Genomic DNA, 57671 nt, shown 5'->3' on the forward strand with positions numbered 1-57671 from the left:
AGGCGTGGGTCGCCGAGAAGGTCAAGCAGGGCATCGACGTGCTGGTCTGCCACCCCCGGCTGGTGCAGACGGGCCTGGACCTCATCGACTTCCCGACCATCGTCTGGGATGAGATCGAGGTCTTGGTCTCGTAGTCCAGCGTAGTCCCCTGCTTCACGCTGATCTGGCCCGTGGCGGCGACGATGTCGAAGTACGTTGCAGCCTCACCATGCAGCGTGTGGGTGTACGTCTCTTCTCCATAGGGCGTGGCGGCCACCGGGGCGCCAACCAGCGTGCCCGCAGCGGAGTTCTCCATGACAGCGCGCTCCGCGTTATAGACGATCGTGTACGTAACCGTTTTCGATGCGACACCGCCGTACCCGTCACTGACGCCGTACGTCAGCGTCGAGGTGCCAGGGTTGAGTCCTACTACACGGATGGAATAATCGGTTCCCGTGGATGCCGAGACTCTCAACAGACCCGGATACTGGGCTTCCGCTGAAGGCGTTAGCGTGTCGCCGTCGGAGTCAGTGAAGTACGTCGGCCACTCCCCCGCGGGTCTGCTGTATGACGCATACGGCTCACGAATAATCTCGAAATCGGTCAAAACCAGTCCGACTTTGGGCGGGCTGTTGGCCTTGCCGGAACCAGTGCCAGACCACGAGGAGGAGCCGCCACCGTCATAGAGGCCCTGCACACGCACTTCATAGGTGGCGCCCGCTTCCAGGTTCAGGTTCTCATCCTTGCCCAGCACCGCGTTAAGTGTTGACCCATTCACCTGGCCGTATGGCAGCCACGTGTTCGAGCCCTGCTTACGGAACTCCACAGCGTAGCGCTCCAAGTTTATTGTGATCGCCGGAGCCGTCCAGCTCACGCTCAACGCCGGCTTTGTCGGCTTGCTGAACTTGACGCGGGTGACCGTTGGTGTACCGGGGCTAGTCAAAGATTGCTTCGCCGTCTTTGGCGCCGCGTCCACGGTGATGGTGAACGTGAAGGCCGCCTCGTCGCCGTCCGCGTCGGCGGCGGTGTAGGTCATCGCGTATTCGCCGGCCTCGGACGGCGTGCCGCTGAGTGTGCGGGTGCCCGCGGCAAACGCCAGCCCCTCCGGCAAATCGGGCGACAGGCTGTAGGTCAGATCGCCGTCGCCGCCGTCGGCCTCGGGCAGCGCCGTCTCGCCGGCGTCCTCGCCCTCCTGGAAGGACAGCGCATTGATTGCAACGGAGAAGGACGGCGTCAGGTCCGCCTGCGATGACGGATCCGTCTTCGGCTGCGGCGTGGCCGTCGGCACGGGGGGCGGCGACGCCTGCGCGGCCTGCTCGACCGTAAACCGCGTTGTGCCGGGCGACCCGCAGCCCGCGCTGTTGCACGCCTCCACCCGCACCACCCACTCGCCGTAGCCGCCGACGGTGATTGTGGCGTCGGAGGAGTACACCTCCACACCCGTGTTCAGCGAGTTCCCAGGCCCCGCCACGCGCCAGCGGGCCAGGTACCGGCTCGCTCCGGTGATGTCGTCCCAGTCCACCTGCACGCTCAGCGAGCCGGATTGGGCGTCGGCCCGCAGCCCCGTGGGTTGTGCCGGTACGGTGACTCTCGGCGCAGCCGTGGGTTCAGGAGTTGGTTCGGGAGTAGGCTGCGGCTCAGGCGTCGGTTCGGGAGTAGGCTGCGGCTCAGGCGTCGGTTCGGGAGTGGGCTGCGGCTCCGGGGTGGGTTCGGGAGTAGGCTGCGGCTCCGGCGTGGGTTCCGGCGCCTGCTGAGGCGCCGGAGTAGGCTGAGGGACCGGAACGGTCTCCTCAGCGGCGGCGGGCAGCGGGGAGAGGGGGCCAATGAAAGCAATGAGGGCCAGGGCCAGCAATGCCGCGCCCAGGACTTCAACCCGCAATCTCTCTGCCCTGTGGACCATCTACTGTATTGCCCCTGCCGTCGAGTTTTCGGCCCGAATGTCCATTCGCCGTTCTCTCCGGGCCCCTGTGCGCTGTTGGCGCTCCCAAGTGTTTGCACACACAATCTGTGTGTTGCTCTACTGTTGCACCAACAGTGATTTCCAAGACTATAATTGTCTACAAAAAACATTGTCAACCCCCAATTTTGCGATGTATACTACAACAAGGTGATAAGATACGAGATGGTAGCCGATGCCCCCTGGAGCGGGCCGCAGCGCAACGCTCACCGGCGGGACGGGCTACCGGGCGCGCCAAGGCTTCTGCGCCCTAATGCAAAGGAAGGAACGGGAAACGTGGCAGACCTTACCCCCCCGAATGACCCAGGCCACTGGACCGAAATCCTGGCTAACGACTGGCGAGTGCGCATTTCCGAGTTGAACAACTTGGCGATAAAGAGTTTGACGACCCAGGTGGCGGTCCACGGCTTGACCCCTATGGAGTTCGACCTCCTCAGAGTCTGTGATGCACTGGACAGGGAATGCACCGCCACGGAGCTGGTGAGATTCCTGCCGGTGGACCCCGCCCGCATAAGCCGCCTCGTCAACACGCTGGTGGACGCAGGTCTGCTGATCAGGCGCCGCACTCTTGAGGACCGGCGGATTGTCATGCTCCGGCTTTCTGAAAAGGGCAGAGACCTGACCTCCCGCATCATGGAGGACATCACGCAGTATAACGCCGGGCTCATAGAGGGGATTGGGCCGGATGAGCTGCAGGTCTTCCTTCAGGTCACGTCCCGCATCATCGCCAACCTTGAGGCATTGGCGGAGCCCGAGTAGCCCCGGACGGACGGCTCAGGCGAGCGCCGCGAGACCTCAGTCACGGGGAGGGCGTTGCGTCCGCCCGCACAGACGCGCCGGCGAGGGCCGGGCCGGCGCTAAGGGATCAGGCAAACGCCTTGTTGGCCAGCGTCTCCCCATACGCCACGCCAAGGAAGGCGCCGGGATGCTCCCTCCACCTGGCATAGGCATTGCCGATTGCGTCGCACAGCTCTCTCGTCGCCGCTCCGTACTTTATGGCTGCCTCCGCGATCTCCGGCGACAGAAACCACTGGGTCGCTATCCCGTAGATGAACTCGACGTCCGCGGGCGCGCTGAAGATGTCAAACGTCGCTGTGGCGTAGACGTTCTCAAACCCCGCGTTCTTCAAGTGGACCTTCAGCTCCTTGCCCATCTGTGGATGCCCGTCGTCGGCGGCCAGGAGGTCTTCAAACATATCCCATGCCTGCCGGATGACGCCGAAATCGGGCTCCGTGAAGCTGGACGCGCAGATCATCTCCCGGCACCCCAGGATGCCGCCGGGCTTGAGCACCCGCTTCACTTCCGCCAGCGCCGCGGCGGTGTCGGGAATGTGCATCAGCACGTTGTGGCAGTGGGCCACGTCAAAGTAGTCGTCCTCAAAGGGGAGGGCCGTCACATCGCCCACGTGGAACGTCGCGTTGCTGACGTCGTGCGCCTCCGCCACCGACCGCGCCAGCTCGACCTGTGACGGCTCCATGTCCACGCCGTGCAGCTCGCCCGGCGCTATGGCCCGCGCCAGCCCCGCGGATATGGTGCCCGGCCCGCAGCCGAAGTCCAGGACCCGGAGGCCCGGCCTCAGATACGGGATCAGGTAGGCGGCGTTTGCCTGCGCCGTGAATCGCCGGAGGTTCTCCAGGAACTCCTCGCTGAAGCCCATCGTATAATCTGGCGTTCCCGCCTGCTCTTCAGTCATACCTCATGCCTCCCCTGTTTTGCACATGCAGCTTGAACTGTGAAGCTCCCCGCGGCAGCCCGCCATTGCCCGGCCCGATGGGCAAGCGGCGCAGCCGGGGATCAGGCAAACGGCTTATACCCCACAGCCTCCCCGTAAGCTATGCCGACCAGCGCGCCCGGATGGGCCCTCCACTGTTCGTGGGCTTCCCGTATGTTGTAGTAGAGTCCCTGGGTGGCGGCCCCGTACTTTATAGCCGCTTCCTTTACATCGGGAGACAGGAACCAGTTTTTGACCATGGCGTAAAAGTAGTCCAGGTCCCTCTGGGAGCTGTAGCTGTTGAAGGACGTGCTCGCCTGGACGTCGGCAAACCCGGCCGCAAGAAGATGAGTTTTCAGGGATTTGCCTATTTGAGGATGGCCGTCGTCGGCAGCCACCAGGTCCCTGAATACTTCCCAGCCCCTTTGCAGGTACCCAAAGTCCGGGTGGGTAAAGCATGAATCGCAGATCATCTCCCGGCATCCAATGATGCCGCCCGGCTTGAGGACCCGCTTCACTTCCGCCAGCAGGGCGGCGGTGTCGGGAACGTGCATCAGGACGTTGTAAGAGTGGGCGATATCGAAGTAATCATCCTCGAAGGGCATATCCGTGGCATCGGCAACGTGGAAAACAGCGTTGTCCCGCCTATCGGCCCGGACTACGGCCCGGGCCCGCTCCACCTGGGACTCCTCCATGTCCACCCCATGCAGCTCGCCGGGAGCTACGGCCCTGGCGATCCCCACCGATATGGTGCCGGGCCCGCAGCCGAAGTCCAGGACCCGCATTCCGGGCTTCAGATACGGAATCAAATAGGCTGCATTGGTCTCCAGGGTATGCCTTTGGAGGTATTCGAGCATAGCCGGACTGAAGCCCATCGTATAGTCGGGCGTTCCTGATTCCTCACGCGTCATGAATGCCTCTCCACTACACTACCGGCATCGAACTGCCTGAAACCCCAGTCGTTGGACGGCCGTCCGAAGGCGGCCTGCGCGGGGTCGGCAACGTCCGCAGCTTGGACGGAGGCCGATGAATTTCCCGCCTGTGCTTGTGTTTGGGGGTAAGACAGCGAATCATCGTACCACATCCATATAATCTTGCTGTAACTTTTTGAGCAATTTCCCATGACTACTTGTAACTTTTCGCCGGATTTGGCATAATGTGCCTCTATTCGCCCAGACTTCTCCGTCCATCGGCATCGGATTGCCGGGATCTGGATATTTCCGCCGAGGTGACCAGTTGGACCAACAGGATGGACCCCACCGGGAGATCGCCAGGCTGCGGGAGCGCCTCACGCGACTGAGCGAGGCCAGCCTCCGCATCAACGAGAGCCTCGACTTCGACACGGTGCTGCAGGAGGTGGTCGACAGCGCCCGGGCGCTGACGGCCTCACGCTACGGGGCGATAACCGTCTGGGGGGAAGCCGGGCAGACGCCCGATTTCATCGTCTCCGGCCTGACCGGGGAGGAGCACCAGGGGCTGTGGGACATGCCGGAGGGACTGGGATTTTTCAAGTATCTCAGCGGGCTTGAGGAGCCCCTGCGGGTTTCGGACGTTGACAGCCACCTGGGAGGACTGGACATGCCCCGGTTCCTGCCCTCGGTGCCGGTGAAGTCCCTGCTGGTCGCTCCTATCCGTCACCAGGGGGTCGGGGTCGGTACGATCTATCTGGGCCATGACACGGGCGACCGGGAGTTCACGCGGGAGGACGAGGAGACCCTCGTGCTCTTCGCCTCCCAGGCGGCTATGGCCATCGCCAACGCCCGCCGGCACCGGGAGGAGCGGCAGGCCAGGGCTGACCTTGAGGCCCTCATCAACACCTCCCCGGTGGGCGTCGTGGTCTTCGATGCCGCCTCAGGGGTTCCCAAGTCCTTCAACCGGGAGGCTGTGCGGATCGTCGACAGCCTGCGCAGCCCCGGCCAATCTCTGGAGGCCATGCTGGACGTGATGACCTTCCGTCGGGCCGACGGCCGGGAGGTCTCCCTGCGGAATTTCCCCGTAGCCGAGCTGCTGAGGGCTGGCGAGACGGTGCGGGCCGAGGAGATTGTCCTGGAGGTGCCCGGCCGCCGGACGGTCACGGTGTTGCTGAACGCCACGCCCATCCTCTCCGACGGGGGCGCCGTGGAGTCGATGGTGGTCACCATGCAGGACATGGCCGACGTCCAGGAGATGGAGCGGCTGCGGGCCGACTTTCTCGCCATGGTGAGCCATGAACTCCGTGCGCCGCTGACCTCTATCAAGGGCTCCGCCGCTACGGTGTTGGGTTCGTCCACGGAGCTGGACCCGGCGGTGGTGCGCCAGTTCCTCCGCATCATTGAGGACCAGGCCGACCACATGCACGGCCTGGTGGCCGACCTGCTGGATGTGGCCCGCATCGAGACGGGCGAATTGCCGGTCAGCCCCGAACCCGCGGATGCCGCCGTGCTGGTGGACCGGGCCAGGAGCGCCTTCATCAGCTCCGGAGGCAGGAATAACCTCACCATAGATGTGGAGCCGGGCCTTCCCCTGGTCATGGCGGACAGGCGGCGCATCGTCCAGGTGCTCCGCAACCTCCTGTCCAACTCGGCGCGCCACTCGCCCCAGTTGTCGGTGATCCGGGTCAGTGCCGCGCGGGAGGGCGTTGACGTGGCGTTCTCGGTGGCCGACGACGGACGGGGGATACCCGCCGAGAGCCTGCCCTTCCTGTTCCGCAAGTTCTCCCGGGTCCAGTCTGAGGAGCAGGGAGGGGACACGGGACTGGGGCTCGCCATCTGCAAGGGGATAGTGGAGGCGCACGGCGGCCGCATCTGGGCCGACAGCGACGGGCCGGGACGTGGCTCACGTTTCACCTTCACCCTTCCGACGGTGGAGGAAGCCGGAACTGCTGCCGCTGGCCGATTTCCAACGATTGCGGAGAGTTCCCTGCGTCATATGCAAACCGGCTTTGAGGAACAGGTGCGGGTCCTCGCGGTGGACGACGACCCCCAGACACTCAGGTACGTCCGGGATACGTTGGCCGGAGCCGGATACTACCCGATAGTGGCCGGAGACCCGGAGGAGGTGCTCCGGCTCGTGGAGGAAGAGAAGCCTGAGCTTGTGCTGCTGGACATGATGCTGCCCGGATACGACGGCATTGATCTGATGAAGGACATCATGGAGGCGGCGGACGTGCCGGTCATCTTCCTGTCCGCCTACGGACGGGAGGAGCTGATCGCCAGGGCCTTCGACATGGGCGCCGCCGATTACGTCGTCAAGCCATTCTCTCCAACTGAGCTGGCGGCGAGGATCAGGTCGGCCCTGCGCCGCCGTTCGGTGGGCGAGCCGTCGGAACCGTACGTGCTGCGCGCCCTGACCATCAACTACTCAGAGCGCAGAGTGACCCTTGCCGGTCGTCCGGTTCGGCTGACCCCGATTGAGTACCGGATGCTCGCCGAGCTCGCGGCCAACTCCGGGCGACTGTTGACCTACCAGCGTCTGTTGGACCGGGTGTGGGGAGAGAAGGGCGATAGCGACCTTCGGCCCATGCGGACCATCGTGGGCAAGCTCCGCCGCAAGCTGGGTGAAGACACGAACAACCCCGAATACATTTTCACCGAGCCCCGCGTCGGCTACTGGATGGCAAAGGGCGGGCCGCCGGAGCCGGAGAGTGGGCCGCAACCATCAGACTGACCTGCATCGGCATGACCCGGATAGACGCCGTCGCGGGCCGGTCTGTCATAGTCAAAGGATGGCGGCCTTTTGGGAACCGCACACGCTGCCCGGCCGCATCTGAAAGACGGCGCGGCGTCCGGCGACGTCCCGCTTCCGGTAGCCGGGCCGCTCAAGAGACTCATGGACGAACAGCCCGGCGGGTTTGACAGCCCGGATTGGGGACACGTACGATGCCCCGGACTCGCCTGCAATGGTTTTTCGGTAAGCGTGATGTTTCGGCGCGGAAGCCGGGCTGACTTGCCGCAAACCCTGCCGGAGCTAGGGAACACATGCTCAAACTGATCGCGCCCCGGGACCTCGCCCCAATCCCGGCTGCGGCCGCTGCGGCCTTCGTGGCCTTGGCCGTCTTTGCCTGGACGGAGCGGACCATCCTGGTGGACCCGGATGGGATGTCTGTTCCCTATTGGCCGTGGAAGCTCTGGCAGACCGGCCCGCTGCTCATCGGGGCCGTCGGCGTCTGGTGGGTCTGGCTGAGCACGCGCCGCGTCCCGTGGGTGCGGAGCCTTGCGCTGGGCATCCTGGCCTTCGCCGTGCTCGCCAACGGGTACAGCGGACTGTTTGGCGACCACTGGGGCAACGTCTGGCGCACAATCAACCCCCTGTTCATCGGCTCCTCCAGCGTGGCGGCGGTTGCCCTGTGGCGGACCGGGTGCGCAGCGGGACGCGGGGCCGCAGTGGTCTCGGCGGGATTGGGCGCGATCGTTTTCGCCAACGCCTACTTCATCGACAACGGAGTCCTGTGGCAGATACTGAACCCGGTGCGGATGCTTGCGGCGCTGGCCTGGGCCGGATGCGCCGGCGAGGCAAACATCGCCGCATCGGAAGGCGGCGCGCCGGGAAGCCGCAGCTAGCGGCCGAGTCGCCGGGCTGATGCGCAACGGACGCTTTGCCCGCCAGTCCATCGGGCGGCCGGGCCTTTTCGAGGATACGATCAACCTGAACGGCCAACACTTCGACATGGATGACTGCCCGATGCCATCCCCCGGCTAACCTCGTGACGCGGCGGTGTGCCGGCGAAAGCCGGTTTGCCGCAATCCGATGCTGCTGCGGCGGTTGCCCTTGACGCACCCTTGGCATAAGGTTGCTGTGCCTGGCGGCGTAAGGGGGTGATGTGGACGCTGCAGCGCCAGAGCAGGGGTCACGCCGGCCGCGTTTCTACTACGGCTGGGTGATCGTTGCCATTGCCATCGTGGGCGGTGCGTTCACCAGCGGCACGGGCGTGTGGGGCGCGAGCGTCTTCGTGACCCACATGGGCGACGACCTCGGCTGGTCGCGGTCGGCGTTCTACGGGGCATTCACCGTGCGGGCGCTGGCGGCGGGCATGCTGGCGCCCATCATCGGCCCGCTGCAGGACAAGAAGATGGGGCCGCAGTTCCTCATGCTCATGAGCGCCGTCGCCCTTGGCACGGCGCTTGTCAGCATGAAGTGGGTCAACGATCTGTGGGTGTTCTACCTCATCTTCGGCGGCCTGGGCGCGCTGTCAATGTCGTCGCTCAGCGAGATGCTGACCGTGGCCGTCGTGCCGAAGTGGTTCGTGCGGCGTCGCGGGCGCGCCCTCGGCATCGCGTCGACAGGCACGGCCATGGGCCCGCTCTTCTTCCCCATCACCGTGACGGCCATCGTCGAGGCCGTGGGCTGGCGCGACGGATGGCTGATCATGGGCCTCGCCGTGTTCTGCGTCCTGGTCCCGCTGTCCTTCCTCATCCGCACGCGGCCGGAGGACGTCGGCCTGCTGCCCGACGGCGACGACCCCTCGACGCGGCCGGTCACCCCGACCGCCGCGACTCCCACGGCCGCCTCGGTCGCCACGCAGCCCTCCGCCGCCGCCGAGGTCAGCTACAGCCGCGGCGAGGCGACGCGCACCATGACGTTCTGGCTGCTGGCGCTGGCCTTCGCAATGGCGACGCTCTGCATGGGCGGGTTCTTTGCCAACTGGCTGCCCTACTTCCAGGACATCGGCTTCACGGCGGCGGTTGGGTCCCTCGCGGCGGTGGCCTACGGCATCTGCTCCATCAGCGTGCGTCTCTTCTGGGGCCTGCTCAGCGAGCGGTTCTCGGTCCGCTACCTGCTGATGGCACAGGCGCTGGTGACCGCGGCCAGCGTGATCTTCTTCATGCAGATATCCGGCCCAATCTCGCTGGTGATGGCCGGCGGGTTCCACGGGCTGGCCGTGGGCGGGTTCTTCATCATGCGGCCCATGATCGTCGCCAACTACTTCGGGCGGCAGCACATTGGCGCCGTCAACAGCATCATTAGGCCGATAACCACCGTCAGCGGGTCGATGAGCCCGGTGCTCATTGCCGGGCTGTACGACATCCGGGGCTCGTACATGCTGGCGTTCTCGGCGATTGTCGCCGCGTGGCTCGGCGTGGCCAGCATCGTCAGCTTCGCACGCCCCCCGTCCCGGCAGCGAGCGGCTGCTGCAACACCAACGCAGCCGTAGCGTCTAACCCGGCCCGCCGAAGCGCGGCGCCCGCGGCCCGAGTTCACCTGAGAGCAGTTTCTTCGTCATTTCCGGGTTGCCGATGGGATCCGGCGCCAGCCATGCGTTGGGCCCCCCGAAGCCATGCTCCAGGTTCCACGTCACGGCGGTGAACATCTTGCCCGTCAGTCCCTCGCTGGCGTCCTGCGTGGCGAGGAACCGGGTCACGGGCACCACCGTGTCGGCGCGGCTGGACAGCGACGTCGGCTGCATCCCCTTCGCCACGCGCTCTGCCGAGCGGTCGTCGAAGCCCGTGGTGCGCGCGCCCGGCGGGAAGACGACGTTGACGGCGATGTTGTGCCCGCGCACCTCGTCGGCCAGGTAGTGCGACATGTTGGTCATCGCGGCCTTTGTCGCCATGTAGGGCTGCTCGCGGCTCCAGGGCCGCCACAGCTCGTGCGACGGGATGCTGCCGGTAGTCGAAACGTTGACGATGCTGCCCCACTGCTTCTCGATCATGGGGCGGATGAAGCGGCGGATCATCTTGACGGCGCCGATGACGTTGGTGGCGAAGGCCCGCTCCCAGTCGGCGTCCACGGTCTCCAGGATGGTGATGCCCAGGGCGCCCTCGTGCTGCTGGTCGCGGGTGCGGAACGCCGCGTTGTTGATGAGCACGTCCACGGTGCCGAAGCGGTCGATGACGGCGGCGTAGGCGTCGTCCACGTCCTTGTCCTGGGAGACGTCGCAGTTGAGGGTGAGGGCCAGCTCGTTGGCGTCCAGCTCCTCGCGGAATGCCTCCTCGCCCTCCCAGGAGCGCTCCAGCGCCGCGACGCGCGCTCCCTGCTCCAGGAAGGCCCGCGTGTATTCCGCGCCCATGCCCCGCCCCGCGCCGGTGATGACCACAACCAGGTCCCGCAGTTCCCGCGCCGCCATGCGCACCCTCCTAAACCTCGGCAGAAGATGACGAGATGGTACTCGATACAGGGCAATGAGTGTAGTGTGCAGGACAGGGGTGAAGGGATAGCAGTTGTTGGGCCAGGGGCTATCGAGTTACGACCTTTCGCCGGGAAATTTCGATTTGGGTAAGGCGCCGGAAGATCCTGGCCCGGCCAAGCCAATTCTGGCTCTGGCCGTCGCCCTTGTCTCTACCTGCTGATGGAAGTAGATATCTTGGCTCCCATGCTCAAGAGTGACGAAAACCGAGGGAGTTGTTCCTGCCTGCGCGGGAATTGTAGAGCCAACGCTTCGACAGGCTTGGGGCAGACGGGTTTGGTGGAGTCAGTGGGAACGGCGCCAGAGGAGGAGCGTGAGGGCCAGGAGCAACGCAGCGCCCACGCCGGTGGCGCCCACTGCCCAGGTCGAACCTTCGAGGAGCTCGTCGTAGCGGCCAAGGACCGTGGCGACGAAGACCGAGGCGAGCGCCAGCGCCAGCCCGGCGGCCAGCAGGCCCGCGAACAGGAGGCCCTCAAACAGGAGCACGCGGCTTCTGTCGGCCGTCGCGATGCCCTGCAGCGCCATGCGGCGATCGAGGGTACGCAAGCCGATTATCCGGTGCAACGTGACGATGCCAGCCAGACTCGCCAGGAGCAGCGCGGCGTCGCGCAGCAGTAACCGCTCACCTATGAGCTCGGTCTGGACGCCCAAGAGCTCGTACCACTCGAGTTGGTTGTGGCCCCACACAGGGACGGCGTGGGGGAGGATGACAAGTCCCGCCATGATCCAGAAGGGGAGCTGAGTGTGCCCCAGGGCCTGCAGCGCCCAATACGCCACCGTGAGTGCCGCCACGGCGACGATGACCTGCACTGAAAAGAGCCCGGGAAAGAGATCGGTGAGCCACGTCAACCACCGGGGCTCCGACAGGCCTAATGCGGGGCCCGCGTCCCACACGACGAAGCCTGCCAGGAACAGCAGGCTGGCAAGCAGCAGTGTTTCCGCGGCGGCGACTCTCACACTCATCCGATCTCCAGGCTACCTGTACACATCGACGTGCCGCACCAGCACGGACGTGAATTCCTCCCGCGCGGGCTCCCACTCGATAACGTAGGCGCCCCTGTTGCGCAGCTCCGTCGCCACATGGCGCGTTTCCCAGCGGGCGAGCCCCAGCCCCCGGGATGCCGCCGGGGCCTCCTGCGGTTCCACGTGCACGACCCGCACGCGGCCGGAGCGGAGCGAGCGCGGCTTCAATGCGATCAGCCGGCTGATCGCGGTCTTGAATCGCTCGAATTCCGCCGAGTCCTCGCCGGGGCGCGTGTAGTGGACATCGAGGCGGGTGATGACGAAGACCTCCGGCCTGATTCGGTACAGGAAGCCCTTGCAGCGTTCCACCGACTGCAGGAGGTCCTGCTCCGGAGGACCCGGTTTCACGCCGGCCAGCATCTCCATCAGCCGGTTGAACTGCCGCATGCCGGTCTCAGGCGCGAGGATCTCGCCCGCGCCACCGGAGCCGTTGTAGGCGTAGGCGCCAAGGGTGGATCCCCTCGAAAGGTAGTACTGAGCGAGCGTGCCCGCGGCCTCCACGGTGCTTTCTAGGGGGTTCGATAACGGCAAGCCCACGTCCATGTAGTCGGCGATGTCCAGAAATATCCACACCGCCCGCTTGGTTTCCGGCTCCAGTTCGTTCACCAGCGGGAGATTGTTGACGCCCGCGTTCCGGGCGCTGGCCTTCCAGTTGATGCGCTTGAACGAGTCGCCGGGGTGGTACGGGCGGATCTCCTTGAACTCGTCCGTGGAAGCGCCGGTCTTGGCGAGGTCGTCCTGATAACGGCCGGTGCGGTGGACGGCGCGCACCTCATTGAGGCGCGTCACGTTGCGGATCCTTGGCACGACGGAGACCTCGAAGGCCGGTCCCCCCACGCCCAGGAGGCTTCGGCCGATGCCGAAGGGCGCCTGCGATTCCCAACCGGACTCGGGCAGCGTGTAGGCGCCTCGCCTGGGGAACCGCAGCCGATACGAGACGTCAGCGTCCAGTCTGCCGGGCCATTTCCAGACCACGCGCAGGTTGCTGCCCTCCACCAGCTCGGCCTCCGGGGGCAGCACGTCGTGAATGAAGACAGGGCCGATGCCGTGCAGGGTTGTGAGCACACGCCGCACCGTCAGCGCATCACCGGCCCAGCAGGCGGCGCGGGACATTTCCCGCTTGACCCCGACGCTGGAGGGCGGCGCGAGGGCAGTCGTCAGCAGGACGGTGAGGAGGAGAAAGACGGCCCCGGTCAGCAGGAGCACGTTGCCCCATGAGAGGCCCAGCAACAGCAAAACCAGTGACAGCGCAATCCAGATGAGCTGCGACGACCTGGACATCGCTAGCGGGCCATCCTTCCCATGTCGCTGGGCACGGGCACCTGCGCCAACACGTCGTCGACGACGGCCTCGCCGCGGGTGCCCTCCAGCGTGTCCTCGATGTTGAGGATGACGCGGTGAGCGAGGACATCGGGGACGACCATCTTCACATCGTCCGGCACGACGAAGTCGCGGCCGTGGATGAGGGCGATGGACCTGGCGGCCCGGAGGAGGGCGAGTCCCCCGCGAGGGCTGGCGCCGACGGCCACGCGTGGGTGCTCACGGGAGAGCCGGACGATCTGCGTGATGTACTCGACGATGACCTGGTCGGTGTAGACGCCGGTCTCCACGAAGCGCTGGAGATCTACGAAGCGGCCAACGTCCACCGCAGGTTCCATGTCCTCAGTTGGGTCGTCCTTCTGCCACTGGATGCGCCGCAGCAGGATGTCGCTTTCAAGCTGGTCGTTGGCCGGGTAGCCGGTGGAGAGCTTGAGGAGGAAGCGGTCCAGTTGCGCCTCAGGCAGCGGGTAGGTGCCCTCCTGTTCGATGGGATTCTGCGTCGCAATGACAACGAAGGGCGAGCCGAGGGACATGGTGTCCCCGTCAATGGTGACCTGACGCTCCTCCATCGACTCGAGCAGAGCGGACTGGGTCTTGGGGGGCGCGCGGTTGATCTCGTCGGCTAGGAGGACATTGGTGAACACCGGCCCCTGCATGAGCTGGAACGTGCCGTCGTTTTGCCGCCAGACGTTCATGCCGAGGATGTCGGAGGGCAGCAGGTCCGGGGTGAACTGGACGCGCTTGGTATCGCCGCCAATGGCACGGGCGAAGAGCTTGGCCAGGAGGGTCTTGCCGAGGCCGGGATAGTCCTCGAACAGGACGTGGCCGTTGGCGAGCCCGGCGGCCAGCAGCTTTCGCAGCATAAGACGATTGCCGACGAAGACCTCCGCGATACGGTCGATGATTCGCTCGCACGAGAGACGGGCCTCTTCCAGTTGTTGCTCGTTCATCTGTAGATTGCCGCCCTTTCGATGGTGAATGTTGACTCAGTCGCCGGCGCCGGACGCTGCGACGACCTCGGCCAACCTTCTTGGGTCCAGGTTGGCGGAGGCGCGGGCCGCAGGGCTGAAGAGTGTTGCCGCGGTGTTGTCCACGAGCCGGACGCGCTCGTCCCGTTCGCGAGTCCGGGCGTTCGCGCGGGTCCAGGGCAGCAGGAACCACCCCGACTCCCGCTCCGGCATATCCAGGAGGTGAAGCCAGCGGTCTATAGCGCTTTGCACGTCGAGGCCCTGCCCGCAATGCCCAACGATGAGGGCGATGACCAATCGCTCGGCATCGGCGCCGGTCTCGACGAAGAGGGCGGCGGCGGCGCGAAGGTCGGCCTCGTTGATGGACGGCAGTGGCGGTTGGCCGGAGGCCAGGGCACTGTCGGCGCGCCGCAGCGTCTCCTCCAGCGCGGCCACCCTGCCCATCCGCCGCAGGTTGCTGCGATCGAGGAACCGCATGGCAGCTGAGGAAACGGCGCTCGCTCGAATCGGGCGGAGGGTTGCGCGCATCTCCTCCAGGGAGACGCCATTCCGGTAAAGCAGGGCCATGAGGTATGACCAGAGAGGCTTCCACTCGCCGTAGTCCACAAACCGCCGGCGCATGGCGGAGGAGAGCGCGGAGCGGGGGTCGTCCTTGCTCTCCAGGACCTGGTGATGGCGCGTCCACTGGCCTGAGTCTGGCTCCTGCGCCTCGGGGACTGCGGTATCCCTTCGCAGGAGGTCCACCACGAAAAGCAGGGCCAGGAACAGGACCGCCAGCAGCGCAATGTACTCGTAGAGGGCGGCGAACCACAACGCCTCGTAGAGCACCGGGCGCAACAGGAGACCGTAGACCGCAAGGGCCGCCCCGAGAACCACGCCGCGCAGCCGCGAGACCGCGAGCCAACTTGCCATGGGGGCCAGGGCATTTTGCGACGCCGCGGCATAGCTGAACACCTGCGCGAGCCCCAGTGCAAACATGCCCGCGGCGCCGGCCGCGCCACCGAGAACAAATCCATGTCCCAGCGGTGAAAGCGACGACCCGACCACCCATACAAGGTACCCTGCGGCGCTGCAAGCGACGGCGTTCAACAGCGGCTGCCAGCGCGTGAAGACCCGGTCTTCCCGAGACCAGGGAAGGGTCAGCGCGAAGGCCATGGCGGCGCCAAGGGCCGCAGCGCTCACACGCACGTCGAATAGGGTCGCGAAGTAGGGTATCGCTTCGCGGCCGATGCTCCGCGTCGACTCGTTGTCGATGAGCGCGGCGTTGATGGCGGGCAAATGGTCCAGCACAACCCCCATCGACAACCCCGCAGCAAGGGCGGCGATCGAGGCCGCCGCCAACGCGAGGACAACCGAGGCCGCGGGCCAGTATCGAAACTGCGAATCGGTCCGCGCAACATTACCCACGATCGAAGCGGCGTAGGAAAGCATGATCCCCAGGGCCAGCACAGCCATGACCTGCGGAACGCTCAACTGGACAGCGACCGCAAGGATGCCGCTGCCCGAGAACACCACGTACACGACACTCAGGAGCGCTAGGCGGACTACGGGGAACCCCAGGATGCGGTCCACCGGGGGCCAGAAAACACCACAGGCGCGCACCAGCGCGAAGGGCAGCAGCACGGCGAGGAGTTTCGGCGACGTCAGCTCCCCCAAGCTCACCACGTACTCCGCTGCCCTGGCGGCGTCAAACCCAAAGTGGCCGGCAAGCACAGATTCGATCGCGGAGGGGAGCCCCGCCAACGCCTGCAGGGAGACGCTGACCCATGCGGCCTCGGCCAGCAGCAGCAAAGCTCGGAGCACGTTCGCCGTCTGCTGCCGGACCCGCTCCCTGAGAACGTTCCGCAGGGCCAACGCGCCATAGGACAGCGCCAACGCGGCGGCCAGGGCCGTCAGCAGCGGAGAGCCCTCGAAGCCGACAGCGACGTTCAGCACGCCGCCGTTGGACAGCAGGACGTAGCCGGATCCGAGGGTAACGAGCCGCCACCAGGGCATGGAAAGCGCCGCGCCAACGCCGGGGCGGACCTGGGCAATTGCGCGCAGGACGGCCACCAGTGTCATAAGGGGGAGTCCCCACATGGACATCGGGCCGAAAGCCGCAACGTAGGGCAGCGCGGCATCGGGCACCGGTCCGCTTTCGCGTTCGGCCAGGGCTTCCGTCATTGCGGGGACCGCAGCGATGAGCGCGAGGCCCAGTATGAACCACGCGAGGTCCGCTAGGAATCTCCTCGCAAAGGCCAGGGCGGCGGCGGCCCGCAGTTCATGGCCCGACCGGGTGGGCCTCCACAGCAGTGCTGCCAGCCTCGTACCGTCGGCCCGCGCGGCGAGACGGCTCAGCAGCGTCAGGACCGTCCACAGCGCGATAGGGGGGAAGAGGAAGTCCAGATCTATGCCGGACCAGGCGGAGAGCGGACTGGCCGTTCGCCAGAACAGGAAGAATCCAGCCACCAGGACTCCCACCAGGAAGAGGGCGGTCAGCGGCAATCGGTACGAGGGTACGGCGGTTACCACAGCTACTCCTCCACCACGGCGTGCCATGCGCGGTACATGGACTCGTAATGCCGGCGGACGATGGGGTGTTCGCTGTAGTCGGCCTCCTCAAAGCGGGATATCAGCTCATCCAGGGGCTTCTGGGGCACGGGCAACTCCCGGGACACGAGCAACAGCTCGACTTCCCGAGGCGTCATCTGGTCAACGGACGTGTTGGTCCTGTTCGCCGCCCATTGCAGGAAGGCGTTGTACAGCCGGACGATCTCCTCCCGGAAGTCCACGACGCGGAAAGTCCTGGAATCACTGGCCGGTAGGCAAGCCTGGTTCCCCGCAAGCTCCGCCGCAACCTGGTATTCGCCTGTATCGCTCGCTGTCCATTGGAGCGTGCTGGTCCCGTCGTCGCCCGCGACAAGCGACTGCGGCGGCTCGCCGGCCACGGACGCTTGGACCTCCGCCCCGGCGATGGGAACCCCATCACGGTCCGCGGCCGTTACGGAGACATCCACGTCCTCGCCGACTCCCCACACGTCCGGGATGTCCGCGGCAGGCTTGGCAAACGTTATGGTGAGCGCAACTCGGGTACGGGTCTCCGCCGAATCCTCATCCTTGACGTCTTCAACGCCGTCCCTCAGGGCTTCCTCGGAGACCGTCGCATCCTCGCGGCGCCGGGTGAGGACTCTCGGCAGCGGCACCAGGCGCATTCTGCTGCCCGCATAGCCGGCAACGGCAAGGGCGGCGGCGGCGCCGGGTGCGCCGGCCCACAGAAGCCAGTTGAATCCCCAAGGAGTCACCGGCACGCCGATGAAGTAGGTGAGGGGCATGTGCCGTTCGTCACCGTCATAGGTGAACGTGAGGGGGAGGGTAAGGGCCTCCTCGTCGTCCGGCACAGCGACTTCCAGCAGCGCGGCGCCGAGCCCGTCCGTGGTCAGTTGCGTTCCATCGTCCAAACGCAGACCGGCATTGCGAATGCTTCTCCGCCTGTCGTCCAGCAGTCGGACTTCCAGTTCCGCCAACTCACCGGGCCGCAGCTTGTCCATGGGGGTAACGGTAACGCGGACGGCGGACTTTACCATGAAGGACGCGCTCGCGCTGACATCGAGGCCGGGAGCGGCGACCGTCAACTCGCCGGCCCCCAGCGGGGCGCTATCGGGCACCCGGTGGGTGTAGGAGAAGGTGCCCGTGGCGTCGGCCTGCACGGCGTCGCCCTCCACTGTCAATTCGATGCCCGACGCGGGGCGGGCGCCGAGCAGCGCTGTGCCGCGCAGCGTGACGGTATCGCCGCGCGCCACCGGCTCCAGCGGCTCCAGCAGAAGCCGCGGGACACCGACAACCACGTCGGTTGCGGCGGAGCTCGCCGCCAGGTGGTCGGTTCCGGAGAATGCGACCTCCACGACAAGCGGCGACTCATGGGCCGACTCCGATGCGGTCTCATCGAACAGCGCGACGGTCTCCCATCTGAAGCTGCCGTCGACGCCGGTCGTGAGGGTGAGCGGGATGTCTCCGACAACCTCCATCCGGGCGTCCCGCACGGGTTGCCCGTTGACGTCCCGCAGGGTCCCGGACACGGTGAGGCTCTCGCCGTCCCTGACGATGGCGGGCGCTTCCAGGCTGATCCACGTGGGCGCCAGCACGGAAAAGGTTAGGCGGGCGGAACTCGGGACGATGAAGTCGGCGCCGGGATACAGGACGGAGAGCGAGTGGGGCCCCGTCTGGAAGAAGGCTTCATGACGGTACTGAAATGCGCCGTCATCGTCCGTGGTCACCGCGGCAAGCTCCTCCCCCGCGGCGTCGACGATCCTCAGCGTCGATTGACCGATGGGCGAGCCGTCGGCTTTGGCGAGGCGTCCGGCAAAACCGCCTCCGTCGCCGAGCTCGACTGTGCTGGGCCCCCCCAACGTGAGGAGCGCGGCCTCCCGCACAGCCACCCGCGCGATGGCCTGGGAGGCGAGGATGGGGCCGTCGCCGGCATAGCCGGCGCGAACGGTGAAAGGCCCCGGCTCGTCGAGGATGCTCACGAGATCGAAGGCCCCATCCGCGTCTGTGGAGACCTGCTTCACAGGGAGATCGCCAACGCGGACTACGATGCTCCGGCCGGTAAGCGGCTCGCCGCGCACACCGCGCAGCGTTCCGGTGATGCGGAACTCTTCACCAACCTCCACGGAGACAGAGACATCGACGGCGGTCTCCGTGGGGAGCGTCACCTCGAAGTCGATGCGCGCTCTGTTGTCCAGCAGGAACGCCTGCCCTTTCAGCTCCACCTCAACCCAGTGGGGACCGGGGTCCGCGAAGGCCCGGGTGAACGTGAAGCGGCCGAAGTCGTCAGTCATGACGGGGTCCACGGCGCTGCCGTTCACTGCGACCGTAATTTCACGGTTTGACGCGCCTCGCCCGGTGTCCTCACTGAGCTTGCCCGTGAACACGGCTCCAACGTCCACCGGGATACTGGACGGGCCGGTCAATTGGAGGCCGGTCCCGGAATACACCGTGAGGTCAGGGTCGCTCCATGACTCATTAAAGCTGTCGTTCTCCACGGCGCGGGCCAGCAGCTGCCAGCCGCCCACCTCCAGGGACGGCGGCAATTGCACCTCCACGTCGTACCGGCCTTGGCGCGTCACCGTTTCGCCGATCTTCACGCCGCCATGCTCCTTGGTCTCGTTCACGTAGATCTCGACCTTCATGCCGTCGACAAACCTGCCGGTCGCGGTGTTCACCCAGCCGCCCACGGTGAAGGGCTGCTGTCTCCTGACGTCCGACGGCGACTGCGTGATAGTGGTGATGGTATCCAGCGGGCGGACGGGAATCTCCGGAACTTCGTCTTCCTCTTCCGCCAGCCGCGACGGCGCGGCGCCCGACGCAGTGGGCTCAAAGCTGATCCATCCCAGGCCTTCAAACGCCACTTCTGCCCACTGGTGGGCCTGCCAGGCATACACCGTCTGGATATCCGGGGTAGGGTTGATGACAAAGCCGGACACCACCCTTGCAGGAATGCCGATGGAGCGGGCCATGACCACAAAGACGCTGCTGAACACCCCGCAGGTGCCCTCCTTGTGGTCAAAGAGGAACCAATCGACGGGATCGCGTCCTTGCGGCAAGACATCCTCAGGGCCGTCGGCCAGTCGGTAGGGAAAGGTGGTGCTCAGGTACCGTTCCAGCGCCTTGGCCTTCTCATATGTCGACCGGTACTCTGCCGTTACCTCCAGCGCTAGCTCTCGAATGCGTTCCGGCATATCCGGTGGAAGCTGTAGGTACGTCGGATCCCTGGCGGCGAGGGCGCGGACGAGATATTCATCGGAAAAGCTCAGCGCATGCGACGTCCATTTGTATGCCGGGACAGTCTCACTGGACCGGAATGTCCTGCTATAGGGGCGGTGCGCTCCCCGGAGCGAGATCGTTTGCAGGCCATTGGCAACCGGCACCACGCCGGGAAAAATGACGGCATCGTCCTGGATCGGAAACAGCGTAATCTCGTCTCTCCGTGACCTGTACTCCCACGGGTCTAGCCCTATGAACCCGAACAGAGAGGCATGACTCCGCCTCTCGAAGGGCACGTTTCTGAACTGGCTATCCGTGCTTGCATACTCCGCCCACACTGCATCGGGGACAACGGCGCCCAGAAGGATTCTTACGTCCACCGGGTCCAGTTGCCGCCATCCGCCGTTCTCATACACGTCTCCCGTTGCCATACGCAAGTGGCCGGTGTTGGCGGCGCCAGCGACTTTGAATACCCGGCCCATAGGGAATTCCGATACCTGTGCGGTTGTGGTGCCTCCCGCAAAAGCCAGGTCCTCGCCGTCTTCCACAATCGCCGCGCCGTTCTCCAGCCGCACCACTTCCGCGCCTGATTCCTCCAACGCCCGCAAGGCCTCCTCTAGCTCCTCCGGGTCACCCGTGGGCAGTCCTGCATCCGCCGCCCGCGCCTGCGGCCCGCCGGGGGTCGGTTCGAAGGCGACCCAGCCGAGCCCCTCAAACGCCACCTCTGCCCATTGGTGGGCCTGGTCCGTGGAGACGGTCTGGCTGAAGGGCGTGGCGCTGATGGCCCAGCCCGAGACGACCCTGGCGGGAAGTCCGATTGCGCGGGCAAGGAAGACGAACGCGCTGCTGAAGTTGCCGCATGTCCCCTCCTGTTCCACAAAGAGGAACCGCTCAACGGGATCTTGCACGTCGGGAGCCTTCAGTGCGTCTGATTTGTTTGCAAAGGCATAGTCATAGTTGGTCCGCAGATAGTCGGCGATCGCTTTGGCCTGGGCGTAGGGCGTCGGGTGACCAGCGGTGATTTGCGCGGCGAGGTCAAAGACTGGCCCGGTGCGCGCCCACTCCGGCAGGCTGGTGTACGGAGAATTGATTGGGACGGCTGCTTTGTCCGCCGACCGCAACTGCTCCTCGGAATAGCGATGGACCGCCGCGGTCCATGAGTAGCTCCTGACAGGGTATTCAAGCGCGAAAACACCGCTCTCCGGCAAGAACGTTCCGGGGACCTCCACCCTCTCCAGGTGCGCTGACGTCGGCACCAAGCCGGCCAGGACTCGTAGACTCACGATGGATGGGGGAGGTACGGGCACGACAGTGATGGTGTCCTGGTAAAGGATGTGGGGAGCGACGCTTGGCGAGATGGCCCCGTGCTGTACCTGCTGGTTGGACGAGTGCCGCAGCCGCGTCTGTGGTGCAGCAAGCCACTGCCCATCAACGTAGATGGCGCCGACTGCCGATCGCAGCAGTGTCGTGGATCTCGCGCCTGTCACCTGGAAGACGCCTTCCTTTTCCGGTCCCGCGCTTCGGAACGCAGTAGCGTCCGGGATGACCCCTACCAGATCCCCAAAACGGAGAATGCCCGCTCCGTTCTCCAGCCGGGTTATGGGGCCGTAGTTGTCCAGCGCTTCCCGGGCGGCGTTGCGGACCAACTCATCGGGGTCGCTTGACGCTATAGTAAGAGCGGGAACTGCGTTCAAACTATGACGCGACCCTAACACCTCTGCGGCGGCGGCTCGCAGCGCAGGGTCAGGGTTATCCAGCAGGGTTGCCGCCAGGACGCTGGTCTCCCACCTGGCCAGCGCTTTCCTGGCAGCGCTCTGGACGCTCTGCTCTGGGTCGGTTGTCAAGACGTCCAACAGAGGCGGCAGGGTAACGGCCACCTGAAGCTCTCCCATCGTCTGCGCAGCGGCGGTGCGGACATCCGTGTCGGGGTCGGTGCGGAGCACGGCAACCAGGCCCTCCGCAGTCCAGCGTGCCTTCCGCTCGCCGAGTCCGAGAACGGAGACCTCCCGGACGACAGCTTCTTCATCAGCAAGCGCCGCGTCCAGCAGTCCTTGCTCAGCCTTCTCGCCGCCGATCTGCACCAGGGCCCCCGCTGACGCTAAGCGGACCCGTGCTTCCATGTCGGTGGACAGGGCCTGGCGAAGCGCCTCCACGACCCTGTACGTTCCGGCCAGCCTGAGGCCGTTTGCCGCGGCCTCGCGGACGACCGGGTCCTCGTGGTTCAGGAGCAGCCGGATCAGCTCGTCGACACCGATCTTGTGGATCGCGGTTTCGGCGGCCAGCCGGACCGCCAGCGACTCGTCGCTTTCTGCGGCTTCGATCAGTGCGGGCAGCGCCTCCGGTTCATCGAGATCGCCCAGGGACTCGGCAGCCTCCTCCCTGGCCTTCGCGTCGTCACTGGATTCCAACTCCTCCACCAGGGTTGGGAGTGGTTCAGCTTCCGTTTCAGGGGGGAAGGCGTCTATAAGGGTTGGGTCGAAGCGCACCCATCCGATGCCGTGCAGCGCGATTTCCGCCCATTGGTGCGCCTGGTCGGCGTTGACAACCTGGGGTCCCGCAGCAGCTTCAATGGCCCAACCGGCCACGACCCTCGCCGGGATGCCCGCAGCCCGGGCCAATATGGCGAATGCGCTGCTGAAATGGCTGCTGTCTCCCCAGCGGCGCTCAAAGAGGAACCAGTCGACCGGGTCATGCCCGGCGGGGCGCTCTCTGGCGACCCCTCCATCCTCCGGTTTGGCGTACGCAAAGTTCTCCCGCAAATACGAGTGAATCCGGATAGCCCGAATGTACGGGGACTCGTCCGTATCGAACTGCCCGGCAAGCTCCAGCACGCGGGACGGGAGGTCTTCCGGCAACTGAAGGTAGGCGGAATCAGCGGCGGGAGCGGCCGCGAACATATCGTCTGGCGCAAAGCGGGGGAGGGTGGTCTAAAGCCGGTAGCTGCCGGTGGGCGCCGGGACACTCAGGGTGGCGCTGAATGGATGGAAGGAGACCGGGACGTCCACCTTGAAGAGGAATTCCGTGCTTGGCACGCTGCCCGCGCTGAACACGCCACCCTCCAAGTATGGGGTGACGACGATCACGTCCGGCACCAGATCGGCGGGCTCAACGGTCGGGTAGACCAGCAGCGCCCTGTCCAACCGTTCCGGCGGCAGACCGCCCGCATCAGCGGCCCGCAGCTGCTCCAGCGCAGCCAGCACGTTGTCGGGCACCAGGCTGTCCTTGTCGGCTGGGAGGAAGCCGGGGTCAACCTGCGTCCAGACCCCGTTTTCATACACGTCGCCCGTCGCGGTCCGGAGATAGCGGGTGTGGAACGCGCCGGAAACCCAGAACACCGGCAGCGGATCGGGCGATTCCGACAGGTCCGCCGTGACGGATGGGGCGACGACGGCGCTTACCCCCGGCGGCTGTGGGGCTTCAGCTTCACCGTGCGTCTCGGGGTCCGGATTCGCTTCCTCAACCAGGGGGGCGTCCGTCCTCTGGTGCCGCTCGATAACGTCCGTGTACTCGGAAGGCGCTTCGAGCAATGACGGGCGCTCAAAGAGGTACAGGCCGTCCACGGGCCGCGTGTCGAAGAGGCCAACAGCAGAGGCGGCAGCCAGCCAGGCTATAACGACAAGCGCCAGCGCATACCGGTTGATAAACCCGGCGATGATGAGCGTCAGAAACACCACCGCCACTAGGGCTAGGGCGCCCGACTCCAGGAAGGAGCGATAGACCGTGTGCTCGCTGTAGCCGATATCGCGCCCCACGACACCGGAGAAGGCGAGATACGCTCCCGCGCCCGCGATGGCAAGGGCGCCCAGAGCGCCTGCGGCAAGGGGCAGGGAGGGCCTGAATAGAGCCTTGGCAGGTCGCCGTCCGATCGCCGCAATGAACACCGCAAGGGCCAGGACCACGGATACGCCGAGGACCGCCGCTTCAAGCATGCCGACGCCGTTAGGCAGCCCGACGGTTTCTTCCTGAAAGGGAGTCGTCGCAAGAATGTCACCGGGACCTGAGGAAAGCAGGGAGACCAGGAACTCAAGAAGGAGAAAAAACCCGGCCAACGCCGTCATGAGTATGAGGAGCAGCCTGGCTTGACGCACCAGGGACCTGGACATCGGCACAGATAGGCTTGTACTCAGCCATTGCATATCGAGTCGTCTTCACTCTGCATCCAACTGCCCTGAAGCAGTCCCGCCGGCGCGGGCATCACCGCGCGCCGCGCATCCGCCGACGCTGTTGACACAGGCAGGCGATGCGTCATTCGCAGGCACACTCCCTTTTCAAGGCGCTTCTCATCTATAGGAGGTCATTCTACAACCCCATCGCCGTCACGCCAATGTTGCCCTCAATGGGAGAGCACGGCGGTGTCGGCGCGTCGCCACATGCTGAACCAACTCGACACGGTGACGGCCTACGTGAGGGACATGGCTGCGTTCCTGCGGGAGAGCGGCATCACGGAAACCAAGGCCTTTGTTCGCTCCTTCGTGAAGCAGGTCGCGGTGAGCCCGGCACGGGCCGTCATCCACTACACCATTCCTACGCCGTGGGACAGCCCACTGGCAGGGGCGGACGCGGCAGAGGTGGCTTTGGCGGGTGGTGTTATGAGTACCGCAAGCAGTGGTGGCGCATACGGGATTCGAACCCGTGGTCTCCGCCTTGAGAGGGCGGTGTCCTTGGCCGCTAGACGAATGCGCCACGCGGATACGGCCAATAATGAAGTCTGACATGACAAGTATAGCGCACCCACTTGAGGCGTGTCAGCATCCGTCGCTCCCAACTGTCTCGGTTGAGGGCGGCCACCTGTTCCCGTACAATTGAATTGCTCCCTGGCCGAAGTGGCGGAATGGAAGACGCGGCGGACTCAAAATCCGCTGCCCGCGAGGGCGTGTGGGTTCGACTCCCTCCTTCGGCACCATTGCACTTGCGCCTGATCCCTTCCCCCTTGATGGCGGAAGGGTAGAGCCTGCCCCGTACGTGATACGGAGATGGGGGTGCGCGACCGCCATGGCCGACATGCAAGACGCCTTCAACCTCGCCCGCGCCATCGACGGCCGGCTGGCGTTGGCTGACGAAACCGCCACGGAGCAGGCTGTCGACGACTTCCGGGAAGCCCTCTACGACTACCGCGCCGATGGCGACCTCGACACCTTCCTGGAACGCTGTGCCGCGCTGCTCGCGGAGACCGGTGGTGCGCTCGGTGGACCCGGCGTCGCGGGCCGTTGCTTCCGCGCGCTCGATTCGGTGTTCAGCAGCGGGTAGTCCGTTACACATTGACTTGGGAAGCGCGCGCGTGACCTCCAATTCCTGGGGTACACTGTTTCTATGACAACGCAACCCTCCGCATCTGACGCGGCGAATCTCGGGGCAAGCTCCAAGCGGTCCGTCGTCGCGGTCGTGCGCACCACGCCCGACACGGTGCTCGACGACACCGGCGCGGCGATGCGCATGGCCGGCTACCGGGACGTTCTGCCCATCGCGGACCCTGTCCTGCTCAAGATCAATATCTCCTGGCAGCACTGGTACCCCGCGTGCTCCACGTCGCCGTGGCAGCTTGAGGGCGTCATCAAGACGCTGCGGGTGGACGGCTACTCGGAGCTCATCGGCGCGCACAACGGCACCGTCGTTGTCGACTCCTACGAGGGCGAGGTCGCCAACAAGCACAAGTCGGTCACGGACCGGCTTCAGGTGCCGACGGTCCACCTCGACGTGCCGCCCAACGAGTGGGTGCTCTACGAGCCCAAGGGTGAGATGCTGGTGCTGGACAAGATCTTCCCCGAGGGCATCACCGTGCCGGCCAGCTTTGCCGGCAAGAGCATCATCCAACTCCCCACAATGAAGACCCACGTCTTCACCACCATGACGGGCGCGATGAAGAACGCCTTTGGCGGCCTGCTGAACCGCAAGCGTCACTGGACCCACTCAGTCATCCACGAGACGCTGGTTGACCTGCTGACCATCCAGAAGGAGCTGCACTCCGGCCTCTTCGCGGTCATGGACGGCACCTTCGCGGGCGATGGCCCGGGCCCAAGGGCCATGCGGTGGCACACGCCGGGCGTCATGCTGGCCTCGGCGGACCAAGTAGCCATCGACGCCATTGCCGCGAAGATGATGGGCCTCGACCCGCTGAGCATCCCTTTCATCCGCATCGCCCACGAGCGCGGCCTCGGCTGCGGCGACCCGGATGCGATCGAGGTTGTCGGCGAGGACATCTCGGACGTGAACTACCACTTCGAGGCGGTACAGAACACCTTTGCGAGCCGGGGGCAGAAGCTCATCTACTGGGGGCCGCTCAAGTTCCTCGAGAAGGTGTGGCTGCGCTCGCCGCTGGTGCCGCTGGCCTACCTCGCTTCGAACGTCTACCACAACGGCTACTGGCGCAACCTCAAGGGCAAGCGCCGCATCCGCGAGGCGCTCAACACGCCGTGGGGGAAGCTGTTTCAGGAGTATTAGGGGCCTGACGCCACCTGAACGGATTTGGGTTTTGAATACCCCCAGAGCGAACTATCGGAACTGCTTGCAATCTTGCCTACCCCGCCACCCCCCAGTGGATGGCGATGCTCCCCAGCATGAGACCACGGTAGCCTACCTCTGTGAAACCTGCTGCTGACATGGCCTCAGCGAGCTCGTCCGGGTCCAGGTAACGCTCCACGGAGTCCGGGAGGTATTGGTAGGCTCTTCGGTCGCCGGAGAGGGCCCAGCCTATGAGAGGCATCATGCGACGGAAGCCGACGCTGTAGGCCGCTCGCCCCACGGCGTTTCGGGGCCGCACGATGTCCAGCACCGCAAGGCGGCTGCCGGGCTTCAGCACCCGCTGAAACTCGCGCAGGCCGAGGGGAATGTCGGCGAGGTTGCGCAGCCCGAATCCGATGGTCGCGCAGTCGAAGGTAACGTCCGGGAAAGGCAGGGCCAGGATGTCACCCTGCACACGGTTAATGCGGTCTGAGAGGCCCCGCGCCGCCAGGTCCGGGCCCCCGCGGACCAGCATGGGCGCGGAGAAGTCGAGGGCAGTGACGTGCGCAGCGCGCGCCGCCAGGACCGCCGCGAGCTTGCCCGTGCCCGCCGCGGCGTCCAGCCCTCGCTCTACCGGCTCGGGCGCGGCGATGCGGGAAGTCAGCCGCCGCCACGACTCGTCGCGTCCGAGGGAGGCGACGGTGTTGAAGGCGTCGTAGCGGCGGGCGATGCCGTCGAACATGCGCTGAACGCGCCGTGGGTCGCTCATGCCGCGCCCTGCGCGTGACGCGCCAGCGTCGATGCCTCCAGCGCTTCCCGTGAGGTGTAGCGCGGGCGAAAGCCTGTCTCCCGCGTGAATTTCTCGTTGCTGGCGAACCACGGGAACCGCATCATGGTCAGGCCGCTAGCCTGCGAGTCGCTCTGGATTTGCAGGGCCCAGCTCGCCTGTGTGAGGAAGGTGAGCAGCGGCGCGGGCACGGCGATCGAGCGGCGGCCCGCCACCTGCGCGACCTCGCTGAAGGCGGCGGTGCCCTGCCCTGTAATGTTGTAGACGCCGGGAACGTGCTCAAACAGGCAGAGCTCCAGCGCCTCCTGCGCGTCATCCTCGTGCATGAACTGCATTTGCGGGTCTGCCCCGGCAATGCTGACGAGGAACGGCTTGCGGAAAGCCTGCGCAATGAAGTTGTCTGAGCGAGGCCCCATGATGACGCAACCACGCAACACCGTCACGCAGGTGTCCGGGTTGTCCGCCATGAAGGCATCCAGCATGAGTTCCGTTGCCGCCTTGTCCTCGGCGTATTGAAATCCGCGCACGGGCCGCACCGGCGACTCCTCCGTGTAGGGCAGCGGGTCGTCCCGATGCGGGCCGTAGACGGTCGTGCTGCTGAAGTACAGGATCTGCCGCACGCCCGCCTCTTTGCACGCTCGGAGGGTTTGCGCCGTCCCGCCCACGTTGACGCGCCGCACGAACTCGCGGTTGCGGCCCGGACGCAGCAGAAAGGCAAGGTGGACAAGGGCGTCGACGCCGTATTCGCGAAGGATGTCGGCATATGGCTGACGAATGTCCATGTGGAAACGGGCGACCTTCGGATGCTCGATGGTCAGAGGGCGATTGTCGAATGCGACGACGCCGTCCACGTCATCCGAGGCCGCGAGCCGCTCCACCAGCATGGCGCCCACCGAGCCCGCGGCGCCGGTGACCGCGACTCGAAGGCCGCTAGCCATCGTTGGCCGCGTCGGTGAAGTCGAACCGCAACACCCCGAGACCCTGGACCTCGAAGGCCATGCCAATCTTGTGGGCGCCCGGCGTCAACGTAAGGCCGGACGCCGCGATGGTCGTCGTGCGGTTCATGGCGAGGGTGAAGGGCACGTCGGCGTTTACGTTCGAGAAGGCCACGGTCCTGCCGTCCACGGTGAAGGTGGTGTTCTCCATTGGCACCTCCTCACCGTCGATAGTCAGTGGGTGCATGCCCCTGGCGTAGCCGGACCCCAGGGTGTTCTTCATCTCAAATGACAGACCGTTCTCCGTGGCACGGAGGCTTCCTTTGACGTAAAGCCGGCGGAGCAAGAACCCGGGAACGGAGACCATTGTCCCTCCTGGCGCGGCTACAGTGTGCCCTCAACGGAGAGGCTCATTTGAAAGAGTTCCTCTTCCATGGCGAGCGCCTCCGGGGGCAGGGGCCGCTACAGCCCCAGCAGCCGCGTGATGATGGAGATGTGCGCAGCGCGTTCCACGAGAACCGCGATGTCCATGGCCGTCTCCAGGTCCTTGCCCAGCGTCACCAGACCGTGGTTGCTGATGAGCGCCGCGCTCCGGCCTTCGAGCGCCTCAACCGCCTTGTCCGCAAGCTCCTCTGTGCCCGGCGGAGCATAGCCGGTCACGCGCACGGCGCCGCCGACAGTCACCGCAACCTCATCGATGACGGCGGGAACCTCGATGCCGGCGACGGCGCAGACGGTTGCGTAGACTGAATGCGTGTGGACGACGGCCTTCGCGTCCTTGCGGGCGCGATAAACAGCGAGGTGGAGCGCCGATTCCGACGAAGGCGGGAGGTCGCCGAAGACCGGCTCGTACTCGAAGTCGATAACCGGGACGTCATCGGCAGTCATGCGGCGGTAGGTCACCCGGCTGGGTGTGATCGCAACGAGCGGCGGATCCCCGGGGATGAGCAGGCTGACGTTGCCGCTGGCCCCGGCCACGAGACCCAGACGGTCGAGCTCCTGCGCGGTCTCACAGACGGCTGCCCGCTCGGCGCTCCAGGTCTCTGACGGCATCACTCGCTCCTTGGTGGACTACGGTCTATTGTAACGCATACGGCGGTGGCTACGGTGCGTGTCTACAGGAACCCTTCCATGCGCGACTGGGCGTCCAGCCACCGGGCATAGTGCTCCTGGTATTCGTGCTGAGAGACAGGGTCCGGCGTGACTTCACGCAAGCCGTCGCGGGCGGCGAGCGCCAACTGATCGAGGGCTCCCGCGCCTTCCAGGGAGGCCTCGGCCGCCAGCGCGGCGCCTTGCAGGCTCACCTCCGGCGTTGGCGCAGCGTGGACGGGTCGCGACATGACATCGGCGAGGACCCGCGCGAACAACGCGGTGCGCGTCATGCCCCCGCCGACGGCGAGACCGGCAGGCTGTACGCCCGTCACCTCAAAGAGCAGGTCAGCCGCGCCACGCACGGCGAAGACCACGTTCTCCAGCGCGGCACGGGCCAGCCGGGCCCGGTCAAGGCCGCTGAAGGTTACGGGCACCGGGAAGAGCAGGCCTCCCGGCTGCAGTCCGGGCCGTGACAGGTCCAGCGGCGCCGGGCCAAGGAGCGCGACAGCGCCCGCCGCGCCCGCCGGTGACTCGGCGGCCAGCGCCTCCATGCGCTCGAAGCCGCCGTTCGCAGGGCCAAGGAGCAGCTCCATCAGCCAGCGGTACGCGTTGCCGCCGTCGCCGGCGTTGGCCTCGGCCACCCATCGCTGGGGCACGACGTGTCGGCCCACCCATGTCCGGCGGGCAGGGTCGGGCTGCGGGGCCGCCGTGACCGACTGCGTCGTGACGCTCCATCCTGCAACAACGCCGGTGTCGCCAGGCGACGCCGCGCCCATCGCCAGCAGGCCGCACTGCGTGTCCGGCCCGGCAACCACGACGGGTACGCCGGGCGGGATGCCCAACTGGTCTGCGGCGTCTCTTGAAAGGGCTCCAAGGACCTCGCCCGGCTTTGTGATTGGCGGAAAGCAATCGCTCCTTAGGCCGAGAGAATCGAGAACCGGTGTGGCCAGCGCTCCGCCCGTGACGTCGAGCAGCCCGGACTCCGCTGCGAGTGTTTCCTGCAGGGCGCGTTCACCCGTGAGCCGGTGCCCTACCCAATCGCCCACTGTCAGCACGACAGAGATGCGCTCATAGGTGTCGGGCTCGTTCTGTTGCCGCCAGCGCAACTTGACCGGAGCGAGCATGTAGGACGGCAGGTGGCCGGTGAGACGGTAGACCGTTTCCGCGTGTTCTTCGTCAAAGGCCAGCCCCTCGAAGAGGGCGCGCAGGTCCATATTGGGGCCGAGGAAGAGGTCATGGCCCTCGGCGTCCAGCGCGCCGATGCCCTGCCGCTGGCTCGTGACGCCCACGGCGGCGACGCTGCCGTTCCTCACGCCGGCATCGTGGAGCGCGCGGCGGACGGTGTCCGCAATAGCAGGCCACAGCGCCTCTGTCTCGAACGATCGGCTGAAGGGCGCGTCCCTGTCCTGCGGCTCGTAGGGTACGGGCGCCGAAGCCCTCGACAGAAGGCGGCCGCCTGTCGCCGACACGGCAGCCTTCAATGTGCCCGTGCCGGCGTCGATGGCGAGGAACACCGCTCCGTTGTCGGCGCTCATGACGACCCCGTGGCGGCTGCGCGCCGGTCGCGACGGACTGCCCCCTCAAACCGGAGGAGGGCCCGCGTGATGGCGCGCGAGTAGCGCTCGACAGTCTCCGCCGTCGCGCCGCCGACGTGCGGAGTCAGGAGGACGTTGTCCAGCTTGAGAAGCGGGCTGTTGGGAATGATGGGGTGCGTCTCAAAGACGTCGAGGCCCGCGCCGGCCAGCCGCCCGCTGCGGAGCGCTTCCACGAGTGCAGCCTCGTCCACCAGGGCAGCCGACGCCGTGTTGATGAAGCAGCTTCCGGGCGGCATCAGCGCCAGGCGGTCTGGGCCGAGCATCCCGATTGTCTCCGGCGTCTCGGGCACATGCAGGGTCACGACGTGGCTGCCCGCCAGGAGGCCTTCTAGCGTGGTCATGGTCACGTAGCCCAGCCCGGAGGCATAGGGATCGTGGCCCAGGACGTGCATGCCCAGCCCGCGGGCCAACCGCGCTACACGGCGGCCTATCGCGCCCATGCCGACGATGCCCATCGTCCTGCCGGCGAGCTCGGCGCCGCGCATGTCCGTGTAGGCTGCCATCGGGTGGTCCCATGAGCCGCTGTGCACATAGGCGTTGGCGGCCGGTATGCGGCGCATGAGCGACAGCGCCAGACCGATGACCAGCTCGGCGACGGCGTTGGCGTTTCGGCCCGGTGTGTTCACTACCGCCACGCCGCGCTTGGCTGCCGCTTCCATGTCGATTTGGTTGGTAGCCTGCCTGCACAAGCCGATGAAACTCAATGGTGACGGGTCCTCGAAGACCTCGTCGAAAAAGAAGTCTACCTCGGCCACCACCACCTCAATGCCCTCCTCCGCAAGGCGGACGGCAAGCTCGGCCGGGTCCCGGAGTGAGCGGGTCTCCGTCCATGGCTCGTAGATGACCGTCATGCGTCGCCGGAGTCGTTCCAGAGCGATGGGTGCAAAGGGAGCAAGTATGAGGGCCTTCACCGGCGATGGACCCCCTTAGGAAGTGTGGGACCGGACCACCTGAAACGCCTTGGCCCCCAGCAATCGAACATCGTCGGGCGGGGGCGCGCCCTCGGCGCCGTTGCGCGCGAGGGTGACGCCCTCGGCAAGCTCCTCGCGGGTCACCCACCGCCAGCCGTCGGGGGTCGACTCGATGCGCGCCTTTGGACGGCACACGTAGATGAAGTCGATGTGCTGGTGGAAGCCCTGCACAGGGTCGTTGATGTCTTCCACCATGATGGTGAGCGGGGGCGTCACTTCCTTGGGGTACTCGAGATCGCTTTCGACGCCACCGGTGGGAACGACCACTGCGTCAACACCCGTCTCCTCAGCCACCTCCCGGATGACGGCTTGCACCGGGTCTTCATTGGGCTCAATGTGGCCGCCGGGGGGAAGCCAGCATTGCAGCTTGGCGTGCCAGTGCAGCAGCGTCGCGTCATCCTGCACCACGAACCCGGTGGCTGTGAAGTGTCTTTCCAATACCGTATACACCCCCTGAGTCTTGGGCAAAGGCAGCGTGTCATGGTGGCGTTTGCCGTGTCAAGGCGCGATCCACTACGTTCCACCGCGTTCCAGGCCGGCACCGATCGCCTCGGCGGCGAGGAGGCCGCTGCGGACGGCGGACTCCATCGTGGCGGGCCAGCCGGTCTGCGTCCAGTCGCCGGCGAGCGTCAGGCCATCGATGGGTGTCGACTGCCCGGGCCGCAGCGACTGCGTCCCCGGCGTGCAGCGGAAGGTGGCGTTGGGTTGCCTCACGACCATGAAACGCTCGACGACCGCATCGGCTGCGGCGGGGAAGACGCACGCCATCTCGCCGAGGAAAACCTCGCGCAGGGCGTCACGACCCTTCCCCGCGTGCTCCCATGCGCCGCTCACTGAGATGCAGAGGTGCTGTCCGGGCCCGGGCAGACCCTCTATGTGTGACCTGTTGAACACCCATTGCAGGGGGCTGTCGAGCACGGCAAGGAAGGGTTCGTCGATGACTGGGCGGTCGTACCAGACGTGCACGTTGATGATGGGCGCCCACTGGAGGGCGGCGGATGGGGCAAGGCGCTCGTGCGCCGCTATGCCGGTGGGGAGCAGGCGCACGAGCGCGTCCCACGGCACCGCCGCGACTACGGCGTTCGTTGGCGTGAACTCGCCGTCTGCTACAAGGCCAGTCACCGCCCCATCCTCCACTTCGATGCGTGTCACGTTGCGGCCCGTGAGGATCTTTCCCCCCCGTTCGACGAGGTAGCGGCTGGCGGCGTCGGCGACTAGCTGCGTTAGGCCGACGCGGGAAACGCCGATATCGGCGCTGTGGCGGCCGGAGAGCATGCCGTCCTGAAAGAACATCAGGCCCATATAGGCGCTGACAGCGTCCACGGTGTCGTTGAAGACGGGAAGGGTCATCAGGTCCCACAGGGCGGCGATGGCCCGCTCCGATTGCCCGTGTCTCACGAGCCAGTCTTGGAAGGTCTCGGACTCAAGCGCATCGCGGAGCTTGGCGCGATTTGTGCGCTTGATGCTGAGCATCGCGGAGGCGGCGCGGAGTTTGTCGCGGAGGCCAAGGTGCGGGTAGGCCAGGAAGGACGGCAACAGGTGGAAGGGCGAGGGAAGAAGCGGCGCGGCGGCAAGCGCTCCTCGACGGCCGTTCCTGTCGACGATAACGGCGCGGAGGCGGCGCTGGAGTGTCGTGCGGTCAAGGACGCCTAGCTTGCGCAGGAAGGCGGTGTATGCGGTGCAGCAGGCCAGGTAGATGTGCTGCCCGTTGTCGATGTGGCGACCGGACTCGGCGTCTGGGAAGGAGAAGGCGCGGCCGCCAAGGTAGGGACGCTTCTCCAGCAGGGTAACGGGAACGCCACGGTCAGCGAGGGCGCAGGCGGCGGACAAGCCCGCCAGCCCGCCGCCGATCACCACGCAGCGGCGCCCCCTCTCAGGGGCAGGTAACTCTGAAGCCAAATGCGCACCGCCAGAAAGAGCTTCTCTCGGGTTGGGAGGGATATACGGCGCTCGAAGACGTCGTACCCCTGCTGTTCTATGCGGTCCAGGACGCGGCTGTACAAGCCCCCAAGCACCGCCGGACACGCCCGCGACCGCACCGGCAAGAGGGGCAGCAACCGTTTGCCGCTGTCGAAGTAGCCCCGGGCGCGGGCGACCTGGAAGCGCATGAACCGGATGAAGTCGTCGTTGACCTCGCCGGCCATGAGCGCCTCTTCAGGATACCCGAACCGGCGCATCTCCTCCTGCGGCAGGTAGACGCGGTCCATCTCCGCGTCCTCTCTGATGTCGCGCAGGATGTTGGTGAGCTGCATCCCGAGACCGAGGTCGATGGCATAGTCGCGGGCGACGGGGTCCGAGAAGCCGAAGATGTGGATGCAGACGATGCCCACCACGGAGGCGACCCGGTAGCAGTAGGTGGCGAGGTCATCGAAGGTCTCGTAGCGGTTGAGGGTGAGGTCCATCTCCACGCCGCGGGCGATCTCCGACAGGTCCTCCCACCGGATGCCGTACTCGCTGACGGCGTGGGCGAGGGCGCTGTAGACGGGGCCGTCGGGGTTGCCGTCCCTCGCGCGCTCCAGGGCGGCATCAACCTCGCGGAGCTTGCGGCGCTTCTCATCGAGGGGCAGCGGCTCGTCGGCGATGTCGTCGCAGAGGCGGCAGAAGGCGTAGGCGGCAAAGATGGCCTGTCGCTTGGTCTTGGGGAGGGTCACAAAGGCGTAGTAGAAGTTCTTGGCCTCAGTCTTGGTGACGCGTTGGCAGTGGGCGTAGGCCTCTTCCAATGCCGTCGTCCGCGCCATGCCTTGCTCCGTGTTGTGATGACCGCCTATATCTGACGGGTCAGCTTCATGCCCAGGTACGTCTTAGTCAAAAGCCACGCCTTGCGGCGGCCTGTCACTGTTGGACGTTTTGAGAGGACATCGTAGCCCTGCGCCCGGATGGCGTCCAGCACGCGCATGCCGCCGAGGCTGAAGAGCTTGACGTGCAGGCGCGCCGTGCCCTCCAGCATCTCGACGAGCGGCAGGCCCTGCTCGAAAAGCGCCTGCGCGCGTTCTACCTGGAAGGCCATAAGGTCACGGAAGGCCTGGTTGCAGACGCCGCGCGCCAACTCCTCCTCTGTGTAGCCGAAGCGCTCCAAGTCCTCCAGCGGCAAGTAGACGCGGCCCTTGTCCCAGTCGCGGCGGACGTCCTGCCAGAAGTTGGCGAGCTGCAGCGCGGTGCACGTGAAGTCAGAGAGCCGCCGGCGCTCGTCGTCGTCGTAGCCGAACAGGAGCAGGTAGAGGAAGCCGACGGGGTTGGCCGAGTGCGCGCAGTAGTGGAGCACGTCGGCAAAGGTGGCGTAGCGGCGCTGCGTCTGGTCCATGCGGTTGGCGGTGACCAGCTTGCGGAAGGGCTCCGGCGGGATGGAAAAGGCGCGAATGGTGTGCTGCAGCGCCTTGAGGTGGGGCGCCGTCGGGGCGCCGGTGTAGCACTGCTCCAGGTCGGCCTCCCACGCGTCCAGCAGGGTGAGGCGGTCGCCTGCGGCCTCGTCGCCGAGGTCGTCGACGCCGCGGCAGTAGGCGTAGACCGCAGCGACGTGGGGGAGCAGCCGCTTCGGCAGGAATCGCCCGACGACCGTGAAGTTTTCGTAGTGGGACTTGGCGAGCGCAATGCACTCGTCGTAGGCGGGGGCCAGCTCCGGGGGGATGGCGTGGACGACTGTTGACGCCATGGCTACCCCTCGACTCCCGTGACCTGCATGACTATCTCGCGGCGGCGGGGGCCGTCGAGCTCGGCAAGGAAGATGCGCTGCCAGGCGCCGAGGTGCAGGCGGCCGTCAACCACGGGGACAGTCTCCGATGCCCCCAGCAGGAGATGACGCAGGTGGGCGTGGCCGTTCTCTGGCTCGTTGGGGATGGTGCGGGCCATCGCGTTGTGGAGGTACTCGCCGCCGCGGGGCGCGAGCCGTTCCAGCATTCGCTCCATGTCGCGCAGGAGCCCCGGCTCGGCCTCGTTGATGACGATGGCGGCCGTGGTGTGGCGGGAAAAGACCAGGGCCGCGCCAGCCGTCACGCTCGACTCCGCGACAACCTCCTCAACCAGGTCGGTGATGTCGACGAACACGCTCTGCTCAGCCGTCTCTACGGTCTGGACGGCTGTGCAAACTCTTACACCTGTTGCGAGGTGCGATGAACGTCTCGTGTTCATAGCATTAGTGTGGCCCAAGGGGCTGGCACGCGCAACCGGAGCATCGCCAAGGCGGTACAGGTGCAGAATTGTTTTCGACCCGTCCCACCAAAGTTGTAGCTATGCGAGCCGTTTCCAGCTAGGATGTGATGAAACGAAAAGCGGTCTATCTGCGAAACAATTCGCGGAGACGCCGTAGCTGGGCGCGATGCGATTAGGGTTCGCCTGGGTCTCGCAGTTGGTAATACGTTGGTAGGCGCAGGGCAAAGTCCGGCGGCGTGGGGTAACTGCTACTGGGCGCACCAGTCCATGTAAAGAGGGACAGAGCGTTGGGGCAATGGCGCTGTGTCAGGGTGCGAGGCGAGCCGCCTGCCGGCATGCTAGTGGTCGCGGTGGGCGAAGAAGTGGGCGAGGTCGTGCAGGTCCTGGAGGGCCTCTTCTGTGATGTCGGCGTCGCGGGCCTCGTTGATTGCCAGTGCCCCCTTCTCCTCGGCGACGGACTGTGCGTAGGACTCGGCGCCGATGCGGTCGAGGATGCCCATGACGTCAGCGACGGCTGACTCCTTCATCTCATCCTCTGAGCTGTAGATTTGATCCAGGCGCGCGCGTTCGGGGCCGGTCGCGCCGGCAAAGCCGAAAACGACGGGCAGCGACTTCTTGCGGCGGCGGATGTCGGCGCCGGTTGCCTTGCCCATAAGGACAGGGTCGCCCCAGATGCCGAGAACGTCGTCGCGGGCCTGGAAGGTGAGCCCGAGAAGGCGGCCGCACCGGGCGAGCCGCGCCACCTGTCCGGGGGAGGCGCTGCCGAGGAGGGCGCCCATGTGCATGGCAGCCTCGACGAGGGCGCCGGTCTTGCGCGATACCATGTCGAGGTACTCGTCCGGGCCAACGTCCCGTCGGGACTCGAAGTTGAGGTCCATGCGCTGACCCTCGACGAGCTCCAGGCACCGGCCGGTCAGCGTTTGCACGACCTCGAGGGCGGCGGCCGTCGTCACGCCTGTCTCCCTGAGCTGATAGAGGGTGGCGTCGGCGACGGTGCGCAGGGCGTTGCCCGCGACAACGCCGCTGGGCTTGCCCCAGATGGACCACACGGTGCCGCGGCCGTGGCGCTCCAGGTCCTGGTCCTGGATGTCGTCATGGATGAGGGAGAAGTTGTGGATGAGCTCCAGCGCAACGGCGGCCGGGAGGGCATCCTCGATGCCGCCGCCGACGGCCTCACAGGTGAAGAGGCACAGGGCGGGGCGGAGCCGCTTGCCGGCGGCGAACTCCTGCGACTCGCCTTCGGGCGACTCCCAGCCCATGTGGTAGCGGAGCATGGTGCCGATGGGGGGCGGTGAGCCGCCGAGTCGATCGCGCAGGGCGTCCTGCACGGGCCCCTGGTACTTGCCCAGGAAGTCCGGCGACGATGCGGGGCCGTGTTGGCTGGATGGAGGAGGCAAAGCCACTGCACCTCAATGCTGACCGCCCGGAGAGGGGAGACCCCAACGGGCGTTGGCGGGCGTGTCGAAACACGCAAACCTTGACGGGGACCACGGCGAATGCTAGCGAGGGCGCGCTGTGGGTGTCAAGGCAAAGGGCTATCTCTCGATAGCGATCTCAATTGACTGTCGAGATCGCGTCAAGCTATACTTACAGATACGGCATCACCTTACCCACCCCTGATGTGCCGTCCTCCTCGGGCCGGTAGCTCAGTCGGTTAGAGCGCAGCTCTGATAAAGCTGAGGTCGGAAGTTCGAATCTTCCCCGGCCCACCACCAACCCCAGCACTCATACCACCGTCCGCCATAACCACTTCCGCCTATCCGCGCCTGCGCTCCCTGAGTGCGGGCGTTTTCAATGTCACAGAAGGAGGGAACCGGCACGGAAGTCATGCAAGTAGTCGAGGCCATGAATAAAGCGGTGTTCACTGTTGTGTCTCGGGGGAAAGAGAGACGGCGGTGCAGCCTGTGGACCGGATAGGCGGCAAGATACACCAACACAGAAACCCAGGTTGGCGGCCTGATACTGGTTGAGGCGGTTGAAGAACTACTCTATGGACCCCAAATGTCTGCTGCAGATGCTGTGAGCCACAGTATTGCCGAGCTCATCCCTCCGAGCAATTGGCAGCATGTGGAAGAGTGCCGGAATCCGGTTCGGGATTGGCCGTCCTGTGCACGGCTGCTCAACTTGTCGCTGCGCGCTGCAAACCGGCGGCCCAGGAATTTGTCATAACTTGACTCAACGGAGACAATACTCCCTGGCGTAGCCACTATAGCGTAGCTACAGAAGGGAGATGATCATAGACATGTCTATTGGGCTGGGTCGGGCAGTCGCATGGGATTGACGTCTGGTGGTCATGGCCATGATAGCGGCTGACGTTAAGAAGTGTGCAAGGAGAGTATGCAGTGAAGGTGTTGGTACTGAATCTGGCAGGACAGGATGAGGCCTTGAAATCCCTTACGGAGGCAGGGCATGAGGTTGTCTTTGGCCGGCCTTCCGCGCCTGGAAATGTGGCTAGTCCTAGAGAGGCTTATACCGCGGGCGAGCTGATGGAATTGTGTCACGATGTCCATGCTGTTCTCGGCCCTCCCGCGACTTTGACCGGCGCCGTCATGGAGGCGGCTCCGCTGCTTCACACCCTGGTCGTTCCTGTCATTGGCTACGAGCGAGTGGATGTCCAGGCGGCCACGGACTTGGGCATCATGGTCTGCAACAGTCCTACGCCAGAGAACTTTGTGAGCGTATCGGAAGCCTCGATAGCGTTGATGACGATGCTGGCCAAGCGCCTCAGGCGAAAGGAAGCGCGCATTCGCGGAGGCGAGTGGAGCCAAAACTCTGATCGAGGCTTCCTGCTCTGGCAAAAGACAGTCGGAATCATCGGGTTGGGACGAACAGGATCGGGGGTGGCCAAGCGACTCTCAGGGTGGGACGTTCGGCTGATTTGCTATGATCCTTACATCACCGATGAACGCGCGGCGGAGTTTGGCGCGGAGAGGGTCGATCTACCCACCCTGCTGCAAGAATCGGACTTTGTGACAGTCCATGTGGTGATCACGCCGGAGACCTTCGAGATGATAGGTGAGGACCAACTTCGGATGATGAAGCCGTCCGCCTACCTCATCAACACCTCTCGCGGGGAGGCAATCGACGAAGCCGCGATACGAAAGGCTCTTGACGAAGAATGGATCGCGGGCGCCGCGCTCGACGTTTTCCATCAGGAGCCTTTGCCCGTTGACAGCCCGATGAGGAGCCTCGATCCGGACCGGGTGTTTCTCACGCCGCACAGCATTGCCCATACACACGCGAGCCTCGTTGCCAACCGCGAAAAGGCAATTGACACCACGATAATTGCCCTGAGAGGGGAAGTGCCAGACTCAGTGGTGAATCCAGATGTTCTACCCAAATGGATAGAGCGGATCAAGTTGATCATGGAGACCGCCTGATTCCCGTCCCTCCAAGTCCCGGAACTGCGGGAGGTCACCCCGGACCACTGCGCCGCAACCTTGACAGTCGTTGAACACGACGCATAGGTTATCGTCAACAAAGCGGGAGGCGCGAGGATGCGTCTCCCAGGCCTCTGCAGACGACTGGGACCGGCCCACCGAAGGAGCGGCAGGATGAAGTACCAACGCATCTCAGGAGACTCGCATCTGGAGGTTGCGGCGGACCGCTGGACGCACCGGGTCGACCCTCGGTACCGCGGCCACGCGCCGAGGAACGTCACGCTGCCGGACGGCGCGGACGGGACGATCGTGGAAGACCTGCCGCCGGTGCAGAACCCGATGGACCTGTATGGCGGCAAGGGCCGGGACGTCTGGCACCCCTTCGGCCAAACGTACGCGAGCACCCCCGGCACCGGCTCGCCCGAGCAGCGGTTGGCGGAGCAGACCCAAGACGGCCTGGACGCGGAGGTCCTGTTCCCGGCGGTGGTATGCGGCCCCCGGCTGTGGTCCAGGGTGAAAGACTATGCCGCCAGGCTGGCCATCTTTCGCGGGTGGAACGACTGGCTGGCGGAGGAGTACTGTGCCGTGTCGCCGGACCGGCTCATTGGCGTGGCCGCGCTGCCGACGACGGGCGTCGACGACGCCATCGCGGAGATGGCGCGCTGCCGGGACCTGGGGCTGAAGGCGGCCATGCTGGTCCGGTTCCCCAACGGAGGCGCGCGCCCCAGCGCCGAGGATGACAAGTTCTGGGCCGCGGCAGTGGAAATGGACTTCCCCATCACCATCCACGTGGACCTGGACCGTTCCCCGGACCCCAACGGGCGGCTGCTGGAGTACCCGAGGGAACACGAGGTACTGAACCGTACGGAACTCGCGTTCCAGGTCCAGCGGTTCGCTCGCGCCGGGGGCGTCAACACCGTGCAGCTGGTGCTCTCCGGCCTCTTCGACCGTTTCCCCACGCTGCAGATTGACATGGCTGAGAACTGCATTGGCTGGGTGCCCTTCTTCCTGGAGATGGCGGATGTCCGCTACAAGCGGCACATCTACTGGTCTGAGCAGTTTGTGGGCTTCAAGCCACTGCAGCAGCTTCCCAGCGAGTACATCACCCAGCACTTCTACTGGGGCTTTCAGGTCGACCGCTCAGGCGTGGAGCTCCGTCATTGGCTGGGCGTGGACAAGCTGATGTGGGCAGCGGACTTCCCGCACCAGGAATCCGATTGGCCCGACTCTGACGAGGTGATTGAGCACAATTTCCATGGCATACCGGAGGACGAGGTCTACAAGATGGTGGCCGGAAACGCCATTCGGTTTTTTCACCTGAACGCGGAGGACCCGGCCCCCGCCGGCGGGCTGGCGGGCCAAGCATCGCGTTAGCACGCCTAAAGACCTGAACTTGAAGCGCCCTGCCGCGGGAGCGGTGTGTGCGCCAAGCCTTGACTTTCCTTGCGGCCGCCACTAGACTGCGCCCAACTTGTTGACTATAACCTTTGTAAAGCAGTCCGGTTTCTTAATAAGTTCGTAAAAATATTCACAATACCCGTCGAAAACAGTGAGTAGTCCGCGCATATGCGTAGCATTGGAGCAATCCAGGCGCAGACTCAACTTACAGAACGGGGCCAGCGATGGTCAGGGCAGTTGAAGATATACCTTCTTCTTCCCGTCCTTTGACGCACCTCATAGGGGCGCCATTCTCATCCTGCGGCATGCGCCCTGCCTCCATCGGATCCTCGACACAAGCTGCATCGGTCAAAACCGCCCGCCACAACCCCGATTGCTCCTCGAATCGGGCGTACACCGTCCACCAACCCCTCCGCAAATTCCCGATCAGATTCCCCCGTGCCAACCCAGTCATCGCGGTCACCAATGGTAACGTGTCTCGCTGCGCCACCGAAGGCCGGAGACCTCACGCCTTTCCCTCCTGCCAGATGGCAAATCCTTATGTGCATTTCGGGTCATACCATGCCCTGGAAGAGCTGCCTGCAGAACATTCCGTTGGGCATTGCGTGAGGGCGTGAATACTGTCAACAGAATCGGAGTTGGGATTCCCAACAAGGGTGATTGAGTTAGGAGGGGCAATGAAGAACTTTTCGGTCAAGAACGGAATAATGGCGGCAATTGTCGCGTCGCTTGGGCTGCTCTTGTTGGTCGCCTGTGGGAACGGAGATGACGATTCGGAGCCCTCGACCAGTCAGCCTACCGCGGCTCCCACGGCGGCGCCGGAGTCGGCCGCAGTGAGCCCGACGGCCTCCCCCGCTACGTCCGCTCCTGTGATGGCTGAGCCTGTCGAGCCAAAGATCAAGCGCGTAATCATGGCGGTTACTCCACCCTCCTCGGAGTTCTCTGCACCAAGAATGGGCGGGCAGCCGCAGGCCTTCCAGGTGCGCCCCATCTATGAGTACCTGATTGGCATAGACGCCGAAACCGGGGGATTCGTGCCTGAGCTTGCGACGGAATGGAACCTGGAACCCGATGGCCTATCGTTCAGGTTCAAGTTGCGGGAGGGCGTCAAGTGGCAGCGGGACTTCGGAGAGTTTACTGCCGAGGATGTGCTCTTCACGCATGAGCAGTTCATTCTGGAAGACAGCGTCCACGGACAGACGACGAGCTATGGCGAAATGGTTGGCAGCGTGGAGATCGTCAACGACTATGAGGTTATCTTCAGGCTGAGCAGGCCCGCCGCGGAGTTCATCACCGTGATGTCCGCACAGCAAGGGAACATGGGCGATCAGGTTAGCAAAGCCCACCATGAGGCGGAAGGAGAGCCGCTCAACCTGGACGACTCTGTTGTCGGTACGGGCCCCTACCAGCTTCTGGAACGGCAGCAAGAAAGATTCCTCATCTTTGAACGGGTGCCCTACGAGCACTGGAAGGTCACGCCGGACTTCCAGGAGTTCGAGTACCGATGGCTGGCTGAGGCCTCCACGCGGCTGGCCGCGCTGCTTGCCGGCGAGGTCCACCTGGCCTCTATTCCCAAGGACAATGTCGGCACCGCAACCAATGAGGGCATGCTCCTTGTCCAGGGCAAGGTGCCCGGCCAAAGGACGTTCATCCGGTACTACTGCTGCAACTTTGACTCGGAGTCGCAGGCCTGGACCAACCCGGACACTCCCCTCATGGACATTCGGGTGCGCAAGGCGTTCTCCAAGGCAGTTGATCGTGACCAATTGAACGAGGCCTACTTTGGCGGGTCCGCCGTCCCGATGTACAACGCGCACCAGAACCCAAGCCGGGAGGGCTGGGACCCCACCTGGGTCACTCGCTTCCCTGACGAGTACGGATACGACCCTGTGGCGGCGAGGGCGCTTCTGGCGGAAGCGGGCTATGGCCCCAACAACCCTGTGGAAGCAAATCTCTTTGTTATCCGGGAGACGCGAGGCATCCCTGCGTCCCTTGACCTGACCGAGGCCGTAGGCGGCTACATGAGTGATATCGGGGCTAGTGTGAAGCTCATTTCCATCGAGCGCGGCGGGATTTCCCCAGGTACCAGGAATCCTCCCTTTGAATTCAACAACCACCTGAACCTTGACATCACCTCCTCCGACCTGTTCATCGCGATCAGGGTGAAGAACTCAGGGACCGGCCAGCCCAACCGGTTGTATGGCTTCGCTACGCCGGAAATGGACGACGCATACTATAGGCTCATCAGCGAAGTGGACGACGTCAAGCGAAACGAAATCGCCCGTGAATGGGGCAACCTGCACTACGACCTGCACGCCAGCAACCCGCTCTTCTGGGTGCCGGCGGAGATAGTGGTCAACCCCGAGTTCGTGAGCGATTACGTGTGGCCCGGCGCCTTCACCGGCACGTGGAGCCACGTTCACAACATCAAGGCGGCGACTTAGCCCCTTCTGGATTCGATTGGAAGCTGCCCTGTTAGAGAGTCTTGGCAGTGGATGACTTACTCGATAGGAGGTTGGCATGAAGATTGGATTCTATGACGACTTTCGTCCTTGTGTTGTAACCGACCGAGGGGTCGTAGACGTCAGCGATGTCGTGGGGGTTGGCGACGGCGGAACACCCCAGCTGTTGCTGGAAGGCATCATCCGGAACTTCGACCAGCTGCGGCCGGCGTTGGATGCCGCGGCGGAGAGCGGCGACGCGGTCCCGCTCGACCAGGTCCGGCTGCGGCCCCCGGTGCCCAGGCCCGGCAAGATCCTCATGGGCCAGGGGAACTATTTGGAGAACGTCGAGAACCCCGTGCGGCGGCCCATGAGCATGTTCTTCAAGTCGCCGGACGCCGTTATCGGGCCGGGGGACACGGTGGTGCTGCCGCCGTTCCAGGCGCGCATCTTCCACCACGAGGCGGAGCTGGCCTTTGTCATTGGCTCGGAGGCGAGCAACGTGTCGGATGACGAGGCCATGGGCCACATCTTCGGCTTCCTCGCAGGGGTCGACGTGTCGGCGCGGTCGCCGTGGATTGGCGGCCCTCCGCCGGGGCCAACGCAGGGCGACGGCCCGGCTATGCCCGGCAACTTCGGGAAGTCGTTCGACACGTTCAACCCCATTGGCCCCTGGATCGTGACCGCGGACGAGATTGCCGACCCGCACAACCTGCACGTGCAGTACCGGGTGAACGGCGAGATTCGCCATGACTACCACACCTCCGATATGGAGCATCAGATTCCTGTGCTGATATCGACCATGTCCAGCATCATGACGCTGAAGCCCGGCGACCTCTTCATGTGCGGCACCAACCACCAGGGTTTGGGCCCTCTCCAGGACGGCGACATCGGCGAGATGGAGATTGAGGGCATCGGCAAGTTTTCGCACTCGGTCGTGGACGCGCTGAAGCGCGAATGGCCAAGGGGCGTGGAGTCGCTGGCTGCGGGGAGTGTTCGCGCATCGAGGACGGGCGGCAACACCTAGGGGTGCTGACGACAAGATGCGTTGTCGTGGACTTAGTCAAGGGGTATCATGCGCTAAAATCCCCCGCGCGGGACGAATGCGGACGCTTGGAAGAAAGAGAGGGAGAAAATGCTGACCCGGGAAGAAAACGAGTTCATGTGTCAAACGGGCCCAGGCACTCCCATGGGGGAGTTCTGCCGGCGGTTCTGGACGCCGGTGCTGCTCTCGGAGGAGCTGCCGGAGCCGGACTGCCCGCCGGTGCGGACGAAGATCTACGGCGAGTTCATGGTCGCCTTTCGGGACACCAGCGGCAGGATAGGGTTGCTGGCGGAGTTCTGTCCCCACCGGCTGTCCAGCCTCTTCTTCGGCCGCAATGAGGACAACGGGCTGCGCTGCATCTACCACGGCTGGAAGTTCGACGTGGAGGGGCAGTGCGTCGACATGATGTCTGAGCCTGTGGAGAGCGCCTTCAAGGACAAGGTCCGGGCCACGGCCTACCCCACCTTTGAGGGTGCGGGTTTCATCTGGGCCTACATGGGGCCGCCGCACCTGGAACCCCCGAAGCCGGAGCTTGAGTGCCTGCTGCTGCCGCCGGAGCACATGGACACCACCAAGATCCTCTACGAGTCCAACTGGGTGCAGGTGATCGAGGGTGAGATTGACACGGTCCACTCATCCATCCTGCACAGCGTGCTGGACCAGCACGAGATCGCCAAGCAGGAAGGCCAAGGCGTCAACGCGCGCTACCACCTGCGCGGCAGGCCGCCGGAGTTCTTTGTAGAGGACACGGACGGCGGCATCCTCATCGGCGCGGTGCGCGAGGCGGAAGCGGACAGCAACTACTGGCGGATATCCCGCTGGCAATTCCCGTGGATCACCATGCCGCCGGGCGGTGGCAACGGCTCGCCGCCGGAAGGCAAGAACGCCGTGCGCGGACCGATACGCGCCGCCTTCCTGGTGCCCATCGACGATGAGAACTGCTGGTTCTACATGTGCTCATGGCACCCCTACAGGCCCTACAACGAAGACGAGCTCATCTACAAGGTGGGGCGCGGCAACCCGAGCCGGGGCGTTCCCCCGGAACCCTGGAAGAACGGGCTGATTCCCGGGACATGGATCGGGAAGGCCAACAAGCACAACGACTACATGATCGACCGGGACGCGCAGAAGAACTACAGCTTCTCCGGCATCCCCTTCAACAACGGACGGGCCCAGGACTCAGCCATGACCGACAGCATGGGCTCGAGCACCACGGCGCCCCGGTGGATGGAGCACTTGGGCACGACGGACCGCGCCATCATCCGGATGCGCCGGCGGCTCATCCGGGGTGCGAGGGACCTGCAGGAGGGCATCGAGCCCTACGCGGCGTCGCACCCGGAGTCGTTCCGGGTACGTTCGGGGCAGGCCATCCTGCCGAAGGGCGTCTACTTCACCAACGACCCCGATACATGGGACAGCATCACGGTACCGAGCTCGCTGCAGCCGGCGAAGGCCTGATCCCGGGGGCCGTTCCAACGTCTGATTGACGGAGTGGGAGCTACACGACCGGCGACCCGGTCGCGTAGCTCCCACTGATTTCAGTGAGGCACACGTCGGGCCTCGGCGTGGGCCACAATGGGGGCTCGGCAGGCCGCGCATCCATCTGCGGAAGGGGTGCGTGGTTGGGTCCGGGGACCGATCGGGCCAATCATGGGCAATCGAAGAAGGAGGGCGTTCGCCATGTTCAGGGGCGTTAGCCACATCTACTACCGGGTGCGGGACGTAGAGGAGTCCATCGAGTTCTACACCAAGAACCTAGGGTTCACCCTGCTGCGGAAGTACCTGACGAACGGGAGACTGTCCGCCTATGTGGAACTTGACGGCGTTCTCCTGGAGTTCGGCGTGCCAGCCGACCTCAGCGAGCTCCCGGGGGAGCGCACCATCCGGAGAATCGGCATTGCCGTGGACGACATGGACGCAGCGCTCGCCGACCTCACCAGCAAGGGAGTGGAAGTGGTGCGGGAGCCGTGGGACGCGACGACTTTCTGGGGGCGGCAAGCGGTCATCCGGGACCCGTCCGGCTACGAGGTCTCCTTACGCGAATGGAGCGCGCCCGACGGGCCCACGTTCGAGGGGTGGACGCCCCGCCATGAGACTGTAGAGCGCCTGGGCTGATGATTGTTTCCCAGCTTGGCAGCGTTGGTGGTCCAGAGCACCACCAACCGGGTAAGGCGTGCGGCTACAGCGGCAACTCCTATGCGAACCTCTGCGCGATGGCAAAGCCTTGCCTGTCGGCTGGACAAGCATCGGAATCCCCTGTCCGCTTTCTCTTCAGGTTGCCCGCGCAGGGCATTCGTACCCACATGCCTGTCGCCGATGTTGTGTGTGTCGGCTGATGCGGCGTTCCGTTGCCCCGCCGCATGCGGCACGCTATCACCGTGGCCCGGCGACCCCGCCGTCCCATCGGCTGGGGCATTGCGCGGTTGAATGGCAAGACTCGTGCTGGTGTCCGGCAGTGATTCCTGTGCAGCTTCATTGGGTCCAGATAGACACAATCCCTTTCGACCGGTGAGGAAACGGGCCGGATTCGGCTGGGTCAGCCGCTTACACTGGCGTTGGGACAAACGTACACTGTCATATGACGGGCACGGGCAACCCGGGTACGGACGCCGTCATCCTGGCCGCTCAAGCTGCAGAGGCCTCGGTGGCCCCCACGATCTGAACGGCAACGGTACAATGAAGATGACGAGGTCATGGCGCTTGTTTCGCGCTGCTCTGCTGAGTAGGCTGGGGCATCACCGCTGCGAACGGGAGGGCAAAGTGATCCGGACTTCCCTGGGGATTATTGCGGCACTGGCAATCGCCGCCATGCTGGGCGCAGTCGCGTTCCTGGCGCAGCCCGACGACGTAGAGGCGCAGTCGCATAGCGCTGAGCGTACCTTCAAGCAGGACTGGGCCTCGCCCGGCGGCGTGCTTCAGGTCACCATCACGGCCAGCAACTATGGGCCAATCGGCCAGGTAGTTGAAACGCTGCCGAACGGCTTCACCTTCGTCAACTCAAGTCTGTTGAGCAGCCAGATTGAACTGGACGGGCAAGTCATCCGGTTTAACCTGTTTGGCGACTCCAGCTTCATTTACAGCGTAACCGTTCCACCGACGGCGGGGCTGTACACTTTCAATGGCCTCATCAGAAACGTCGACCGCAATGAACTGAGCGTCACCGGCGACACGCAGTTTCGCGTTGGGCCGCCGCCGACACCGGTCCCTACATCAACGCCTGCCCCGACGGCGACGCCGACGCCGGAGCCTACGGCCACGCCGACGCCGGAGCCTACGGCCACGCCGACGCCGGAGCCTACGGCGACGCCCACGCCGGAGCCTACGGCCACCCCGACCCCTGAGCCTACGCCGACCCCTGAGCCTACGCCGACACCCGAGCCCCAGGTAATCATCGTGGTGGAGCCTACCGTAGCGCCGACGCCGACGGCGACTGCCGCTCCAACCCAGCCCCCAGCTACCGCGGGTGCAGGCGGCAGTGTGCCGGGAGTGCTATGGTTCATTGCGGTACTCGCCGGCGTCGGCATCCTGCTGGCAATCTTCTCGTACATCCGTACCCGGAGCTAAGTGTAGGGTAAGAGTTGCGGAAGGTTGACCCTCGGTTGGTTGGCGCCGGAATGTGGCCGGGCTGACGTTGGCTTGCGTCCACGCCGTACAGCGGGAGTGTGGCGGCTGGCGATGCTGGCCATCGCCCCGGAGGCAGTCACTCCCCATTCCGCACAAGGGGCCAACCCTTGACTTCCACTATTGCCGTGCCTACACTGCGCGCAAACCGAGGCTATTGTGCTTGAATCGTGCCTTATTGTGTCGTTTTTTCGCAATATATATGGCGATAAATAACGAAATACTGCCATATTCTGCCAATCGAGAGTATATTCAAGGTCGTAGGGAAAAGGCATCGGGTAAGGTCATTCGGGTGATCGCGCAGTGATGGGGTCTCCTTAAAGGGGGCGTCGACGACCGCCTGACGAGGGCCCCACTGCGATGGTGAGGGCTAAGCGAGAGCGAAGTCTCCGGTTGCGGCTTTGATGCAGGCGCCGAGCACAAGAGTCAATACGCCAAGAGCGAGGAGGGAGGCAGAGATGGCGGAGCGGAAGATGCTGACGATCCAGGGCATAGACTACTCGGAGCGGGGGGTGCACCCGATCCCGATGGGGGCGAGGGTGGGCAGCCTGATCGTGTCGTCCATACTGACTGGCACGGACCCGGGGACTCGCGAGCTCCCTCCGAACGTGGAGGGGCAGGCTGAAGTGCTGTTTCGGAACATCTCGACCCTGATGGAGGACGCCGGGGGGACGGTGGATGACATCGCCCGTGTGACGTTCTTCGTACAGAGCAAGCAGATGCACCGGCCGGCCATTGACGTCGAGTGGGAAAAGATGTTCCCGGCGGGCGGGTTCCGTCCGGCGCGCATTGTCCTGGAGGTGGCGCCGCAGGGCTCGCCGCTGATACAGGCCGAGGTCATCGGGCTGCTCACCAACGGCGGCGACTAGCCTCCGGGTTTTCGCGGCGGGCATGCGCCGATGCTGTCACCTGGGCCAGCATTACAACACAGAGCACGCTGCGGCCGGCGAAGGCCTGATACTGGGGCCCGTTCCGGCGCTTTGCTTGGTATAGGCCATGTACCGTCCTCGCGGTGGCTGGGACACCGTTGCACTTGACGGTCTTATTCGGCATGGTCAGTCCGCCGGTCAAGGCGAACGACTACGACGCTCGTATACGCTCAGGTTCAGCCTGCATGAGGTAATGCCGCGTCCGGGCGCACATAACGTGCAAGAAAAGGAGCGGCGGCGCTGATGAGGCTCTGGCCTCCCTTGCGCCGCCGCTTCGTTTCGGTGTGCTTCTCTGCTCCAACTCAAGCTGGACGTGCAGTCTATCCCGTCGTCGTCGCCCCCGAGCTCTCGCTGCGGTACTGACGATAGCCCTCGGGCTTCCAGGGCTCGGCGGGCTCCTGGCCTTCCATCAGCGCGCGTGCCGTCTCGATGAGGCGCTGCCGAACGCGGATGATGATCTTGTCCGTGCTGACCAGGTGCTCCTTCCAGCGCTTGGAGATGGGTCCCCATTGGTTCTCCTGCATCGCCGTGTCCTGCACGGCTGTCTGCGACATCCCGCTGAAGCTGAACTGCTTCTGCTTGATGCGGTCGATGTTGTAGTCGTTGAAGATGTTGTCCTTGTACAGGAATGTGCCCGGCTGCTGGGGCGGGTTGATGTACCCGCCGATGCGCAGGTCCCACACCTGCTGCTCCGTCAGGGGCCCCGTCGGGCTCCACCGGACGCGGAAGTAGATGGTGTGCTCGTCGTCCGCCGGCACCTTGATGTTCATCGGGTAGGTGCCCGCCGACGCCAGCCCGACGGGGTCGAAGCACGGCATGAGCCAGCTCGGCCCGCGCCCCAGGTTCGACGTCCTGCCGAGCGGGCCCATCGCGCGGCCGACGTTGCCGACGCCGCAGTCGTAGTCGATGGGCTCCGGCTGCGGCGGCACGAACTCCGGCGACGTCCCGACCGGCCGGCTCGTGATGCCCGCGAACTTGTTGGCGGGGTTGCTCACGTTGCTGTCGAGGGTGCTGTGCAGGAATGCGCCGTGGCTCGGGTCGAAGTCGCCCTCCAGCGCCTGCATGTAGTTGGAGTGGTAGATGTACTTGGCGGAGTGCGTCCAGCTTGACGGGTTGTGGAACCACTCGAAGCCCGGGTCCGGCGGCCGCTTGTCCGGCGGGCCCAGATAAAACCACACCAGCCCGCCGCCCTCGATGGCCGCGTAGCTCGCGATCTGGATTTTCTCCCGATAGCTTGACCCCTCCACGCAGTTCGGCATGTCGACGCAGACGCCGTTCACGTCGAATTTCCAGCCGTGGTAGATGCAACGGAGGCCGTCGAGCTCGTTGCGGCCGAAGAAGAGCGGCGCCCCCCGATGCGGGCAATACGCGTCGATGCAGCCCACGCGCCCGTGGGAATCGCGGAACACAATGAGCTCCTCGCCCAGCAGCGTCAGGCGCACCGGCTCGCAGTCCGGCTCCGGCAGCTCGCTGGACAGCATGGCGGGGAGCCAGAACCGCCGGAACACCTCGCCCATCGGCGAGCCCGGCCCTACCTGCGTCAACATGGCATTGTCTTCTACGGACAGCATGTCGCCCTCCTCCCCCGCTTGCGTCGAGGCCGGACCGCACCCGGCCAGAGCCCATTCTGACGCCAATGTACCCCAACCCTTGGGGTTGTCAAGCTGAGGGAACGTCAAATCGTCTGACAGTGTTGTAGAAGCGATTGACATAGTTGGCCCACAGCCGTATTGTGCGCCAAAACAGCAATGGCTTGATTCGTCCAATACGATTTCGTCTCGGTGCCCGTCTAGGAGGCGCGGCATGCTCAGCCAGAGCGACAACGAGCTGCTCACGAGGGTTGGCCCCGGCACTCCTATGGGCGAGCTGCTGCGCCGCTTCTGGATCCCCGGCCTCCTCGAAGAGGAGGTCCCCGCGCCCGACTGCCCTCCCGTGCGCCTTCGCTTGTTGGGCGAGGACCTCGTTGCCTACAAGGACACCGACGGCAACATCGGCGTCCTGGACAATTACTGCCCGCACCGCCGCGCCAGCCTCTTCTTCGGCCGGAACGAGGAGAGCGGACTCCGCTGCGTCTACCATGGCTGGAAGTTCAACGTCGACGGCTTATGCGTCGACATGCCTTCGGAGCCGGCCGAGAGCAACTTCAAGGACAAGGTGCGCATCACGTCGTACCCCGCCGTCGCACGGGGCGGCATCGTGTGGCTGTACATGGGCCCACCGGAGCTCCAGCCCGAGCTTCCGGCCTTCGAATGGTCGGCGTTGCCCGAGGACCAGCGCGTGGCCACCAAGCGGCTGGAGGAGTGCAACTGGGCGCAGGCGGTGGAGGGCGGGATAGACTCCAGCCACATCTCCTTCCTGCACCGCAACCTGGTTGACCTCAACCCGGACGCCCCCAAGACCCTGCACCAGAAGTACGCCGCTGGCGACCGCTCGCCGTCCTTCACCATCAGGCCGACCGACTATGGCTTCATGGTGGGCGCGGGCCGCAACGCAGAGGCGGGGCAACGGTACTGGCGGATCACCCAGTTCCTGACACCCTTCTACACGATGATCCCGCCCGTGCTCGTGCGTGACACGGACTCGCGCAATATGGGCTACGGCGGCCACGCGTGGGTACCCATCGACGACGACAACACGTGGACGTGGAACCTGAGCGCGAGCCCGCACCGCGCGTACGAGGAGAGCCGAGGCGGCGGAGGCCTCGAGGAGGCCCTTGACGCGAAGTACCGTCCCCTCCGCAACATCGACAACGACTACGGACTGGACCGCGAGAGGCAGCGGACGGTGAACTACACCGGCATCGTCGGCATCAACACGCAGGACCGCGCCGTGCAGGAGAGCATGGGCCGCGTCGTCGACCGCACCGCCGAGCACCTCGGCACCACCGACGCCGCTGTGATCGCGTTCCGACGCCGCCTCATGCGCATGGCGCTCGCCCTGCAGGAGGGTGTCGAGCCCGTTGAGGCCGCCAACGGCGATTGGTACCGTGTGCGCTCAGCGTCCGCGGTCCTGCCGGCGGGCGTCCCCTTCGATGTGGGAGCGGCGTCGCTGCTGATGCCGTCGTACAGCGGGTAAGAGTCAATCACAACATCAATCACGGAGTGTCCGGAGGAAGACAGAGCTAAACGGTTAGACGGAGGTGCAGCAATGACCAAGCAATTGCGATTCGCGATAACCCTGGTGCTTGCATTCGCCACGCTTGTGTTCGTGGCCGCGTGTGGCGGGTCGAGTAGTGACGACACGGCCACGACGGCCACAATGACCGAGCCGCAGTCGCCCCAGCAGCCCGTGCAGCCCGCTCCGGCGACGGCTCCAGACGCGCCGACGCGACCCTCGACGATAGCTCCAGTGGTCGCGCCCACGGCGGCCGCACCCACGGGGAGCGTCGATCTTGCTATGCCAGGGCCCGCGCCGTTCGAGCGCCTCGTCATAGCTATGACCGCGCCGACCGACGAGACCAATTCCGCCATCTCCGTCGGTGGCACATCGGGCTGGCAGCTCGGCCCAATGTACGAGTGGACTGCATCTGTCGACCCGGAGACGGGCGCGTACACTCCGATGCTCGCTGAGGACTGGTCCATAGCTGAGAAGTCCGTCACGTTCACCTTCCGCGAAGGGGTGCAGTTCCACAACGGTTGGGGCGAACTGACCGCCTACGATTTTGAAGACTCCATCCGTGACGCTACTCACGAGGACAACCCTGGCGGAGCCCAGTACATTGCGGCAATCGAAAACGTGCAGGTGTTGAATGACCGGCAGGCGGTCGTCAACCTCAAGACCATCAACGTGACGTTGTTCAGGAACATGTCACAGTTCGTCGGTGGTTTCGAGTTGATGAGCAGCAAGAACTTCGACGAGCTTGGGCGCTATCCCAAACTCGACGAACCCCCAATCGCCGGCACTGGCCCGTACCAGTTTGTGGAGCGAAGCGAGGGCAGCTACGTCCGATTCAAGCGCGTGCCCTATCAGCACTGGCGTGTCACGCCGGAATTCGAGGAGCTGGAGCTGCGCTTCATCTCGGAAGAGTCGACAAGACTGGCCGCGCTCCTGACCGATGAAGTGCACATTTCGCCATTGGCCACGGACCTGCACGAGACCGCCTTCTCCAAGGGCATGTCCTCCATCAAGGGCACAATCCCGGCCAAGCGGATAAATTTCCAGTACCTCTGCTGTTACCTGGAGGACAGGACGATGCCTGAGTTGGGCTACGTCTACCCGGACGTTCCCATGATGGACATCCGTATCCGTCAGGCGCTGAGTAAGGCCATTGACCGCAATGTCATCAACCAGGCCCTCTTCAACGGCGGCGCCGACATCATGCAGGTTCAGGGCTACAACCCCCGCAGCGACGGCTGGAACCCGGAGTGGCCCGCAGCATTTGAGGCCAACTTCAACTACGACCCGGAGGGCGCGAAGGCGTTGCTGGCGGAAGCCGGCTACGGCCCCAATAACCCGTACGAGATGGGCATGGTCCTGCTCAGCAGCTACCGGGGCTTGCCAGAAGGACAGGACGTCGTGCTGGCGACGGTGGACATGCTGCAGGACATTGGGGTCAAGGTGAATATCGAGAGCATGGACAGCGCCACACAGGGGACGCGGGCCAGGAACCTGGAGTTTGACAACCACCTGAACCTGCGGCAGACGTCGTCAGACCTGTTCACCAACGTCTTCATCTACGGGAGCCAGTGGGGCAGGACGCCCGGCGTCTTCGTCATCCCGCGATTGAACGAGCTCCACCTGGCGGCCCGGGCGACCCTGAACCAGGCCGAACACACCAAGATCTTCCGTGAGGTGGGAGACATCATGGTGAACCAGAACCAGGCAATTCCGTTGCTCTGGATTCCCACTGTGATGGTCTACAACCCTGACATCGTGGGTGAATGGGTGTTCCCTGGCAGCATGATCGCCCTGTACAGCCACTTCGACAACGTGAAGGCAGCCAGACAATAGCCGCAACTCGATGGCAATAGGGAGAGGGGCGCCGGTAGGCGCCCCTCTCTTTTGCTTCCGTGCTGTTTTGGTCGATATAGGCCTCTAGTAGAACGGCCGGTCCCAGTTGTTGAGCGGCGGCTGCGGACGCTTCTTCCGTCGCTCGTTAATCCCCTTCCACACCCCCAGTGCGAGCCCGATGCCCGCGCCAATGGCGATGCCGAACCCGCCGAGGTACGCCATCACCCAGAACATGAAGATGCCGAACGCCACGCATGTTGCGCCGGCCAACGCTCCGCCAAGCGCCCACCAGACGACGTTCATCGCCTAGTCCTCCCGTAGGCCGCCGAGGGCGACGATCATCGCCGCACCTGCCGCAGCTTCGGGTCGAGCCGGTCGCGCAGCCAGTCGCCGAAGAGGTTCAGCGACAGCACCGTCAGGAAGATGCCCAGACCCGGGATGACGGCAACCCACCATGCCACGGCCAGGTAGTTGCGCCCGTCGGCCACCATGACGCCCCACGCCGGCGTGGGGCGCGGTATCCCGACGCCAAGGAAGCTCAGCGTCGACTCCAGGATGATGACGACGCCCACTTCCAGCGTCGCCAGCACGATTAGCGTGTTGGCGACGTTCGGCAGGATGTGCTTGAAGATGATGCGTGGCGTCGAGCAGCCGGCGACGCGCGCGCGCGCCACGAAGTCCATGTTCCGCAGCGACAGCGTCTCCGCGCGGATCAGCCGCGTATACCGGTTCCAGAGGAATATGGCGATGACGGCAATTGCGACGAAGATGCTCTGCCCGAAGATGCTCACGAAGATGAGCGCCATGAGAATGGCCGGAATGGACGCCTTGATGTCCACGATCCGCTGCACGACGTGGTCGACCCAGCCGCCGTACCAGCCGGACAACAGCCCCAGCGTCGTGCCGACGGTGGCGGAGATGAGCAGCGCCGTCATCGAGACGAAGAGCGCGATGCGGGAACCGTATATCAGGCGGCTGAGCTGGTCGCGGCCCTGCCGGTCGGTGCCGAGGATGTGCTCCCAGCTGCCCTCGGCGTCCCACACGGGCGGGGCCAGCCGTCTCGTGAGGTCGCCGTCCAGCGGGTCGTGCGGCGCGATGATGGGCGCGAATAGGCCCGGGATGACCAGCACCACCAGCAAAATGATGACCCACAGCAACGGTAGGCTGCGCAGGAACCCAATCGCACGCTGGAAGCTGGACTGCGTCCGCTCCATGGCGCCCAACTGGGTCCTGTCGGCAAACGTGGCCATTCGGCTCTCCTTCTGGCCGCTACCTGTTAATGCGCGTGAACCGAATGCGCGGGTCGGCGTAGACGTAAGCGATGTCCGTGACCAGGTGCATGATGATGAGGATGGTCGAGCCCATGAGCGCCAGGGCCTGCACGACGTGGTAGTCGCGGGCGTTGATGGCCTGGATGGCGAGCTGGCCCATGCCCGGCCACGAGAAGATGGTCTCGACCACGATGGACCCCGACACGAGTTGCGCGATGACGACGCTCATGAACGTCAGCGGCACGATAGCCGCGTTCCGGAAGGCGTGCTTCCAGATGATCTTCCACTCCGGCAGCCCCTTGATGCGCGCCAGCTTCACGTACTCGGAGTCCAGCTGGTTGAGCATCGCCGAGCGCATCAGCCGCAGCGTGGCCGCGCTGGGCAGCGCGAGTACGATGACGGGGAGCACGAGGTGCTCGACGCCCCCCTTCCCCGACGTCGGCAACCACCCTAACGTCACGGCGAAGATCCAGATGAGGATGATGGCGATCCAGAAGTCGGGCGTCGCCTGCCCGACGATGGCAAGCGACTTGCCGCCGTAGTCGAAGGCGGAGTCCCGCCTCACCGCGGTGAGTACGCCGATGGCGATCGACAGCGGGAAGCTGATGGCCAGCGAGATGCCGCCGAGGAGGAGCGTGTTGGGCAGCCGCCGCTTGATGAGCTCGCCCGCGGAGGCGTCAAAGCTGAATGACGGACCAAACTCGCCCCGCAGCACATTGCCCATATACGTGAAGTACTGGACAGCAAGCGGACGTTCGAGCCCCCATAGCTCGCGGATGTACTGGGCGGTAGTCTCGTCGTCTTCCTCGCTCAGCAGGTTGTCGAGAGGGTCGCCGGAGAGCCGCACGAGGGAAAAGATGATGATGGTCACACCCAGGAAGGCGATTAGCCCGTGAAACAGCCGGATGAGGATGTATCGCTGCACGCCGCCCCCTGTTAAGGCGAAACGAGATTACGTGTGGGCAACATAGTTGCCATAAACTGGAGTGTCAAGCAACTCTAACCCAGGGAAACGGCTAGCGTCCTTACCCCTGCCGCCGCCGAATGAGCCGCGTCGGGGTGTCCGCGATAAAGCCGGACAGGTTCAACGCCGTGTGGATAAGCCCGATGTGTGAGTACGCCTGCGGGAAGTTCCCAAGCTGACGGTTCTCGGCGGGGTCGAACATCTCCGCGAACAGCCCCAGGTGGTTGGAGCACCTCGTGATCATCTCGTGGAAATAGTCGAATGCCCTGTCCGTCTGACCGGTGTAGATCAGGTTGCCCATGAGCCAGAAGCTCAAGAGCGTGAACGCCCCCTCCGGCTGCGCCTCCAGCCCGTCGTCCGTCTCCTCCGGGATGTAGCGCCATACGAGCGGGCCGTCGGCCAGTTCCCGTTCGATGGCGTCGACGTTCCAGCGGACGCGAGGGTCCTCGCGGGGGATGAGGCTGAAAAAGGGGATGGCCAGGTTGGAGGCGTCGAGGGCGTCACTGCCGTAGTGTTGCCGGAACGCTCCTTTGGACTCGCTCCAGCCCAGGTCGAGCACCTCGGTCTTGATGTTGTACGCCTGCTGTGCCCAGCGCCGGTAGTGCCGCCGGTGCCCGACGGCTGCCGCGATGTACGCCGCCGTGTCCAGCGCGGTCCAGCAAAGCACCTTTGAGTACACAAAGTGCTGCTGCGCCCCGCGCACCTCCCACACCCCGCGGTCGCGCCTTTGCCAGTTCTCGATGACCGTTTCAGCCAGCGAGTCCACCAGTTCCCAGGCCTCCTCAGGGATCTCGCCGTGGAGCACGAGCAGCGAGTGGATGGACGCGATGACCTCGCCGAAGACGTCCATCTGCAGGTGCTCGGCGGCCCCGTTCCCGATACGGACGGGGCGCGAGTCCTCGTAGCCGCGCAGGTGATCGAGAATCTGCTCCTTCAGCGACGACGACTGCGTGATGCCGTAGACGATGCGCGTCCTGCGCGTGTTGAGCTGACATTGCTCCAGCAGCCATTTGACGTAGCTGTCCGCGCCGTACACGTCGCCGAGCCGGTAGAGGATATCGACGGTGAAGCTGGTGTCGCGCAGCCAGGAGTAGCGGTAGTCCCAGTTCCGTGAGCCGCCGATGGTCTCCGGCAAGCTCGTCGTGGGCGCCGCGACGATGGCGCCGGTGCCCCGGTACATCATCAGATGCAGCAGCAGAAAGGAACGCACCACCTGCTCGCGCCACAGGCCCTGGTAGCGCATCCCGGCCACCAGCTCCTGCCAGTAGCGCTGCGTAAGCCGCAGCTTCTCGTGCGAGCGGTACCGCTCCAGGCTCGCGGGCCGCCCGTTGCCGTACGCCATCACGAAGGTGGCCGTCTCACCCTGCGACAACGTGAAGACGCCGGACATTCCGCCGTCGCTCACCTGCAGGGGAACGTCTGTGAGCATCATCATGCTCTGCCGCCCGCCCTGTGCCTCGACCACGGTGCCGCTCCCGTTGCCCCGGACCACGCGGAACGCCGGGACAGCGCGCGCGTAATCGTGCCGGGGTTCGTAGTCGCACTGTATTTCGACGCTGCCCGCCGAGCATGTGACGATGCGGTGCAGTTCCGGCAGTTCGGAGGGGTTCGTGTCCGGCTTGCTGTCGAAGTCGCTGTCACGGATGGGCATGAAGTCGGTGATGGACACGACGCCGGTGGGTGTCGAAAAGACGGTTTCCAGGACGTTGGTGTCCTGCACGTAGGTCTGGTGCGCGTTGGTGTAGGCCTCGGCTGGCCGAATGCGGAAACGCCCGCCGATGTCCTGGTCGAGAATGGCGGCGAAGACGCTTGGCGAGTCGAAGCGGGGAAGGCAGCACCAGTCGACGGAGCCGTCCGTGCCGACAAGCGCCGCCGAGGACATGTCGCCGATGAGGCCGTATTCGTA

General features: G+C 65.0%; 43 protein-coding genes, 3 tRNA genes and 1 pseudogene (1 of these 47 running past the window's edge). 18 read left to right on the forward strand and 29 right to left on the reverse strand.

Translation table 11 applies throughout. From position 1 onward, the window contains the following. Positions 1-1858, reverse strand: a 1858-nt coding sequence (locus tag OXC99_08840) for a putative Ig domain-containing protein (GenBank protein MCY4625089.1), incomplete at its 3' end; no start/stop codon positions are given. Between the two features lie 354 nt (positions 1859-2212). On the opposite strand from OXC99_08840, the gene OXC99_08845 reads away from it, so the two are divergent. After that, on the forward strand, positions 2213-2695 hold the full coding sequence (locus OXC99_08845) for a MarR family transcriptional regulator (protein MCY4625090.1): 483 nt from the start codon (positions 2213-2215) through the stop codon (positions 2693-2695). A 106-nt stretch (positions 2696-2801) separates the two neighbouring features. Here OXC99_08845 and OXC99_08850 read toward each other — a convergent pair whose 3' ends face one another. Both OXC99_08850 and OXC99_08855 read right to left on the reverse strand, forming a co-directional pair. Beyond that, positions 2802-3629 carry a methyltransferase domain-containing protein gene (locus OXC99_08850; GenBank protein MCY4625091.1) on the reverse strand — a complete coding sequence of 276 codons (828 nt, stop codon included), beginning with the start codon at positions 3627-3629 and terminating at the stop codon, positions 2802-2804. A gap of 101 nt (positions 3630-3730) precedes the next feature. Continuing rightward, positions 3731-4558, reverse strand: a complete 828-nt coding sequence (locus OXC99_08855; GenBank protein MCY4625092.1) for a class I SAM-dependent methyltransferase — start codon at positions 4556-4558, stop codon at positions 3731-3733. A gap of 325 nt (positions 4559-4883) precedes the next feature. On the opposite strand from OXC99_08855, the gene OXC99_08860 reads away from it, so the two are divergent. From OXC99_08860 to OXC99_08870, 3 genes are all read left to right on the forward strand, one after another. After that, positions 4884-7292: an ATP-binding protein gene (locus OXC99_08860; protein MCY4625093.1), complete on the forward strand. Its 2409-nt coding sequence runs from the start codon at positions 4884-4886 to the stop codon at positions 7290-7292. A 311-nt stretch (positions 7293-7603) separates the two neighbouring features. After that, entirely contained in the window at positions 7604-8185 is a 582-nt protein-coding gene (locus tag OXC99_08865) for a hypothetical protein (protein MCY4625094.1), read from the forward strand. A gap of 317 nt (positions 8186-8502) precedes the next feature. Further along, the gene (locus OXC99_08870; protein ID MCY4625095.1) at positions 8503-9777 is read left to right on the forward strand and encodes an MFS transporter; all 1275 of its coding nucleotides are present in this window, start codon (positions 8503-8505) and stop codon (positions 9775-9777) included. 3 nt (positions 9778-9780) lie between these two features. Here the strand turns inward: OXC99_08870 and OXC99_08875 are convergent, their stop codons facing one another. From OXC99_08875 to OXC99_08915, 9 genes and pseudogenes are all read right to left on the reverse strand, one after another. Next, complete coding sequence (locus tag OXC99_08875) at positions 9781-10689, reverse strand: SDR family NAD(P)-dependent oxidoreductase (protein ID MCY4625096.1); 909 nt, start codon at positions 10687-10689, stop codon at positions 9781-9783. Positions 10690-11034: 345 nt separating this feature from the next. After that, complete coding sequence (locus OXC99_08880; protein MCY4625097.1) at positions 11035-11712, reverse strand: hypothetical protein; 678 nt, start codon at positions 11710-11712, stop codon at positions 11035-11037. 12 nt (positions 11713-11724) lie between these two features. After that, positions 11725-13053 (reverse strand): DUF58 domain-containing protein, encoded by a 1329-nt coding sequence (locus OXC99_08885; protein MCY4625098.1) that lies wholly within the window; start codon positions 13051-13053, stop codon positions 11725-11727. Between the two features lie 2 nt (positions 13054-13055). Next, positions 13056-14042: a MoxR family ATPase gene (locus OXC99_08890; GenBank protein ID MCY4625099.1), complete on the reverse strand. Its 987-nt coding sequence runs from the start codon at positions 14040-14042 to the stop codon at positions 13056-13058. 36 nt (positions 14043-14078) lie between these two features. Further along, the gene (locus tag OXC99_08895) at positions 14079-16571 is read right to left on the reverse strand and encodes a hypothetical protein (GenBank protein MCY4625100.1); all 2493 of its coding nucleotides are present in this window, start codon (positions 16569-16571) and stop codon (positions 14079-14081) included. 2 nt (positions 16572-16573) lie between these two features. Beyond that, the gene (locus OXC99_08900; protein MCY4625101.1) at positions 16574-22288 is read right to left on the reverse strand and encodes a HEAT repeat domain-containing protein; all 5715 of its coding nucleotides are present in this window, start codon (positions 22286-22288) and stop codon (positions 16574-16576) included. Continuing rightward, positions 22286-22699 (reverse strand): annotated as a pseudogene (locus tag OXC99_08905) (transglutaminase-like domain-containing protein). Before OXC99_08905 ends, OXC99_08900 begins: the two are co-directional and overlap by 3 nt. Before the next feature lie 30 nt (positions 22700-22729). Then, complete coding sequence (locus OXC99_08910) at positions 22730-23911, reverse strand: hypothetical protein (protein ID MCY4625102.1); 1182 nt, start codon at positions 23909-23911, stop codon at positions 22730-22732. A 497-nt stretch (positions 23912-24408) separates the two neighbouring features. Next, positions 24409-24485: transfer RNA gene (locus OXC99_08915), tRNA-Glu, on the reverse strand. A 134-nt stretch (positions 24486-24619) separates the two neighbouring features. Between OXC99_08915 and OXC99_08920 the strand changes: the two genes are divergently transcribed. The 3 genes from OXC99_08920 to OXC99_08930 all read left to right on the forward strand — a co-directional run bounded on the left by OXC99_08920 (position 24620) and on the right by OXC99_08930 (position 26240). Beyond that, positions 24620-24705 (forward strand) — tRNA-Leu (locus tag OXC99_08920). Positions 24706-24764: 59 nt separating this feature from the next. Beyond that, the gene (locus OXC99_08925; GenBank protein ID MCY4625103.1) at positions 24765-25049 is read left to right on the forward strand and encodes a hypothetical protein; all 285 of its coding nucleotides are present in this window, start codon (positions 24765-24767) and stop codon (positions 25047-25049) included. Between the two features lie 63 nt (positions 25050-25112). Beyond that, the gene (locus OXC99_08930) at positions 25113-26240 is read left to right on the forward strand and encodes a DUF362 domain-containing protein (GenBank protein ID MCY4625104.1); all 1128 of its coding nucleotides are present in this window, start codon (positions 25113-25115) and stop codon (positions 26238-26240) included. A gap of 76 nt (positions 26241-26316) precedes the next feature. Here OXC99_08930 and OXC99_08935 read toward each other — a convergent pair whose 3' ends face one another. The 12 genes from OXC99_08935 to OXC99_08990 all read right to left on the reverse strand — a co-directional run bounded on the left by OXC99_08935 (position 26317) and on the right by OXC99_08990 (position 37163). Then, complete coding sequence (locus OXC99_08935) at positions 26317-27009, reverse strand: ubiquinone/menaquinone biosynthesis methyltransferase (protein ID MCY4625105.1); 693 nt, start codon at positions 27007-27009, stop codon at positions 26317-26319. Next, complete coding sequence (locus OXC99_08940) at positions 27006-27965, reverse strand: NAD-dependent epimerase/dehydratase family protein (GenBank protein ID MCY4625106.1); 960 nt, start codon at positions 27963-27965, stop codon at positions 27006-27008. The genes OXC99_08935 and OXC99_08940 overlap by 4 nt, the downstream gene beginning before the upstream one ends. Then, positions 27958-28329 (reverse strand): hypothetical protein, encoded by a 372-nt coding sequence (locus OXC99_08945; protein ID MCY4625107.1) that lies wholly within the window; start codon positions 28327-28329, stop codon positions 27958-27960. Before OXC99_08945 ends, OXC99_08940 begins: the two co-directional genes overlap by 8 nt. Positions 28330-28424: 95 nt before the next feature. Continuing rightward, on the reverse strand, positions 28425-29015 hold the full coding sequence (locus tag OXC99_08950; GenBank protein MCY4625108.1) for a class II aldolase/adducin family protein: 591 nt from the start codon (positions 29013-29015) through the stop codon (positions 28425-28427). A gap of 62 nt (positions 29016-29077) precedes the next feature. Then, the gene (locus OXC99_08955) at positions 29078-30589 is read right to left on the reverse strand and encodes an FGGY-family carbohydrate kinase (GenBank protein MCY4625109.1); all 1512 of its coding nucleotides are present in this window, start codon (positions 30587-30589) and stop codon (positions 29078-29080) included. After that, on the reverse strand, positions 30586-31560 hold the full coding sequence (locus OXC99_08960; GenBank protein MCY4625110.1) for a 3-phosphoglycerate dehydrogenase: 975 nt from the start codon (positions 31558-31560) through the stop codon (positions 30586-30588). Before OXC99_08960 ends, OXC99_08955 begins: the two co-directional genes overlap by 4 nt. Before the next feature lie 15 nt (positions 31561-31575). Continuing rightward, a complete protein-coding gene (locus tag OXC99_08965; protein ID MCY4625111.1) occupies positions 31576-32058 on the reverse strand; it encodes an NUDIX domain-containing protein in 483 nt (160 codons plus the stop codon). Between the two features lie 75 nt (positions 32059-32133). Continuing rightward, positions 32134-33474, reverse strand: a complete 1341-nt coding sequence (hpnE, locus tag OXC99_08970; protein ID MCY4625112.1) for a hydroxysqualene dehydroxylase HpnE — start codon at positions 33472-33474, stop codon at positions 32134-32136. Then, complete coding sequence (gene hpnD, locus OXC99_08975; GenBank protein MCY4625113.1) at positions 33471-34358, reverse strand: presqualene diphosphate synthase HpnD; 888 nt, start codon at positions 34356-34358, stop codon at positions 33471-33473. Before hpnD ends, hpnE begins: the two co-directional genes overlap by 4 nt. Positions 34359-34384: 26 nt before the next feature. Further along, the gene (gene hpnC, locus OXC99_08980; protein MCY4625114.1) at positions 34385-35269 is read right to left on the reverse strand and encodes a squalene synthase HpnC; all 885 of its coding nucleotides are present in this window, start codon (positions 35267-35269) and stop codon (positions 34385-34387) included. A 2-nt stretch (positions 35270-35271) separates the two neighbouring features. Beyond that, positions 35272-35745 (reverse strand): secondary thiamine-phosphate synthase enzyme YjbQ, encoded by a 474-nt coding sequence (locus OXC99_08985; protein ID MCY4625115.1) that lies wholly within the window; start codon positions 35743-35745, stop codon positions 35272-35274. Positions 35746-36104: 359 nt separating this feature from the next. Beyond that, positions 36105-37163: a polyprenyl synthetase family protein gene (locus OXC99_08990; GenBank protein MCY4625116.1), complete on the reverse strand. Its 1059-nt coding sequence runs from the start codon at positions 37161-37163 to the stop codon at positions 36105-36107. A gap of 238 nt (positions 37164-37401) precedes the next feature. Between OXC99_08990 and OXC99_08995 the strand changes: the two genes are divergently transcribed. The 9 genes from OXC99_08995 to OXC99_09035 all read left to right on the forward strand — a co-directional run bounded on the left by OXC99_08995 (position 37402) and on the right by OXC99_09035 (position 48520). After that, positions 37402-37478, forward strand: a tRNA-Ile gene (locus OXC99_08995). Positions 37479-38108: 630 nt separating this feature from the next. Next, the gene (locus OXC99_09000; GenBank protein MCY4625117.1) at positions 38109-39146 is read left to right on the forward strand and encodes a 3-phosphoglycerate dehydrogenase; all 1038 of its coding nucleotides are present in this window, start codon (positions 38109-38111) and stop codon (positions 39144-39146) included. 174 nt (positions 39147-39320) lie between these two features. Beyond that, positions 39321-40520 (forward strand): amidohydrolase family protein, encoded by a 1200-nt coding sequence (locus tag OXC99_09005; GenBank protein MCY4625118.1) that lies wholly within the window; start codon positions 39321-39323, stop codon positions 40518-40520. A gap of 701 nt (positions 40521-41221) precedes the next feature. Next, a complete protein-coding gene (locus OXC99_09010) occupies positions 41222-42988 on the forward strand; it encodes an ABC transporter substrate-binding protein (protein MCY4625119.1) in 1767 nt (588 codons plus the stop codon). Between the two features lie 76 nt (positions 42989-43064). After that, a complete protein-coding gene (locus OXC99_09015; protein ID MCY4625120.1) occupies positions 43065-44012 on the forward strand; it encodes a fumarylacetoacetate hydrolase family protein in 948 nt (315 codons plus the stop codon). Between the two features lie 108 nt (positions 44013-44120). Beyond that, positions 44121-45488: a Rieske 2Fe-2S domain-containing protein gene (locus OXC99_09020; GenBank protein ID MCY4625121.1), complete on the forward strand. Its 1368-nt coding sequence runs from the start codon at positions 44121-44123 to the stop codon at positions 45486-45488. Positions 45489-45710: 222 nt separating this feature from the next. Then, a complete protein-coding gene (locus tag OXC99_09025; protein MCY4625122.1) occupies positions 45711-46145 on the forward strand; it encodes a VOC family protein in 435 nt (144 codons plus the stop codon). Between the two features lie 645 nt (positions 46146-46790). Continuing rightward, positions 46791-47594: a hypothetical protein gene (locus OXC99_09030; GenBank protein ID MCY4625123.1), complete on the forward strand. Its 804-nt coding sequence runs from the start codon at positions 46791-46793 to the stop codon at positions 47592-47594. 515 nt (positions 47595-48109) lie between these two features. Next, positions 48110-48520, forward strand: coding sequence for a Rid family hydrolase (locus OXC99_09035; protein ID MCY4625124.1), 411 nt, complete (start codon positions 48110-48112; stop codon positions 48518-48520). Between the two features lie 380 nt (positions 48521-48900). On the opposite strand, the gene OXC99_09040 is transcribed toward OXC99_09035, so the two are convergent. Continuing rightward, complete coding sequence (locus OXC99_09040) at positions 48901-50151, reverse strand: Rieske 2Fe-2S domain-containing protein (protein MCY4625125.1); 1251 nt, start codon at positions 50149-50151, stop codon at positions 48901-48903. Positions 50152-50383: 232 nt separating this feature from the next. On the opposite strand from OXC99_09040, the gene OXC99_09045 reads away from it, so the two are divergent. Together OXC99_09045 and OXC99_09050 are read left to right on the forward strand one after the other, a co-directional pair. Then, on the forward strand, positions 50384-51655 hold the full coding sequence (locus OXC99_09045) for a Rieske 2Fe-2S domain-containing protein (protein ID MCY4625126.1): 1272 nt from the start codon (positions 50384-50386) through the stop codon (positions 51653-51655). 72 nt (positions 51656-51727) lie between these two features. Then, positions 51728-53530, forward strand: coding sequence for an ABC transporter substrate-binding protein (locus OXC99_09050; protein MCY4625127.1), 1803 nt, complete (start codon positions 51728-51730; stop codon positions 53528-53530). A gap of 84 nt (positions 53531-53614) precedes the next feature. On the opposite strand, the gene OXC99_09055 is transcribed toward OXC99_09050, so the two are convergent. The 4 genes from OXC99_09055 to OXC99_09070 form a co-directional block, all read right to left on the reverse strand. Further along, on the reverse strand, positions 53615-53833 hold the full coding sequence (locus OXC99_09055) for a hypothetical protein (GenBank protein MCY4625128.1): 219 nt from the start codon (positions 53831-53833) through the stop codon (positions 53615-53617). Positions 53834-53868: 35 nt separating this feature from the next. After that, positions 53869-54780, reverse strand: coding sequence for an ABC transporter permease (locus OXC99_09060; protein MCY4625129.1), 912 nt, complete (start codon positions 54778-54780; stop codon positions 53869-53871). Positions 54781-54799: 19 nt separating this feature from the next. Beyond that, the gene (locus OXC99_09065; GenBank protein MCY4625130.1) at positions 54800-55726 is read right to left on the reverse strand and encodes an ABC transporter permease; all 927 of its coding nucleotides are present in this window, start codon (positions 55724-55726) and stop codon (positions 54800-54802) included. 100 nt (positions 55727-55826) lie between these two features. Further along, positions 55827-57671: the 3' portion of a glycoside hydrolase family 15 protein gene (locus OXC99_09070; GenBank protein ID MCY4625131.1), read on the reverse strand. It continues 3 nt past the right edge of the window; the window shows 1845 of its 1848 coding nt (coding positions 4-1848); its start codon lies beyond the right edge, outside the window; the stop codon is at positions 55827-55829.

The organism is Chloroflexota bacterium (genome assembly GCA_026713825.1).
Taxonomy (GTDB): Bacteria; Chloroflexota; Dehalococcoidia; order Lucifugimonadales; family UBA1127; genus UBA1127.

Coding starts and splice junctions, on each gene's coding strand:
- OXC99_08850 (MCY4625091.1), bottom strand. CDS start 3,629: ATGACTGAAGAGCAGGCGGGAACGCCAGATTATACGATGGGCTTCAGC.
- OXC99_08855 (MCY4625092.1), bottom strand. CDS start 4,558: ATGACGCGTGAGGAATCAGGAACGCCCGACTATACGATGGGCTTCAGT.
- OXC99_08865 (MCY4625094.1), top strand. CDS start 7,604: ATGCTCAAACTGATCGCGCCCCGGGACCTCGCCCCAATCCCGGCTGCG.
- OXC99_08875 (MCY4625096.1), bottom strand. CDS start 10,689: ATGGCGGCGCGGGAACTGCGGGACCTGGTTGTGGTCATCACCGGCGCG.
- OXC99_08880 (MCY4625097.1), bottom strand. CDS start 11,712: ATGAGTGTGAGAGTCGCCGCCGCGGAAACACTGCTGCTTGCCAGCCTG.
- OXC99_08885 (MCY4625098.1), bottom strand. CDS start 13,053: ATGTCCAGGTCGTCGCAGCTCATCTGGATTGCGCTGTCACTGGTTTTG.
- OXC99_08890 (MCY4625099.1), bottom strand. CDS start 14,042: ATGAACGAGCAACAACTGGAAGAGGCCCGTCTCTCGTGCGAGCGAATC.
- OXC99_08930 (MCY4625104.1), top strand. CDS start 25,113: ATGACAACGCAACCCTCCGCATCTGACGCGGCGAATCTCGGGGCAAGC.
- OXC99_08935 (MCY4625105.1), bottom strand. CDS start 27,009: ATGAGCGACCCACGGCGCGTTCAGCGCATGTTCGACGGCATCGCCCGC.
- OXC99_08940 (MCY4625106.1), bottom strand. CDS start 27,965: ATGGCTAGCGGCCTTCGAGTCGCGGTCACCGGCGCCGCGGGCTCGGTG.
- OXC99_08945 (MCY4625107.1), bottom strand. CDS start 28,329: ATGGTCTCCGTTCCCGGGTTCTTGCTCCGCCGGCTTTACGTCAAAGGA.
- OXC99_08950 (MCY4625108.1), bottom strand. CDS start 29,015: ATGCCGTCAGAGACCTGGAGCGCCGAGCGGGCAGCCGTCTGTGAGACC.
- OXC99_08955 (MCY4625109.1), bottom strand. CDS start 30,589: ATGAGCGCCGACAACGGAGCGGTGTTCCTCGCCATCGACGCCGGCACG.
- hpnD (MCY4625113.1), bottom strand. CDS start 34,358: ATGGCGCGGACGACGGCATTGGAAGAGGCCTACGCCCACTGCCAACGC.
- hpnC (MCY4625114.1), bottom strand. CDS start 35,269: ATGGCGTCAACAGTCGTCCACGCCATCCCCCCGGAGCTGGCCCCCGCC.
- OXC99_08985 (MCY4625115.1), bottom strand. CDS start 35,745: ATGAACACGAGACGTTCATCGCACCTCGCAACAGGTGTAAGAGTTTGC.
- OXC99_09005 (MCY4625118.1), top strand. CDS start 39,321: ATGAAGTACCAACGCATCTCAGGAGACTCGCATCTGGAGGTTGCGGCG.
- OXC99_09010 (MCY4625119.1), top strand. CDS start 41,222: ATGAAGAACTTTTCGGTCAAGAACGGAATAATGGCGGCAATTGTCGCG.
- OXC99_09015 (MCY4625120.1), top strand. CDS start 43,065: ATGAAGATTGGATTCTATGACGACTTTCGTCCTTGTGTTGTAACCGAC.
- OXC99_09020 (MCY4625121.1), top strand. CDS start 44,121: ATGCTGACCCGGGAAGAAAACGAGTTCATGTGTCAAACGGGCCCAGGC.
- OXC99_09025 (MCY4625122.1), top strand. CDS start 45,711: ATGTTCAGGGGCGTTAGCCACATCTACTACCGGGTGCGGGACGTAGAG.
- OXC99_09035 (MCY4625124.1), top strand. CDS start 48,110: ATGGCGGAGCGGAAGATGCTGACGATCCAGGGCATAGACTACTCGGAG.
- OXC99_09040 (MCY4625125.1), bottom strand. CDS start 50,151: ATGCTGTCCGTAGAAGACAATGCCATGTTGACGCAGGTAGGGCCGGGC.
- OXC99_09045 (MCY4625126.1), top strand. CDS start 50,384: ATGCTCAGCCAGAGCGACAACGAGCTGCTCACGAGGGTTGGCCCCGGC.
- OXC99_09050 (MCY4625127.1), top strand. CDS start 51,728: ATGACCAAGCAATTGCGATTCGCGATAACCCTGGTGCTTGCATTCGCC.
- OXC99_09055 (MCY4625128.1), bottom strand. CDS start 53,833: ATGAACGTCGTCTGGTGGGCGCTTGGCGGAGCGTTGGCCGGCGCAACA.
- OXC99_09060 (MCY4625129.1), bottom strand. CDS start 54,780: ATGGCCACGTTTGCCGACAGGACCCAGTTGGGCGCCATGGAGCGGACG.